The organism is Mesorhizobium temperatum (genome assembly GCF_002284575.1).
Lineage (GTDB): Bacteria > Pseudomonadota > Alphaproteobacteria > Rhizobiales > Rhizobiaceae > Mesorhizobium > Mesorhizobium temperatum.
Genome location: NZ_NPKJ01000034.1, coordinates 1 through 55,349, shown reverse-complemented (window position 1 = coordinate 55,349; position 55,349 = coordinate 1). Strand labels below are relative to the sequence as shown.

The following is a 55,349-nucleotide window of genomic DNA, read 5'->3' as shown; positions in this document are numbered from 1 at the left end:
ACGAACCACCGCCAAGGGGTCATCTTCCGCCCTTCCGCACCGGTGCTGAGTGTCAGATTTTTCCACTAGAACCACATATCGCGCACGCAGTGACCATCGCGCGGCAGGTCCTCGAACGTATGGAGACCATCGAAATGGTCGATTGGCAGGTCGGCGACGGTGTCAGGCGGCGCAAGCCTCACATTGACGGCGATCCGAGTGCGACCGGCGGCACTGGCGCGCAAACCACGCCAGGCCAGCACACAGGCGCATGTCGGACAGAACAGAATCTCGAGCGACGGGTCATCCTTTCCGGAGCGCGTATAAGCATTTGTCGGTCCCGCAAGACGGATGCGTTCGTCAACATGATCGTAAGCCCACAGCGCGCCATAGCGGCGGCAAAGCGTGCAATTGCAGGCTGTGATCGAGCCGGGATCGCCCTCCAACGTCCAGTGGGCCGCGCCACAATGGCAGGTTCCGGTCAGCATCCGTCCTCCTCACGTTCTGGCAGAAACACGAGCATATCGTTCCCAACATTGTGCCGGACCTGGTGCGACATTCCAACAAGTTGTGGCGCGGCCTGATGCGCTCGCCGCTTTCGCAAGATGTTCGTTGTCTTCCCCAATATCCTTGCCTTCGTGACAGGCTTTCGCCATGAAGGCCGATGAACTCCCCTTTGCCAGCCAGCACACGCCAGCGGCTCGACGAACTTCTCGTCGCGCGCGGCCTGTTTTCCAGCCGCTCTCGCGCCCGCGACGCGATCGAGCGCGGTACCGTGACGGTTGACGGCGTCATCGCCCGCAAGCCCGGCCAGACCGTCCTGGCTGATTGCCTCATAGCCGTCGATGATCCGGCGCAAGGTTACGTGTCGCGTGCTGCGCTGAAGCTGATCGCCGGGCTCGATCATTTCGGTCTCGATCCAGCCGGCAGCGAAGCGCTCGACGTCGGCGCCTCGACCGGAGGCTTCACTCAGGTCTTGCTCGAACGCGGCGCGGCACATGTCACGGCGATCGATGTCGGGCATGGCCAGATACATCCGGATATCGCTGGCGATCCGCGTGTGACGGTGATCGAGGGATTGAACGCCCGTGATCTTTCCGCCGCCGATCTTGCCGATCGCACTCCGGATTTTATCGTCTCCGATGTCAGCTTCATCTCGCTGAAACTGGCGCTGCCGCCGGCGCTCGCCATTGCCAGGAGCGGCGCCAGAGCAATATTTCTGGTCAAGCCGCAATTCGAGGCGGGTCGCGAGGCGATCGGCAAGGGCGGCTTGCTGAAAGACCCATACGATGCCGCGCGGGTTGCCGGCCTGCTGCAGGATTGGCTCGACGGCGTCCCGGGCTGGCGCTCGCTGGGACTGCATCTGTCACCGATCGAAGGCGGCGACGGCAACCGCGAGTTCCTGCTCGCCGGGATCAAAGACGCCGGAGTCGAGAACAGGGGGATCGGAGGTCGATGAACGCGCGCTTCACGATCACAAGGCTGGGCTCCCAGGCCGACGGCGTCGCCGAGACCGAAACCGGCGAGCTTTTCATTCCGTTCACGCTGCCCGGTGAAACCGTCACCGCCGCGCGCGAAAAGGACCGTGCCACGCTGATGTCGGTGCTGGAGGCTTCGCCGCTTCGCATCGACCCTGCCTGTCGGCATTTCACCGAATGCGGCGGCTGTGCCATCCAGCATCTTGAGGCTGAAGCTTATCATCGATGGAAGCGCGACAAGGTTGCGCATGCGCTCAACAGCAAGGGTATCACTTGCGACATTGACGCGCTGGTGCCGTGCGCGCCACAGACGCGTCGGCGCGTCGTGTTCACCGCCCGACGGAGCGAGGCCGGCATGCTGCTCGGATTCGTTCGGGCGCTGTCGTCCGAAATCATTTCCATCGAGGAATGCCCGATCTCGCTGCCCGAAATCGTCGCAAAGCTCGACCGTCTGACAGCACTCGCCGAATTGGTTTGCGCAACGACGAAATCGTTCCGCATGACGGTCACGGCGACCGGTTCCGGCCTTGATGTCGCGGTTCACGAGTCCGGCAAGCTTGGCGAAAACCAGCGCCGCGTCGCCTCCAATTTTGTCATCGCTCAGGGGCTGGCAAGGCTTTCGATCGATGGCGAGATCATAATCGAGCCCAAAAAGCCGGTTGTCATGTTCGGCGACATCGCCGTCGCGGTGCCGCCGGGCGCCTTCCTGCAGGCCACCGAAGCCGCCGAGCAGGCGATGGCCGACATTGTCGGCCGGCACCTCGCGCGCGCCAAGAAGGTCGCCGATCTCTTCGCCGGCTGCGGCAGCTTTGCGCTACGTCTCGCCGCCAAGTCGGAAGTCCATGCGGTGGAGGGTGACGCGGCAGCGCTTTCGGCGCTCGACCGGGCGTTCCGTTTCGCCAGCGGTCTGAAGCGGGTAACCAGCGAACGCCGCGACCTGTTTCGGCGGCCGCTCACATTTAAGGAGTTGAATGCCTTCGATGGCATTGTGTTCGATCCGCCCCGCGCCGGCGCCGAGGACCAGTCGAAGCAGATTGCCCGTTCCGACGTGCCGCTGGTCGCCGCGGTTTCCTGCAATCCGGTGACGCTGGCGCGGGACCTGCGCATCCTGATCGACGGCGGCTACGCCCTGAAAAGCGTAACGCCAATCGACCAGTTCCTGTGGTCGCCGCATGTCGAGGCCGTCGCGCTATTGGAGAAGCCGAGGAGAAGGCGGTAAGAGGTATCCATTTGTTGAGCTTGAATTTCGCGTAAAATGAGCATACTTTGATCGTATTCTGTTCAAAATGTGCTAGGAACCTGTTATGAATACCGCAGCCCTCGACATTCGAGCATCGCGCTTTGGCGAGGAACGGACGCCATTTCTTTCGGCAAGACGGGTGGCTGAACTGCTGGGCGTCAATCTGACCGAACTGGCGGGCCTGATCGGCGTCGCGCGCAACACGCTTGCCGCCAAGACCGGCGCGCGCAAGGTCGACGCCGCATTGAGTCCGATTGTCCGTATCCTGGCGATGGCAGGCGAGATGGCCGGCGATGAACAGCGTGCGGCGATCTGGTTCAAGCATCAGCCAATCCCCGGCTGGGCGGGAAAGACCGCCTACGATCTCGTTCGAGAGGGCAAAACGGACAAGGTGCTTGCCTATCTGGAGGCAGTCCGCTCCGGCATCTATGCCTGAAAGCAGACTGAGCCTATGGCGTGCCTTCGTGCCGCGTTGGGCGCATCTGCCGCTTTCCGGCGAAGGAGCGGCCCGCTTTGGCGGTCGCTGGAATCCGGTGGGCACCCCGGCGATCTATGCCGCGCGGGAATTGTCCACTGCTTGGGCGGAGTACAATCAGGGCTTTGTCCAGCATCCGGCACTGATTGCGCAGCTCGAACTTTCAGGCGCGCGGCTGGCCGATCTGACGGACGCTGATGTGCTGGCCAAGCTCGGCGTGACGGCAGACATTCACCGATGTGAATGGCGCGACATCATGGATCAAGGCCTGGTGCCTGAGACACATACGCTGAGAGATCGCCTGATTGGCGATGGGCAGCACGGTGTGATCTACCCGTCCTTCATGTCGCCGGGCGGCACATGCGTCGCACTCTGGCGATGGAACGAGAGCAACGCACCCCGTCTGAAGGTCATCGATCCCGACCATCGCTTGCCGAAAACGCCGGCTTCATGGCTTTAGGGTTGTTAGAACCGGCCGCGCCGCCGCGAGCACACCAGCGTCCATTTCTTTCAGCGTCTTCGGCTTGCCGCTATGAGGCAGCGACGCAAATACGTCCTCGGACCGCGTTGCGGCAAAGGCCGGCGCAGACCTCAGCAGGACGCCTTCCGGAGTGTCCTCGACCAGAAGGCGTGTGCCGGCCCCCCATTGCCTCCGTTTGCGGATCGCGCTGGGCAGGGTGACCTGCCCCTTGGTCGAGACAGTGGTTACGAGCCTTTCCGGGTTAGCCATAGCGGCGCATCCACTGAATGTAAGACAAAACCAGCAGCAGCTTCTATCAAACCCTTGTGCCACCGACCGTCATCTGGTTCATCCTGAGATGCGGCTGGCCGACGCCGACTGGCACGCCCTGGCCGGCCTTGCCGCACATGCCGATGCCGGTGTCGAGCTTCATGTCGTTGCCGATCATCGAAACCCGATGCATGGCATCCGGCCCATTGCCGATCAGCATGGCGCCCTTGATCGGCTGCGTCACCTTGCCGTCCTCGATCATGTAGGCCTCCGTGCAGCCGAACACGAATTTTCCCGATGTGATGTCGACTTGGCCGCCGCCGAAGGAGACGGCATAGATGCCGTTCTTGACCGAGGCGATGATTTCGTCCGGCTCCATGTCGCCTGAAGTCATGTAGGTGTTGGTCATACGCGGCATCGGCTGGTGCGCATAGCCTTCGCGCCGTCCGTTGCCGGTCGCGTTCATGCCCATCAGCCGGGCGTTCTGGCGGTCTTGCATGTAGCCGACAAGCTTGCCGTCATCGATCAGCACGTTGCGGGCCGACGGCGTGCCTTCGTCATCGACAGTTAGCGAGCCACGCCTCTCGGCCATGGTGCCGTCGTCGACGACGGTGACGCCCTTAGCGGCCACCTGCTGGCCCATCAGCCCGGCGAAGGCCGATGTCTTCTTACGGTTGAAGTCGCCTTCCAGCCCGTGGCCGACGGCCTCGTGCAGCATGACGCCCGGCCAGCCGCTGGACAGCACGATGTCGAAGGTGCCGGCCGGGGCCGGGATGGCCTCGAGGTTGACCAGCGCTTGCCGCAGCGCTTCCTTGGCTGCGTGCTTCCAGCTCTCCTCGACCAGGAATTCGCCAAAGCCTTTGCGCCCGCCCATGCCGTAGGAGCCGCTCTCCTGGCGGTCGCCACTGCCGACCACCACCGACACGTTGATCCTGACCAGCGGGCGGATATCGCGCACCATCTGGCCGTCGGCACGCACGATCTCGACATGCTGCCAGGAGGCGGCGAGTGACGCCGTCACCTGACGCACGCGCGGATCCTCGGCTCGCAGCCAGGCATCGATTTCCTGAAGGAGCTTGGCCTTGGCCTCGAAGGAGGGCGAGGGGATCGGGTTCTCGTCGCCATAGAGATGGCGGTTGGTGCGGGCGGGAGCCGCGGCAAGCGTGCCGGAATAGCCGCTCTTGACCGTCGAGACGGCGCCGGCCGCGCGCAGCAGCGATGCTTCGGAAAGATCGCTGGAATGCGCGTAGCCACTCGCTTCGCCGGCGACGGCGCGCAGGCCAAAGCCTTGGTCTGTGTTGAAATTGGCGGTCTTCAGCCGGCCATTGTCGAACATCAGCGCTTCGCTCTCGCTGTATTCGAGGAACAACTCGCCGTCGTCGGCGCCGTTGATGGTCTCGGCGACAATCTGCTTGATGCGATCGTCGGAAATGTCGAATTGGCCGATGAGGCTGTTCATGGCGCAGGCCCTTCAATAAGCAATTTACTGCATGTAGGCGCCAGGGCGCCGTTCGGCAATCTTCACGATGGAACGCTGCGATCCTAAGTCAAACGGCGTGCCATCACGATTTCGTCGATCTCCCGGCCTTCATGAAGAAAGCCGGCAGGTATGCAGCCTATTTCGTGAAAACCTTCTCGTTGATAAAACCGGATGGCCGATAAATTTTCGGCGCTTACAGCCAACTCGACCTGACTTATGCCCAATGCTCGGGCGTGATCGAGCAGCAGATTGAGCATCCCGACGGCGTATCCGCCGCCTCGCTCGCTGTCGCGCAAATAGACCATGATGACGGTCGCCCGGTGCGCCATCTTGCTGGCCGGCTGCCGCTTCAGGCCCATTATACCGACAGGCTCCTCGCCGCGAAAGCTGACGACGACCGGGTTGTTCGTCAGGCGCCGCCGCCATTCCTCGTCGGGGAGATTCTCCCATTCCGCCGCGCTGCTGGCGAAGGCCTCGGGTGCAGCGCGCAAAGCCTCCAGGCGAATTCGCTTGAAGATCTCGAACTCGTCCGGATCGAGCAGTTTCAAGGTCAAACGTGTAGTCTCAAGGCAGCGCGGCGAAACCGTCGGCGAAACCCTTGAGCTCGACCGGAATGCCGATGCCTTCCTCCGGCGTCTGGAAGACGATGAAGGTGGCCGACGTTCCGGTTTTCAGCGTGTCGAGCAGCGGCTTTTCGAGAATGACCTCGGCATAGCAGCCGTCCTGGAAGCAGCGCACGAAATAGGCCCGGCCGATGTCCTTGCCGTCGACATTGAGACCGAGTCCGTTGGGCAGCAGCACTCCGAGCGGCGCCAGCACGCGCAGGATTTCGGCCTTGTTGTCGGCGGTGCGCAGCACGACGACGGAAAGCCCCATCTCGGGACGGTCCTCGGCGACGACGTTCTGCATCATCACGCATTGTTCTGATGTGGCGCCGGCCGGAGTGTCGCAGATGATCGACCATGCGCCATGCGTCGATCGCACCTTGCCGCTTGGCTGCGCGGCATTGGCCTGGCCGATGCCAGACAGGCCAACGCCAGACACGGCAGCAAGAAGGATGACCTTCGCCAAGCTTCTCGAAAGCCCCAATCGCGAAACCCGAAGTCTCGAAAGCCCAAGTCCCCAAAGCCAAGAGTTCATGACGGCTCCATTGCGAATCACGGCACTTTAAGCCGCGCCAAGGGCAAGTAAAGGATGAGACCACTGCCGGCCTGCCTCGACCAAGGCAATTGTGCGCTTTTCCGTGCCAAATTCGCCCGAATTGCGACCGCCCGGCGCATTTTGCCTGGACACTCCGCCGCTCGGACTTTCGCGAGTCCGCCACCGCCGCGGCCGCCGCCACAAGGCGCAGCCGCGCTTGCGCGCAAAAATGCCGCACGGTTTCCCCCGCTCCTTTCTTGCAGAGGCAAATAGAGTATGGTTTGAACCAGCCTCGGGACTGTCCGGGATTCCCGTCCCGGCGTTGTTCGATATTCTTGCGGTCCGATCGCGAGGAACTGGGAGATAATGACGGCAATGAGAAAATTCCTAGCAGGCGCCAAATTCCTTACAAGCGCTTGGGCTGCCGCCACACTGTTCACCGGCGCGTCCGCCCATGCGGCCCAGCCTGCGCCGTGGGAGGTGAGCTTCCAGCCCGCCGCCACCGACATGATGCGGCAGATCGCCTGGTTCGAGCACTATACGCTGTGGTTCATCGTGCCGATCACCCTCTTCGTGCTCTTTCTCATCGCCTATTGCATCCTGAAGTTTCGCGCGAGCGTCAACCCGATCCCGTCGCGCACCAGCCATAACACGCTGATCGAGGTGATCTGGACGGTTGGGCCGGTCGTCGTCCTGCTCATGCTCGCCATCCCCTCGTTCCAGCTCTTGACCGCGCAATACACACCGCCGGAGGAAGCCAAGTTGACCGTCAAGGCGACGGGAAACCAGTGGAACTGGGACTACGAATACCAGACCGAAAACACGCTTTCCTTCAACTCAGCGATCCTGGCGGATTCTGACCGCGCGGCGGCCGGTAAGGAGGACCGCGGCGCTTATCCGCGCCTGCTCGCCGTCGACAACGAGATGGTGGTGCCGGTCAACACCATGACCCGGGTGCTGGTGACGGCGGCGGACGTGATCCACGCCTTTGCCATGCCGTCCTTCGGCATCAAGACCGACGCGGTTCCGGGCCGCATCAACGAGGTCTGGTTCAAGGCGGAAAAGGAAGGCCTCTATTACGGCCAGTGTTCGGAGCTCTGCGGCAAGGACCACGCCTTCATGCCGATCGCGATCCGCGTCGTCTCCGACGCCCAGTACAAGACCTGGCTGGCGGCAGCCGGCACCGACCTTTCCGGCGCCAACAAGGCGCTGATGGCCGAGGTCGACGGCAAAGACAAGGTAGCGGCCGCCGGCAACTGATGCCGCGACCAGAAAAGATCAGGGAACGGAGCCGAACATGGCAGACGCTGCAGCTCACGACCACGACCACAAGCCGTATCATGGCTGGGTCCGGTGGGTGTATTCGACCAACCACAAGGATATCGGTACGCTCTATCTGATCTTCGCGATCATGGCGGGCTGCGTCGGCGGTGCCCTTTCGGTCGTCATGCGCATGGAACTGCAGGAGCCGGGGATCCAGATTTTCACCGGCCTGGCGCAGATGGTCTACGGCTTGAACGCCGACGCCGCGCTCGACGGCGGCAAGAGCATGTACAACGCCTTCACCACCGCGCATGCGCTGATCATGATCTTTTTCATGGTCATGCCGGCGCTGATCGGCGGCTTCGCCAACTGGATGGTGCCGATCATGATCGGCGCGCCCGACATGGCTTTCCCGCGCATGAACAACGTCTCGTTCTGGTTGCTGCCACCGGCTTTCATCCTGCTGATCATCTCGGCCTTCATGCCGAGCGCGCCTGGCGCCTACGGCGTCGGCGGCGGCTGGACGATCTATCCGCCGCTATCGACATCGGGCCAGCCGGGACCGGCGATGGATCTTGCGATCCTGTCGCTGCACATCGCCGGCGCGTCGTCGATCCTCGGCGCCATCAATTTCATCACCACCATCTTCAACATGCGCGCGCCTGGCATGACGCTGCACAAGATGCCGCTGTTCGCCTGGTCGGTGCTGATCACCGCTTTCCTGCTGCTGTTGTCGCTTCCGGTTCTGGCCGGCGGCATCACCATGCTTTTGACCGATCGCAACTTCGGCACGACCTTCTTCGCGCCGGACGGCGGCGGCGACCCGATCCTGTTCCAGCACCTGTTCTGGTTCTTCGGGCACCCGGAAGTCTACATCCTGATCCTGCCGGGCTTCGGCATCGTCAGCCACATCGTCTCGACCTTCTCGAGGAAGCCCATCTTCGGCTATCTCGGCATGGCCTATGCCATGGTCGCAATCGGTGCGGTCGGCTTCATCGTCTGGGCGCACCACATGTACACGACCGGCCTGTCGCTCGACACGCAGCGCTATTTCGTCTTCGCCACGATGGTTATCGCCGTGCCGACGGGCGTGAAGATATTCTCGTGGATCGCCACCATGTGGGGCGGGTCGATTTCGCTCAAGACCCCGATGCTGTGGGCGATTGGCTTCATCTTCCTATTCACCGTCGGCGGCGTTACCGGCGTCCAGCTTGCCAATGCCGGTCTCGACCGTCCGCTGCACGACACCTATTACGTGGTCGCGCATTTCCACTATGTGCTGTCGCTGGGCGCGGTCTTTGCCATCTTCGCCGGCTGGTACTACTGGTTCCCGAAGATGACCGGCTACATGTATTCGCCTGTTATCGCCAACACCCACTTCTGGGTCACCTTCGTCGGCGTCAACCTCGTATTCTTCCCGCAGCATTTCCTCGGCCTCTCCGGCATGCCGCGCCGCTACATCGACTATCCGGATGCGTTTGCCGGCTGGAACATGGTGTCGTCCTACGGCTCGTATATTTCGGCCGTCGGCGTGGTCATCTTCCTCTATGGCGTGTTCGAGGCCTTCCAGAAGAAGCGGGTGGCCGGCGCCAATCCATGGGGCGAGGGTGCGACGACGCTTGAATGGCAGCTGTCTTCGCCGCCGCCCTTCCACCAGTGGGAGCAGCTGCCGAAGATCAAATAGGCTTCTGCCTGGGCGAATACGGAACCGCCGGTTCGCCGGCGGTTTTGGCCAACGGAATGATGGACTTTAAGTACGCATGGCCCTTGTCGACGACACTTTGACTGACGAACCGGGCTTTCGCGTGTCGGAAGCGACGGCGGGCGATTTCTTCGCCCTGCTGAAGCCGCGCGTCATGTCGCTGGTGGTGTTCACCGCCTTTGTCGGCCTGGTCGCAGCACCCGTGACCATCAATCCGCTTCTGGCGGTGATCGCGATCCTGGCCATTGCGATCGGGGCTGGGGCGTCCGGCGCGCTCAACATGTGGTATGACGCCGATATCGATGCGGTGATGACCAGGACCGCCAGCCGTCCGGTGCCGGCCGGCCGCGTCCGGCCCGGTGAGGCGCTGAGTTTCGGCCTGGTGCTGTCGGTGCTGTCGGTGATGACGCTCGGCGTGCTGGTCAACTGGCTGTCGGCGACGCTGCTGGCCTTCACCATCTTCTTCTATGCCGTCGTCTACACGATGTGGCTGAAGCGCTGGACGCCGCAGAACATTGTCATCGGCGGTGCTGCCGGCGCCATTCCGCCGGTGATCGGCTGGGCCGCGGTGACCGGAACGGTCAGCCTGGAAAGCGTCGTCCTGTTCCTGATCATCTTCCTGTGGACGCCGCCGCATTTCTGGGCGCTCGCCCTCTTCAAGTCCGAGGACTATGCCAGGGCCGGCATCCCGATGATGCCGAATGTCGCCGGCCAGGCTTCGACCCGACGCCAGATCTTTGCCTACGCGCTGATCCTTGCACCGGTTGGCGTGCTGCCATGGGCGCTCGGTTTCACCACGCCCGCCTATGGCGTCCTTGCGGTGCTGCTTGGTGCCGGCTTCGTCTGGTACGCGTGGAAGGTGCTGCAGATGGCGGACGACGACCATGTGATGAAGCCGGCCAAGACATTGTTCGGCTACTCGCTGCTTTACCTCTTTGCCATTTTCGCCGTCTATCTTGCCGATTGCGTTGTCGGGCGCGTGCTGGCCATGGGTGGAGCATGACCATGGCCGACAAGAAGCTTGAACTCATCACGCTGACGGAGCGCCAGCAGAAGGCCCGGCGCAACCGCTCGGTAGCCATTGGCCTGGCGCTGGCGGTGCTTGTCGTCATCTTCTATATCGCGACCGTCGTGAAGTTCGGTCACAACCTCACCGGAACGATGTGAGGCTCAAGATGAACCGCCAAACAGTGACCCATCCTCAAAAGAAGAACACCAACCGCGTTGTCGCCGGCGTCTGCATCGCCTTTTTCGGCGGCATGATCGGGATGGCCTATGCCGCGGTGCCGCTCTACGCGATGTTCTGCCAGGCGACCGGTTACGGCGGCACTGTGAAACGCGCAACGCAGCAATATGCTGACCGCGTGCTCGACCGCGATATCACCATCCGTTTCGACGCCAACACGGCCGGCGTGCCCTGGCAGTTCGAGCCGGTCGCCCGCTCCGTCACCATCAAGATAGGCGAGACCGCGCAGGCGCATTATAGCGCGACCAACAAGTTCGTCCGCGCCACCACCGGCCGCGCCACCTTCAACGTGCAGCCGGAACTGGCGGGATCTTACTTCAACAAGGTCGAGTGTTTCTGCTTTACCGACACGACGTTGAAGCCTGGAGAGACGCTGGACATGCCGGTCGTGTTCTATGTAGATCCCGACATCGTCAATGCGCCGGAACTGAAGGACCTGAAGACGATTACCCTGTCCTACACGATGTTCCCTGTCGAGAAGAACGAGAACAACAAGCCGGTGGCGTCGTCAGTGCCGGCCGAAGGCACAAGCAACAAAGTTTCACATACCGAACGAAGCCTCGGGGGTTGATATGGCAGACGCGCACGCAAAACCACAACATGACTACCATCTCGTCGACCCAAGCCCGTGGCCTTTCCTCGGCTCGGTCGGCGCGCTGGTCACCGCGATCGGCGGCGTCTGTTACATGCAGTATCTCAAGGGCGGCGATTTCCCCATTTTCGGCTTCAACATCGCCAATCCGTGGCTGTTCTTCATCGGCCTCTTGATCGTCATCTACACTATGTACGCCTGGTGGTCGGACACCATCAAGGAAGCGCATGAAGGCCACCACACGCGTGTCGTGTCGCTGCATCTGCGCTACGGCATGATCATGTTCATCGCTTCCGAGGTGATGTTCTTCGTCGCTTGGTTTTGGGCTTTCTTCGACGCCAGCCTGTTTCCCGGCGAGGCACAGCAATACGCCCGCGCCGCCTTCACCGGCGGTGTCTGGCCGCCGAAGGGCCTCGAGGTCCTCGATCCCTTCCACCTGCCGCTCTACAACACCGTCATCCTGCTTCTGTCGGGCACTACGGTGACCTGGGCGCACCACGCGCTCCTTCATGGCGACCGCAAGGGGCTGATCAACGGCCTGGTGCTGACCGTCGGTCTCGGCATGCTGTTCACCATGGTGCAGGCTCACGAGTACATGCACGCGCCGTTCGGCTTCAGGGATTCGATCTACGGCGCCACCTTCTTCATGGCGACCGGCTTCCATGGCTTCCACGTCATCATCGGCACCATCTTCCTGTTGGTCTGTCTGGTCCGCGCGATGAAGGGCGATTTCACGCCTAAGCATCATTTCGGCTTCGAGGCGGCCGCCTGGTACTGGCACTTCGTCGACGTGGTCTGGCTGTTCCTGTTCGCGTCGATCTATGTCTGGGCCTCGAGCGGCGCGGTGATCGAAGGTCACTGAAAATCTTCTTGGGGAATCGAATGGGCGGCTGCGGCGACGTGGCCGCCTTATCTTTTGGGGCGAACGGCACTAAGATATCGCAATGAGCGACGACAAGGCGATCTGGCCACCAATCGATCCGATTTCGGCCGGCCTGCACGGCCGCTGCCCGCGCTGCGGCGAGGGACAGCTGTTTTCCGGCTTCCTCACCGTCGGCAAACGCTGCGCCAATTGCGGCCTCGACTATTCCTACGCCGATGCCGGCGACGGGCCGGCGGTGTTCGTCATTCTGATCATCGGATTCATCGTCGTCGGGCTGGCGCTGTGGATGGAGGTGACGCTGAATCCGCCGCTCTGGCTGCATTTCCTGCTGTGGATACCGCTGACGCTGGTGCTTTGCCTGGGCGCGCTCAGGCTGATCAAGGGTGTGCTCCTGACGCTGCAATACCGCAACAAGGCGGCAGAGGGCAGGCTGGACCTCGGCGAATGAGCACGACATCCGGTTCGATCACAGGCCGTTCGCGGCCGAAGACGGCATTGCTGCTTGGCCTCTGCCTCGTGCTGTTCCTCATCCTTCTGGCGCTCGGCACCTGGCAGGTCCAGCGCCTGTACTGGAAAGAGGGTCTTCTCCAGACGATCGGCCAGCGCACGCATTCCGCACCTGTGCCGTTGGCCGAGGTCGAAAAGCGGTTCGCCGCAACCGGCGATATCGATTACACGCCGGTGACGGCATCAGGCACTTTGCTGCATCAAGGCGAGCGACATTTCTTCGCGACCTGGGAGGGCCAGTCCGGTTTCGATGTCTTCACGCCCTTGCATCTGGAGGATGGCCGCTTCGTCCTGATCAATCGCGGCTTCGTGCCCTACGATCTCAAGGACGCGGCCAAGCGCCCGCAAAGCCAGGGTGCGGGCCAGGTGACGGTGACGGGGCTCGCCCGCAACCCGCTGCCGGCGAAACCCTCGATGATGCTTCCCGACAATGATCCGCAGAAGAATATCTTCTACTGGAAGGATCACGATGCGATGGCGGCGAGCGCCGGTCTGCCGGCCGGCACGGGGCTGGTGCCATTCTTCATCGACGCCGACGCCACGCCGAACCCGGGTGGGCTGCCGGTCGGCGGAGTGACCGTCATCGACCTGCCGAACAGCCATCTGCAATACGCCGTAACCTGGTACGGCCTTGCCGCTGCCCTTGCCGGCGTCCTCATCTTCAGGCTGCGCCGTCCGGCGAAAGAAGAATGATCGGCACCGGCGCCCTTGACAGGGCAGGGGTGCGCACCTCATTTCGCGCTTTGAGTTCAAGACTTGAGCTCACGTTACGACAACCGGCCGGGAAATCATGCTTCACACGACCACAAAGCCACCGCTGACGATAAGGCTCTGCCAGCCGCGGGGCTTCTGCGCTGGCGTCGATCGCGCCATCCAGATCGTTGTGCTGGCGCTGAAGAAATACGGCGCGCCGGTCTATGTCCGCCACGAGATCGTACACAATCGCTACGTCGTCGAGGGGTTGCAAAGCCTCGGTGCGGTGTTCATCGAGGAGCTCTCCGAGATACCGGCGAAACACCGCCAGAGCCCGGTCGTCTTTTCGGCGCATGGCGTGCCGAAGTCGGTGCCGGCTGACGCCCAGGCGCGCAACCTCTTCTATCTCGACGCCACCTGCCCGCTGGTGTCGAAGGTCCACAAGCAGGCGATGCGCCATCAGCGGCTCGGCCGTCATGTGCTTCTGATCGGCCATGCCGGCCACCCGGAAGTGATCGGCACGATGGGGCAGTTGCCGGATGGCGCCGTCACCTTGATCGAGACCGAAGCCGACGCGGCGAATTTGGTGCCCGCCGACCAGCAGGCGCTCGGTTTCGTCACCCAGACGACGCTGTCGGTCGAGGACACCGCCGGCATCATCCGGGTGCTTAAGGATCGTTTTCCCGATTTGCATGCGGCGGCAGCGGAATCAATCTGCTACGCCACCACCAACCGTCAGGAAGCGGTCAAGGAGACCGCCGCGGGCTCCGATCTCTTCCTGATCGTCGGCGCCCCCAACTCGTCCAATTCGCGGCGTCTTGTCGAAGTGGCCGAACGCGCCGGCGCCTCTATGTCGCTTCTCGTACAGCGCGCCTCCGAAATTCCGTGGACTGACATTGCCGACATCTCGACGCTCGGTCTGTCGGCAGGCGCGTCGGCGCCGGAAATCATCGTCGACGAGATCGTCGATGCGTTCCGGCAGCGCTTCGACGTGACGATCGAGCTGGCGGTGACGGCGACGGAAACGGAAGATTTTCCGGTGATGCGGGTCCTGCGCGACGTCGAACTGACGGCGGCCGACATGGCCTTCGTCAACGGGGCCGCGTAGAGTCCATGGCGGTCTACACCGACGTCAACGAAGGTGAGCTCGGTGCGTTCCTGGAGGCCTATCCGGTCGGCGATCTCCTGTCCTACAAGGGCATCGCCGAAGGCACCGAGAACTCGAATTTCCTGCTGCACACGACCAGCGGCTCCTACATCCTGACGCTCTACGAAAAGCGCGTCGACAAGGCCGACCTGCCGTTCTTCCTCGGCCTCATGGGTCACCTTGCCAGGAAGGGCATTTCCTGCCCGCTTCCGGTGACGGCGCATGATGGCGACGTCATCGGAACGCTTGCCGGCCGGCCGGCGGTCATCATCACTTTCCTCGAAGGCCTTTCGCTGCGGCGGCCGACATCAGCGCATTGCGGCGAGGTAGGCAAGGCGCTGGCGGCACTGCATCTTGCCGGCGCCGACTTTCCGATGACCCGTCCGAATGCTCTTGCCATTGATGGCTGGCGCAAGCTGTGGAGCGCCGCTCGCTCTCGCGCCGACGAGGTCGAGCCGGGACTGGCGGCCGAGGTCGATGCCGACTTCGCCGATTTCGAGCGGAACTGGCCCAAAGACCTGCCGGAAGGCATCATCCACGCCGATCTTTTCCCCGACAATGTCTTCTTCCTCGGCGAAAAACTGTCCGGGCTGATCGACTTCTATTTCGCCTGCAACGATCTCTACGCCTATGATGTCGCGACCTGCCTCAACGCCTGGTGCTTCGAGAAGGATTTTTCCTTCAACCTGACCAAGGGCACGGCGCTGCTTGCCGGCTACCAAAGCGTGCGGCCCTTGAGCGGCGAGGAGAAAGCTGCGCTGCCGATACTGGCGCGCGGCTCGGCGCTGCGCTTCATGCTGACCCGGCTTTACGACTGGCTGACCGTTGCCAACGGCGGGCTGGTCATAAAACGCGACCCGACCGAATATATCAGGCGGATGCGTTTCCACCGGGCGATCAAATCTCCTTCCGAGTATGGACTGACATGACCAAGCGCGTTGAAATCTTCACCGATGGTGCCTGTTCGGGCAATCCGGGGCCTGGCGGCTGGGGGGCGGTCCTGCGTTTCAACGGCGCCACGAAAGAACTGTCGGGCGGCGAGGCTGCTACCACCAACAACCGCATGGAACTTTTGGCCGCCATCTCGGCGCTCAATGCGCTGAAAGAACCCTGCGCCGTCGATCTTTATACCGACAGCAACTACGTCAAGGACGGTATTTTCAGCTGGATCGACGGCTGGAAGCGCAACGGCTGGAAGACCGCCGCCAGACAACCGGTGAAGAATGCCGAACTGTGGCAGGCCCTCGACGAGGCGCGCAACCGTCATCAGGTGATCTGGCATTGGGTCAAGGGCCACGCCGGCCATCCGGAGAACGAGCGTGCCGACGAGCTGGCGCGGCTCGGCATGGCGCCGTTCAAGAAAGGCCCCGTCAAGACCGCGACGCCGAAGCCAGGCCCGCAGTCGAAGCAGCCGGCGGTCGCAAAGCCACGGCGCTCGACCCAGAGTTATTGAATTCCGGCTGCGGGTCCGCTCTCTGGCAGGAAGACCTCTATCATGCCGATCGCATACTACATCACGCATCCCCAGGTTCGGATCGATGCCAATGTTCCAGTGCCAGAGTGGGGGCTATCCGACATCGGGCGAGCGAGAACGTCTGCAATGCTCGATCAGCCGTGGGTTCGGTCGATCCGGCGTATCGTGTCATCGGGTGAACGCAAGGCGATAGAAACCGCCGAGATACTCGGAAGGCATCTCCGCCTTGAGGTCGAGGTGAGGGAACGGATGCATGAGAATGACCGATCGGCAACCGGTTTCCTACCGCCTGCGGAGTTCGAAGCGGTCGCGGACCAATTCTTCGCCAATCCATACAGCAGCATTCGCGGATGGGAGCGGGCTATCGATGCTCAGCATCGTATTCTGAGCGAGGTAGACGCTGTGCTCGGCACAGATGACGCCGCCGACGTTGCTTTCGTGGGCCACGGAGGTGTCGGAACGCTTCTGCTGCTTTCTCTCGGCCGGCGGGAGATCAGCCGTGAGGCGGATCAGCCAGCGGGCGGCGGGAACTATTTCGCGTACGATATCCGCGCGCGTCGCGTTGTCCACGGATGGCGGCCGATCGACAGGCTGGCGCAGCACCGCGACGATTAATTTGGCTAACGGATCAGCAGCGCCGTGCCGAAAAGCCCGAGCGCGAACACCGTATGTGAGACGAGATTGAGGGCGCGGATCTGCATGGGGTTGGGGCGCTTTGATGCGGCCCAGCCAGCGCCCATGCCGGGCGCCAGCAGGAACCAGCCGGCGCCCACGGTGACGATGCCGAGGATGAAGGCCGGCGGGAAGGTCGGCGCGGCCAGCCACGCCGCTCCCGCCAAAACGACCAGAATGATGCCGTAGACGATGCCGACAAAATAGTGGAAGGCCCAGCCCAGCGCCGATTCATGCGCGTAGGGTGCTGCCTCGCCGATGTCGTCGTGGAAGACCTTGCCGCGCCTTAGATGCCAGACCCAGCGACCGATCAGTCCCCAGTTCGGCCGCGGCTGAGCAAACACGGTGTTCAGGAAAATCGCCCAGAGGTCCATGAGCGCCGTGGCGCCGATGCCGATCGCCACAGCGCGCCAGAAGATGTCAAACATCATTGAGGTCCCCCAAAGCAAGCAGTCCCTAATGCATGTCGCCCAAAAGCATGCCCTCGGGCCCGACCGGGCTTGACCCGAGGGTGCGCAGCGGTTTGGGATAACGACATGCATAAAAACAAAGACTTAAAAGCGCGACGCGCTTTTAGAGCCCAAGCCGAAATCTAAAGCTGTCCGAGAATATGAGCCGCCCCGGATTCGTCGACGCCGGGCTTTGTCTCGACATTGAGCGCGGTGACCTTGCCGTCGTCGACGATCATCGAAAACCGCTTCGAGCGCAGCCCCATGCCGCCGCTGGAAAGATCGGCGTCAAGGCCGATCGACTTGACGAAATCGCCATTGCCGTCGGCAAGATAAAGGAGCTTGCCTTCACCGCCGCTGAAGCGGGCCCAGGCGCCCATCACATGAACATCGTTGACGGCGACGACGGCGATGGTGTCGACGCCGCGCGCCAGGATGGCGTCGTAATTATCCAGATAGCCGGGCAGATGATTGTTGGAGCAGGTCGGCGTGAAAGCGCCGGGAACGGCGAACAGCACCACCTTCTTTCCCGAGAAAATCTCGGCCGTCGTGATCGCTTTTGCGCCGTCGGCAGTCATCGTCTTGAAGGTCGCATCGGGCAGTTTATCGCCAACGGCAATCGTCATCATGGTCCTCACTTGAGAGATGGAATGGAAGTGTTCTTGCGATAGCGAACTCAGGTGTTTCCCGCAACATCGGGGAGCCGGGAACAAAAGGATGTTCGACCTGAACATCCTTTGCTCGGGATCAAGGGAACGGCAGCAGGCCTTCGACCGCGCCGGCCGCAGTTGTCAGCGTGTAGTAAAGTCCGCCATCCGTCGGCGTCGTCGTCGGCCTGTCGAGGATAGGCACGGTAAACACCAGCTTGCCTTCCTTTTCGCTGCGGGCCGGCACGCCGAACATGTAATCCCGCTCACCGGCGACGAAGAAATCCGCTGCTTCGGGATTGCCCGGAAAGCTCGCCTCGACAATCAGTGTCTCGCGGTCGCCCGGCAGGATATTGATGCCGAAATCGGGTCTTGCGGGAGCAGGCAGCGTTGCAAGGGCCGCCTTCACCAACGCGGCATCTTCGACATTGTCCGGATCGGAGCCCGGATCGATGGTCAGCTTGGTCTGCACCGGGATGCAGATCGTCTCGCAAATGCCGAGAAAGATATCGGCATCGATGACGGCCGGCTCGTTCGGCGCCGACAGCGTGAAGGTCACCGGCAGCGAAACCGGATGGTCATAGCCGGCCCATTTGCCGTAGCCGTCGTCGTGGCGCTGGGGCGGCGGAAACGAAAACGTCGCGTTGGCAATGTTGGTGCTGGCCGAGATATCGATTTGCGGCGGCACGCCCGCGTCGCCCGGATCGCGCCAGTAGGTTTTCCAGCCAGGCTTGAGCGCAATATCGAGGACGCCATGGATGCGCCCGGCTTCGTCGGGCTTGCCGCTGGTCACAAGCCGCACTTTGCCGCCTTCGCTATTGTACCAGATCGACGAGGAGGCTGCGGCAGGGAGGCCGGCTCCACATCCAATAGCGGCGCTGAGCAGCAGGACTTTCAAGCTTTGCATGGCAGTGATTTGAGCGTCCGTTCATGGCTGCGCAATGACTTCATGGCGTCGCTGTTATCATATTTGCGTGACCTCGGGCACAGCTTTGCGTGACCTCGGGCACAGCTTTGCGTGACCTCGGGCACAGCTTTGCGTGACCTGGGGCACAGCTTTTGCGTGACCTCGGGCACAGCTTTGCGTGACCTCGGGCACAGCTTTTGCGTGACCTTAGATGCACATCTGCGACCAAATCGCGCGCGGCGCATCTTTTCGGCGCTTCAGAAACGCGTTACGCTCCTCTTCATGGACTTGTTGCGCCACAAGAAGATGGCTGCGGGACGCGGCTTTCTCGATGACCAGTTCCTGATTGCCATGCCCGGCATGAAGGACGACCGCTTTACGCGCTCCGTCATCTACATTTGTGCGCACAGCGACGAAGGCGCGATGGGCCTGGTCATCAACCAGACGCAGCAGATGCTGTTTCCGGATCTGCTCGTGCAGCTCGGCATCATGAACGAACAGGAGGCGATCCGCTTGCCCGCCCAGGCCCGCGACTTCGTCGTGCGCAACGGCGGACCGGTGGACCGCAGCCGCGGCTTCGTCCTGCATTCGGGCGACTACCGGGTGGAATCGTCGCTGGCCGTCTCCGACGACATTTGCCTGACCGCGACCGTCGACATATTGCGCGCCATATCGTCGGGCCGTGGGCCCCGGCACGCGCTGATGGCGCTCGGCTATTCGGGCTGGGGCGCCGGTCAGCTGGAAAGCGAAATCGCCGAGAACGGTTGGCTGACCTGCCCGGCAAATGCGGAGCTTCTGTTCGATACCGACATCGAGCGCAAATACGACCGGATTCTCGCTTCGATCGGCATCGATCTCGCGCATCTCAGCCTGGCGGCCGGGCACGCCTAGTGGTGAAAACCCGATACCTGGCTGGTTACCGTCGCATTGACATCGCCAGCCGTTTGCCCAAATCGTAGACGAGATTCTCGATACCGGCTGTCCAGGACAGGTCAGCCTGTTTCACGCGGGTTTCGACATCGCTGTATTTGCCGATGCGGGCTTCTAGGAAGGAGCGCATGCGCTGGTGAAACTGGCCGACGGTGAGCTGTTTTCCCTGGGCCCTGAACATCGCGGTATTGAACCGCGCCGCCTTGGGGAAGATTTTGCTGGCCGTGGCATTGGGCGTCTCGTCGGCGTTCGACAGAAGGTTTGCTGCGCCGTTGGTGCCAAGGAAATGGGGGAGGTAAAGATCCCTTTCGTCCATTGCCTTCTCGAGACGGGCTTCGATGCGTTCCTTGGCCGCGAGAAGGTTCTTGGCCGCAAGTGCTGCCGACAGATAGGGATCGCGCCTGAATTCAAGGATGCGCTCTTCTTCGGCCTTGTCGTCGACGAAATGGTGTTCGCGCTTGCCGTCGAGGCGGGTCCGGATCAGTTCCGCTTCGTCGCCCAGGCCGAACTCTGCACCGTAGTTCTTCACGGCCTCGAGCCATGTCTGGTCGAGGAACTGCATAAGACCAAGTGCCGACCCTTTAGGCGGGCGGTTGTTGATGTCGAAGGAGGACTCCTTCTCGGCGATCGCGAAAAGGGTGTCGGCAGGAAATTGGGTGTCCTTGGCGGCGCGCAGAATCTCGCTGGCAATGTACTGCGACACCTTGTATTCGCCGAACTCGTGCACCGACATGCCGACGACGATCTGTTCCGCGCCTTTGGAAAGGATGGAGACGGTGCCCTTCAATGCATCGGCCAGTGTGCCTTCTCCCTCGCGTCGGGAGGTCGATATGGTGCCCGGATCGATGATGTCGAACGCGGGCGCGGCCGAGGGGAAACTCAGAGCGGAGGACGGAACAGCAGTGGCAACCGCGGCTCCGGTCACTCCGTTGGCCAAGACTCCCGAATAGACCGGCCATGGCATGGCTGCCACTGTCGCCGCCAGGCCAAGCCCCGCGATCCTTTTCGACAAAGGCCGTCCGCCCGAAAGGATAACGCCTCCGCAAGCAAAGAATTCAAATGTTCTTTGGAGTGACGCCAGGTCCCCCTCCGTTCCTTGTCTAGCCGCCCAGATACTTTGGGGCAGATCTATTTCCAACGTTGAGCCGTCAACGTCGAAAAAGACAAGAAGAACGGTCAGTGCTTCATCTAGCTAGTCATGGATAATGGCGGCACAATGGCCGCAATGCGGCGAGACAATTCGTAATGTACAATAAGATGATTTTTATCGAGCGTTGCGTAGGCGATGCGTTGCTTGTGAAGAGAGATCATTTAGCCCTTGGCCGTCGCCAGATTGGTGCTGAGCTCGAAGGCCAGTCCCGACCCAATGGTGTATGGCTGCAGCACGGGCGCACTCTCGCTCACGATCGCCTCCACGACGCGCTTGCGTTCCTGATCACCCATTTCCTTGGCTAAGGAACTCATCCCGACCAGCGCCACCGTATTCAAATGCAGGAAAGGTGCGCCTTCCCCGAAGTGGATGGTGCGCGAAATAATCCTTGATCGGACCTCGTGGAAGCCGGCGTCTCGCAGCAGCGCCTCAAGTGGAGCCGCTTCCCCGAAGCTGTACCGTCGATCGGCGATGGCGCCCAGATGGCGCTCTGCGACGCGGCGCAGTTTGCGAAAGAACGGGATTTCGTCGTCCGGACGCCACGTGGCGATTGCCAGCCTACCACCCTTCGCCAGCGCGCGACGCATCTGCACCGCCGCCGCGGGTCTGTCAGGAAAGAACTGCAGTCCTTGCTGGCAGACGACCACGTCGAACGTCTCACCGTTACGCAGAGGCAGCTCGCCGGCATTGCCCTGGCGCCAGTCAATGGCTGGTTCTACAGCCCGCGCCACGGCAAGCATGTCCGGGCTGATGTCGACGCCGACGATATATCCGGCTTCACCGAGCCGCTCTCTTGCAACGCGCGCCACTATTCCTGTTCCGCAAGCGATATCGAGTAGGCGATCGCCCGAAGACAATTCCAGCTCGTCAAGAGCCATCTTGGCCCATGGACGGAAGAGAGGGCCGACGAGCCACCGCTCGTACATCTCCGGGAAACTTGCCTGGTTCATTGCGTAGCTGGGCAGGGTCATGATTGTCCTCCCTCAAATTTCTCTCCGGCCATTGTGAGCCTTCTCCCGCGCTAGATCCAACGGGACAATCTACCCTTCGCACCTGAACAACCTATGCGGCTTTCGGGCAGTCAGGCTCGCATAGGCGAAGGGGCCGAAGAATGAGGGTCCGCGCCTCGCGTTTCGGCGGCATCAAGCTCGGCAACGTGGCCTGAATTCAGGCAAATTGCTTTCAGCCGTTTTTCAAACCGTCTGCAGCGCGTAGGGCGCATGACTACGGCAGATCTACTCCACCGGCACCAGCAGGTGCTCGTAAGGCGTGTCGGGCCACATCTGGCGCCGTAAAAAGTGACGTTTTGCACGACGAGAAGCGAGAACCCTTCAGCGGGCTTTGGACCAGCAGCCAGAGCGCTCCGCCGGGATGACAACGCTTCTCCACATCACGCGGCTTCGCCGCGTGCAAGCGCCGCCGCCTGCTCCAGACTCACGCCCTTGACCAGGGGGTCAGCGTGCCGATGCACCAAGCGCCATTCCGCCTCTTCGCGGTGATAGACTAAGGTAACCCGCAACGGCCAATCCTGGGCTGGCAGACCGCCGACCTCGACGTGCGGGCGTTCAATGATCGCGAGGACCACCATGTCGGCGGAACCATAGGCTTGAAGAAGTTCGTGCTCGAAGGTGCCGTTCTTGAAAAAGCGGCCCATCGCCTCGATCCGCTCTGCAGTGAGTTCAGAAGCCCGCGTGGGCTTTCCGCCGAATGGAGACATCAGCATGAAGTCCTCGGTATGTGGGATCACCTCGTAGTACTTCGTTATCTCCCCGCGCATCAGCGCCGAATTTGCTTCCGCAGACCGCTCGACGAGATCGGCAACCGTCTGGTCCATAGTGGGCTCATCAAGAGCCTGTGCCGAGGCGTTCGTTAATCTTGCAGTTTGTGACAATGCCACGCCAGCGCTTGCTGCGGCGAGAAGGGGACGTCGTGATACCGGCATGCGGGTGCTCCCTGCATCTGTTTCCGATGCGAAAGCGCGCCTTGCGCTGCTCCGCTTGTTCAGGAGATCGCACTTCAATGATGCTGAATCCAGTGATATGATTTCATCGATATGCTGAACAGAATTGACCTTTCCCGCGCAGACCTCAACCTCCTCGTTCTGTTTGAGATCGTGCACGACGAACGCCACGTGGGCCGGGCGGCCGAAAAGTTGAATCTGACACCTTCGGCAGTCAGTCATGGGCTGGGCCGGTTGCGCCGCCTTCTCAATGATCCGCTTTTCCTCAGAACGCCGAAAGGTGTTGTGCCGACGGCGCGCGCGATGGAACTGGCCTCACCAATCGCGGACGTCTTGGCGCGGGTGAGGAGTGTCATCTCGACCGCCGAGCCATTCGACCCGGCGAACTCCACACGCCGGTTTACGATCGGTGCTCCCGACGGCGTCGCGGCGGTCTTCCTGCCGCCGCTTCTTGCCGAGTTGGGTCGGACCGCGCCTGGCATTGACATCGGCGTGCGTCAGCTGCTTCCCGCGCCGGGAGAAACCTCGCCCGAGCGCGCTTGGCGCAGCGCCTTTGCCGATTTGGAGGCAGGCGCGATGGACATTGCGGTCATCCCGTCTGGCCATATTCCCACGCGCTTCCATGCGCGCAGCCTCTACAACGAGGATTTCGTCCTTGCGATGCAGGCTGGGCATCCGTTCGCGGACGATCCTACGCTGGAGCACTATTGCGAGATGAAGCATCTGGTCGTCTCGTTCACTGGCGATCCTCATGGCTTCGTCGATGAGGTTCTGGCGACGCAAGGCTATTCGCGGCGGATCGCACTAACCGTACCCAGCTTTATGTTCGCTCTCGCCGTCCTTGCCGACACCGACCTGATTTCCGCACTGCCGAAGAGATTTGTCGCCAGGCATGCGGCGCGGTTCGGGGTGGTAAGTCTGGAAGCCCCCTTGCCACTGACGACCTTCCAACTCAACGCCATCGCACCGAGGGCTGCGATGATGGATGCGGGGCTGGCGTGGATCTTCGACCTGCTTGCGGCCAAGCACGAATGCTGGGGTTAGCCGTCCGCCGCAGCTGGAGAACCTCTGGTTCGCGGCTGGCGCGGGGCGGCGCCAAAATGCGCAGCGATTGACTGTCGGCAGGTCCTGAATAGGGTCGGTACCGGCCGGAGGAACACCAGGGCGGTGCAGACGCATCTCAAACCAGCAATAGCTCGAGCCTCAGCAATAAACGCCTAGCCTGGCCAATCGAACGTCTGGGCAGCTCGGACCATTGCCGCCGTCGCCGGGCTATAGGGCCGGCCCGGAACGCTAGCCAGGGACACCGTGCGTGCCACTGCGGGTTCGATCAGCGGACGCTGCAAAAGTTCAGGCGATGTCACCGAATATTCAGGCATGAAGGCGAAGCCGATCCGCGCCAGCACCATTGATTGGATCCAATCCTCGCGCTCGGAACGAAAGCGGGCATAAAGGCTGACGTTTCTTTCCCGGCACACACCCATTACCAGGTCCCGCATTTCGCAGGACAGACGATCGACATAGGGTTCTTGAGAGAGATCGACCAACTTGATTGCATTGAGGCTCGCAAGCCGGTGATCCGGCGCGAATACGACGACGTAGCGCTCACTGTAGAGATCATGGACTCGGAAAGCCGCTCCCAATCCCTCCAGCGGATTGAGAACGGCAAGATCGAGATCGCCTTGCTCAAGCCTGTTTTTCAGTTCCTGAACGCTCGCCTCGCTAACTTCAAGCTCGACGCCATGATAGTCGCGCTGGAACTTTGCGAGGAACCGGGCGAGCTTCACATGGCCGATGGTCGACATGACGCCGAGGCGGATCGGCACCTGGTTGAGCAGCCTGAAATTGTCGGCAAGCGTTCTGGTTGCGTGGGCCTCCTGCATGATCTGCTGAAGATGCGGCAGAATGGAGCGTCCGAACTCACTCAGGAGGACGCGCTTTCCCTCGCGGTGGAACAAGGGCGCGCCAAGCTCATCCTCGAGCGTCTTGACCGCTTTGGTGAGCGCCGGCTGAGACACGTTGCAATCGGTGGCGGCCTTGGTGAAGTTCAGCATCTTCGCGGCGGCAAGCACGTAGCGGACCTGAAACATCTCCATGGCGAGCCCTCCCGAGGCGGTTCCACGAAACGACATTGTAACCCTTTCATCGATAACTGTCGGCTATCGATCGATAGAAAAAATGTCGTTCTCTTTTGCCCGCCGCTGCATTCAACTCCTGTGGTCACTGTTCACAGGAGGAGATCTGGAAATGACTGTCTACATGGTGGAACGCGACCTCAAGGGCATCAGCATGGAAGCTCTGGGAGGTGCGCAGAAGGCGGCGATCAGCAAAGCCGCCGAGATGACCTCCAACGGCACCGACATCAGCTATCTGCGCTCGACCTTCGCACCGGAGGACGGCCGCTGCATGTGCCTGTTTGACGCTGCCTCCGATATCGACGTGAAGCGTCTAAACGACGATGCGGGGCTGCCCTATCACAGGATCGTACCAGCGCTCGATCTTACCCCATAAGGCCAGCACGACCGGGCTCGTGATGAACATCCGGGCCCGGTGTTCTTGCGGGTCATGCGCAGCGCGCCAGGCTGATCATTTGGAACGACGGAAAGACCAGGACGTTCGTACTGTATCCGCTAGCCTAAAGGTCTAACGCTTGTTGTTCGCAGGAGTCGGAGGCGTACCATGTTTGGCAACTCGGGCATCATTCCTCTGCCTCGCCCGCTTGAGCGCCGCGTGGATACTCTTGCGCAGTCGTTCGTGCGCCAGCGGCTCGGATCGCAGATGGACTTCTCGACGCCGCGAGGCGAGCCGGCGCTGTTACCGCCTAACTCGGTGTCCTGGCGTATTTTCAAGAACCCTGTTGCGCTGTTCATCGGCGGGGTTACTGCGGTGCTGCTCGAATTGGCAGAGCCGCGGGTTCGCGACGCCATTTGGCAGCACAGCACATTCCGCTCGCAGGCGCTCCGACGATTGCAGCGTACCGGCCTCGCTGCCTTGGTTACGGTCTATGGCCCTCGAACCAAGGCTAAGGCCATGATTGAAGGTGTGGTCAGGATGCATGGGCGCGTTTCGGGTCGAACCAGCGAAGGTGAGCCATACCACGCCACCGACCCGGAGTTGCTGAATTGGGTGCAAGCGACGGCCGGGTTTGGTTTCATGGAGGCGTATCACGTCTATGTGCATCGTCTGCATTTTTTCGAACGGGACGCGATGTCTGCTGAGGCTCGCCCCGTCGCGCTTCTCTATGGTGCGGCCGGCGCGCCCACGTCGCAGGCCGAGCTTTACGCGCTGTTCGATGTGATGCGGCAAAGACTCGTCCCGTCGCCGATCGTCTCGGAGTTCCTGGAGATCATGGAAGACGTTCCCGCCTTGCCGGGAGTGGCTCGACCGCTTCAGCGGCCATTTCTGAAGGCGGCAGTCGAGACCCTGCCCCGCTGGGTTCGCACACGCTTGGCACTCGGCGACCGCTGGACGTTGAAGCCGTGGGAGCGTGCTTTTGTGAAGACGACGGCTGCAATCTGCGAGAGCATCGTCCTCCCGTCATCCCCGGCCGTTCAATCGTGCCGTCGCCTCGGCCTTCCCGAGAACTATCTCTATCGCCGCCGTTAACTCAGGCTTTCCAACATTGATGGAGCCGCGCCGCGGGTAGGAAATTAAAGTTTTCGATACTGCGCGACCGGAAGGATTCTGGCCCAGCAATGCCATTCCAAGGCAGGTATCACGCGTCAGGCTCCCACCACCAGTGGCCCAAAAATGCGCAGCGATTTTGCGACGACGACATGCACAAATCAAGCCTGAGCCAGCGGATACTGTTCCTTCAGCGTCTTCAGCACCTGATCGCCGGGCATCGGCGCGCCGAACATGAAGCTTTGCACATATTCGCAGCCCATCTGGCGCAGTTCGAGCGCATCGCTTTCGTCCGAAATGCCTTCGGCCACGACCGAAAGGCCGAGTTCATGCGCCATGTTGACCATGGATTTGAGCAGCACCGCGCGCTTTGGTGTCGAGTCGTCGACAAAGCTCTTGTCGATTTTGATCGTGTCGAAGGGGAAGCGCGTCAGATAGGCCAGCGATGAGTAGCCGGTGCCAAAATCGTCCAGCGACAGGCCGATACCAAGCTTCTTCAGCTTGTTCAGCACATGGGCTGTCTGCTCGGGATTGTCCATCACCAGCGATTCGGTGAGTTCGAGCCGGAAGCAGCGCGGCATCAGATTAGCCCGCGCGATCACCGAGCGGACGTCGCTGACCAGATCGCGGCGGATGAGCTGACGGCTGGACAGGTTGACCGAAACCGACAGCGGCGCGTCGCCGATCTGCTTTTGCCATCCGGCCAGATCTTCGGCTGCTTGTTGCATGGCGAACAGGCCAAGCTGCACGATCAGGCCGCAGCTCTCGGCGACCGGGATGAAATCGCCCGGCGGGATCATGCCGCGGCGCGGATGGTCCCAGCGCAAAAGCGCCTCGAAGCCGGCAACGCTGCCGTCTTCGAGCCGCACGATGGGCTGGTAAGCGAGTGTGAATTCGCGCCGTTCGATGGCGCGGCGCAGGTCGGACTCGAACTGCAGCCGGTCGGTGCCGACGGTCCGGAAGGCGGGGCGGAACGGCTCGATCCTGTCGCCCCCGAAACGCTTGGCCTGGTGCATGGCAAGCTCGGCATCCTTGACCATATCCTCGGCCGAACTCTGCGCCGAGGTCCAGGTGACCAGCCCGATCGAGGCGGTCAGCACGATCTCGCGCTTGGCAAAGGTGATCGGATTGTTGATCGCATGCTTGATGGCGTCGGCAACGGCTGCGATGCGGGCCGGGTCCTGTTCGGAAAGCAGCATCAGTGCGAACTGGTCGCCGGCAAAGCGTGACAGCGAATCCTTCGGCTTGAGCAGCCGGTGCAGCCGGCGCGCAATGGTGAGCAAGATGGTATCGCCGGCCGAGATGCCGAGCCCGTCATTGACCTGCTTGAACCGGTCGATGTCGATGACGAAGACGGTCGGGCGCACCTTCTCTTCCGTGCGCGCGATCGAGATGATCGCCTCCAGCCGATTCATCAGCAATTCCCGGTTCGGCAGGCCGGTTAGATTGTCGTGCACGGCATCGTGCAGCAGCCTCTCCTCGGACTTCTTCTGCTCCGTCACGTCGACCATGGTGCCGACGCAGCGGATGACCTCGCCGTCCGATCCGATCACCGGCCGGGCGCGCAGCGAAAACCAGTGATAGTGCCCATCGGCACCGCGCAGGCGGAAATTCTGCGACACCCGGCCGCGCCGGTGTTCGAGCACCACGTCGAGCGTTGTGCGGAACGTGTCGCGATCATCGGCATGCAGCACCGGCAGCCAGTTGCGGGCGGCGCCGCCCAGGCTGTCGGGCGCAAGGCCAAGCTGGATGCTGACATCCGGCTTGGTGACGACGCGGTCGCGCATCACGTCCCAGTCCCAAACCGTGTCGCCCGACCCGGCGACGGCCAGCGCCTGCCGTTCGAGATCGGAGAACAGGCCCTGATGCAGCGCGCCGCCGGCAAAGGCGTGCTGCATGACGGTGAAGCCGATCAGCAGGATGATGAGGATCAGCCCGCCGCCCAATGCCGGCTGGGCGATGTCGTTGTCGAGCATGCCGGTGATCGCCATCCACGACCCGCATAGCCACAACAGGACCATGACCCAACTGGGCACTAGCATGATGGCACGGTCGTAGCCGCGTATGCCGAGGAAGATGATCAGGCCGAGGCCGGTCAGCGCGGTGGCGGCGAAGGACAGCCTGGCGATGCCGGCGGCGACCGCCGGATCGACGATTGCAACGCCTGCGATCAGTACCAGCCCCAGAATCCAGACCAGCGCGCCGTAGCTGAAATGGCCGTGCCATCGGTTGAGATTGAGATAGGCGAACAGGAACACCACGAAGGTCGCCGCAAGCGCCACCTCCGTTCCGGCTCGCCACATCTGCTCGTTGCCGGGCGATATTTCCAAAACCTTGTTGAGAAAGCCGAAATCAATGCAGATATAGGCGAGCACTGCCCAGGCGAGTGCTGCGGTTGCCGGGAACATCGAGGTCCCCTTGACGACGAAAAGGATGGTCAGGAACAGCGCCAGAAGGCCGGCGATGCCGATGACGATGCCGCGAAACAGCGTGTAGGAGTTGACCGAGTCCTTGTAGGATTCCGGATCCCATAGATAGACCTGCGGCAGTTTGGGCGAGGCAAGTTCGGCAATGAAGGTGATCACCGTTCCGGGGTTCAGCGTCACCCGGAACACATCGGCGTCGGGGCTGGTCTGGCGGTCGAGCGCGAAGCCCTCGCTGGGCGTGATCGCGGCAATGCGGGTCGAGCCGAGATCCGGCCAGAAGATGCCGGAATTCACCAGCCGGAAATGCGGTGCGACGATCAGCCTGTCGAGCTGCTGGTCGGTGGTGTTGGCAAGCGCGAACACCGCCCAGTCGCCGGTCGAGCGCGCATCATTGGCCTCGACCTCGATGCGCCGCACGATGCCGTCCGGGCCCGGAGCGGTCGACACCTGGAAGTTCTCGCCCTGGTTGCGGTAGATTTCGACGGCGCCCGAAAGATCGAGTGCCACGTCGTCGCGGGCGATCTTGATTGGCTCGACGGCGAAGGCCGAGGACGCCGCGCAGAGCACGACGATTGCCGTCAGCACAAAGGCGAACAACGACCCGATTCGCAGGAAATTCGTCAAAAATCAGTCCTTCGTTCCCGCGCCCGGCGGATCGTCTTCGATCCGGGCGTAGAGGTAGTGGTCCTGCCAGATGCCATTGATCCTGAGATAGGATCGCAGAAGTCCTTCGCGCCGGAATCCGGCTTTTTCAAGCACGCGGATCGACCGGGCGTTGTCGGGAATACAGGCAGCTTCGATCCGGTGCAACCTCAGCATATCGAAGGCGAAGCGCGTCACCACCTTGACCGCGTCGGTCATCAGGCCACGGCCGCTGTAGCGCTCGCCGATCCAGTAGCCGATATGGCCGCTTTGTGCGACGCCGTGGCGGATGTTGCCGAGGGTGATTCCACCGACAAGCTTGCCGTTGCCTTTCTCGAAGATGAAGAAGGCTATGGCCGTTCCCTGGGCATAGTCTTCGCGATAGCGGCTGAGGCGATGCCGCCAGGCCGTGCGGTCGAGCTCGTCGGGGTTCCACCGCGGCTCCCACGGCTCCAGGAAGGCGCGGCTTTCCCCGCGCAGCACCGACCATTCGCGATAGTCGTTGGTCAGCGGCACCCGCAGCGTGACCCGGTCACCCTTCAGTGCCGGCAGGTCACGGCGAAAGAAAGGGAGCGCGAACATGACGCTTTGATGGACTTAGCCGGCGAGCTTTCGGGCCGTGGTCTGCGTGCCCGATAGCGATTCGAGGACCGCCTCATAGGGAGCGAGCGTACCCACCGGTCCGACGGCAGTCAGCGTCGGCTTGGTCGAAAACAGCCGTGACGACAGGTCCGTCAGCCGCTCGACCGTCAGCGCCGACAGCCGTTCCATCAGCTCTTCCTTGGCGATCGGCCGGCCAAACAGAAGCATTTGCCGGGCGATCTGCGAGGCACGGCTGGCCGGGCTTTCGGCGGACATGATCAGGCCTGCGCGGTACTGGGCGCGTGCCCGGTCGAGTTCCTCCTGCAGGATGCTCTCGCCGGCCTTCTGCAACTCGTCGATAACCACCGGCACCAGTTCGGCGATGTCGCTCTGCCCGGTCGCGGCATGGACGCCGAATATGCCGGTGTCGGAAAAGCCCCAGTGGAAGGCATAGACCGAATAGCACAGCCCGCGCTTTTCACGGACCTCCTGGAAAAGACGTGACGACATGCCGCCGCCAAGGATCATCGACAGGACCTGCGAGGCGTAGAAGTCGCGTACATGATAGGCGCGGCCCTCGAACCCCAGCACGATCTGCGCGTCCATCAGGTCGCGGTCCTCGCGGAAATCGCCGCCGACATATTGCGCAAACTGCGGCATCGTGTTGTCGGATTTGCTGCGGAAACCGCCGAGATGCTTCTCAACCTCGCGCACGAAATTGTCGTGCTTGATGTCGCCGGCGGCGACGACCACCATGCGCTCGGCGCCATATTGCCGTTCGATGAATTTGTGCAATTGCTTCGAGGTGAAGGATTTGACGGTTTCCGGCGTGCCGAGGATGGAGCGGCCGATCGTCTGGTGGCGGAAAGCCGTCTCGGTGAAGCGGTCGAAGACGATATCGTCGGGCGTATCGTGAGCGGCGCCGATCTCCTGCAGGATCACATGCTGCTCGCGCTCCAGCTCCTGCGGGTCGAACTCGGATTCCTGCAGGATGTCGGAGAGGATATCGACGGCCAGGGGCACATCGTCGCTCAGCACCCTGGCATAATAGGAGGTGGTCTCGACACTGGTGGCGGCATTGATCTCGCCGCCGACATCCTCGATTTCCGAGGCGATCTCGAAGGCGCTTCGCCTTCTGGTTCCCTTGAACGCCATATGTTCAAGCAAGTGGGCCATTCCGTGCTCTTCGCTACGCTCGTTGCGGGCCCCTGATTTGACCCAGGCACCAAGAGCGACGGATTCGAGGCTTGGAAGGGTTTCGGTTGCGACTGTCAGGCCGTTCGACAGACGGCTTACCTCAACACCCATATATCAAATACTCCCTAACTTGCCGCCCGCGTGTGGCGGCTAACATAATCTTCCACCATTTTCAGGTCGGATGGAAGTACCGTGTATTTTTCCTCTGATGTCATCAACCCGCCTAGCCATGCGGGCAGGGCAGGCGACACGCCGCTGGCCGCTTCGACGGCGGCCGGGAACTTTGCCGGATGGGCGGTGCCCAGCACCACCATCGGCACGGCACTGGTGGCCTTCGCAGCCGCAACATGCATGGCCGCGGCCGTGTGCGGGTCGAGCAGATAGTGGCTGGCTGCGAGCGTCGAGCGGATCGTAGCGGCGACTTCGTCCATGGTCGAACGGCCGGCATCGAATTCGGAGCGGATCCTGGCGATCTCGCCGGCTTCGATGGTGAAGGCTCCGGACTGCCTGAGGCCGTTCATGTAGCGCCGCACGGTCGAGGCGTCGCGGCCGGCCGCCTCGAACAGCAAGCGCTCGAAATTCGAAGAGACCTGGATGTCCATCGACGGCGACGTGGTCGAAAAGACGCCTTTCGTGCGGTATTCGCCGCTCGACAGCGTGCGCGCCAGAATGTCGTTGTCGTTGGTCGCGATGACCAGCCGCTCGATCGGCAGCCCCATCTTCTTGGCGGCGTAGCCGGCGAAGATGTCGCCGAAATTGCCGGTCGGCACCGTGAAGGAGACCGGCCGGTCGGGCGCGCCGAGCGACAGCGCCGATGAGAAGTAATAGACGATCTGGGCCATGATGCGGGCCCAGTTGATCGAATTGACCCCGGACAGCGACACCCGGTCGCGAAAACCGTGATCGTTGAACATGTCCTTCACCAGCCCCTGGCAATCGTCGAAATTGCCTTCGACCGCCAGTGCATGGACATTTGCGGCGATGGACGTCGTCATTTGCCGCTGCTGCACCGGCGAGACCCGGCCGTGCGGGAAAAGGACGAAGATGTCGGTGCGATTGCGCCCGGCGAAGGCATCGATGGCGGCCCCGCCGGTATCGCCGGACGTGGCGCCGACAATGGTGGCGCGCTGGCCGCGTTCGGCAAGCACATGGTCCATCAGCCGGGCGAGAAGCTGCATGGCCACGTCCTTGAAGGCAAGCGTCGGGCCATGGAAGAGTTCCAGAACGAACATGTTCGAGCCGGTCTGCACCAGCGGGCAGACCGCCTCGTGACGGAACGTCGCATAAGCTTCGCGCACCAGGCGTTCGAACACCGGCATCGCGATCTCGCCGCCGAGAAACGGCGACAGCACGCGGATGGCGAGGTCGGGATACGCAAGGCCGCGCATTCCGCGGATCTCTGCCGCTGAAAACTGCGGCCAGATATCAGGCACATAAAGACCGCCATCGCGCGCCAAGCCCGCCAGCACCGCGTCGGAAAATCCAAGCACGGGCGCTTCCCCGCGGGTACTCACATATTGCATCGTCATGTTCCATTGCTGCCGGGCGGTCCGTCCGCGGCAAAGTGGTTAATTTCCGTACTTGCTCAGTCGCATTTTTGCCGCGCGGTTGATATACGTCACCCGCTTTGCGAGAGGGAAGTGCAGTTCATGGCGTTTCATACATTTAACGGTCGTTTTGTCGCGGGTCTGGCGCTCACCGGCTTTATGCTTACCGCCGCCGGCTGCCAATCAGGCGGCAGTAGCATGCTGGGCTTCGGAAAGAAGGACACGACACCGCCACCACCGCCGGACCCCAAGGTTCTCGCCAGCCAATTGCTGGCCTATTGTCCGAAAGTGACGCTGCGCGACGGCACCGCCTTCTTCAACACCTATGCCAAAGGCAACCAAAAGCCTAAGAAAAAAGCCGCCGCTCAGGACGCCGAAGCAGCTGCGCTTGAAGTGAGCAGCGACCAGCAGGACGATTCCGCGAAGATCATCTACCAGGCTTCGATCACCGATGTGACCCGCGACTGCAACCGTGCCAACGGCTCGCTGACGATGAAGATCGCCGTCGCCGGCAAGGTCGTTCCGGGACCGATGTTCAGCCCTGGCACCATCACCATGCCGATCCGTATCGCTGTGATGCACGGCACCGAGGTCCTTTACTCGCAGCTTCACCGACATCAGGTCCAGGTTACCAATCCCTCCAGTGCCACCCAGTTCGTCTTCACCGATTCGAACGTTGTCGTTCCCGAGCCGACCGCGAAGGATTATCAGGCGTTCGCCGGCTATGACGAAGGCCCGCCGAAGAAGACCGACAAGAAGATTGCCGCGGCCGAATAGCCGCGGCTTTGGAGCTGCGCGTCAATTTGGACGCCTGCTTCACGCATCCGCCGACCACTCCGAAAGGGCGGCGATCACGCTTTTCAGTTCCGCCCAGCGGCGGATGACCGTTTCGGCGCCGGCCTCGGTCAGCGCGTCGGCATGCCCGGGATAGCTGTGCGCCGCTCCAGTGAAGCCGATCACACGCATGCCGGCTGTCCTGGCGCCGGTCACGCCATGCACGGAATCTTCGATGACGAAGGTATTCGCCGGGTCGGCCTTGAGCTTTGCCGCGGCAAAGAGAAACACGTCGGGCGCCGGCTTGGATTTTCCGCTCGGTGTTTCCAGCGAGGAAAAAATCCGGCCGGCGAAAAACGGCAGCAGCTGCACCTTCTCCAGCATGAACTCGATCCGCTCGGAGCGCGAATTCGAGCAGACGCAGCGCGGCGTGGTCACCGCCACGACCGCCTCGTGCGCCCCGTCGACGGCGCGCACGTCGCTACGCAGCCGGCGGTCGACCAGGTCTTCGGCACGATCGATCAGCGAGGCCTGGAACGGGATGCGGGACTTTTCCTCGACCCGCATCATGATGTCCTTGAAGGTCAGCCCGGCATAGGTTTCGGAAATTTCCTCGGCCGATATCTCGTAACCGGCCGACGTCAAAAGCTCGGCTTCGATGCGCGCGGCAATGATTTCGGAATCGACGAGCACGCCGTCGCAATCGAAGATGACAAGGTCTGGCTGGGGCATAGCGATCCGGAAAGCGGGAGGGAGGAGGCTGGGACGGTTCAGGCGGCGCGGCATACACCAACAGGCCGATCTTCGCAAATTACCTGGGGTCCGAACCCCCAGGCCTTCACCGAATATTTACGCTGATCGGTAACCATAACAGGGAGTAAACAGTAACGCGTGCTTTGGGTGTAACAATGTCTGCCGTGCGTCTTCTCGACGAGCTTTCCCACGCTCCCCAGCAATCTGAATGGCTGGATACGATCCTGAAGGGCGATTGTGTCGCCGCGCTCGACCGGCTGCCGGAAAAATCCATCGACGTGATCTTTGCCGATCCGCCCTACAATCTGCAGCTCGACGGCGATCTGCACCGGCCCGACCAGTCCAAGGTCGATGCCGTCGACGACGACTGGGACCAGTTCGCGAGTTTTGAGGTCTACGACGCCTTCACCCGGGCCTGGCTGCTGGCGGCGCGCCGCGTGCTGAAGCCCAACGGCACCATCTGGGTCATCGGCTCCTACCACAACATTTTCAGGGTCGGCGCCAAGATGCAGGATCTGGGGTTCTGGATCCTCAACGATGTCGTGTGGCGCAAGACCAATCCGATGCCGAATTTCCGCGGCCGCCGCTTTCAGAACGCCCATGAGACGATGATCTGGGCCTCGCGCGACCAAAAGGGCAAGGGCTACACCTTCAACTACGAAGCGCTGAAGGCGTCGAATGACGACATCCAGATGCGTTCCGACTGGCTGTTTCCGATCTGCACCGGCGGCGAGCGCCTGAAGAACGAAAATGGCGACAAGCTGCATCCGACGCAGAAGCCCGAAGCGCTGCTCGCCCGCATCATGATGGCCTCGACGAAGCCCGGAGATATTGTGCTCGATCCCTTCTTCGGCTCCGGCACCACCGGCGCCGTGGCCAAGCGCCTCGGCCGCCATTTCGTCGGCATCGAGCGCGAGCAGGCCTATATCGACGCCGCCAACGAGCGCATCGATGCAGTCCGGCCGCTGGACGGCGCTGCTCTTACCGTGCTTACCGGCAAGCGCGCCGAGCCACGCGTTGCTTTCGTCAGCCTCATCGACACCGGGCTGATGCTGCCGGGCGCCACGCTCTACGACGCCAAGAAGCGCTGGGCGGCCAGGGTGCGCGCCGACGGCACTGTGGCGGTCGGCGACAGCGCCGGGTCGATCCACAAGATCGGCGCGGAAGTGCAGGGGCTGGATGCCTGCAACGGCTGGACCTTCTGGCACTATGAGCGCAGCGGCGGCCTGACCCCGATCGACGAGCTTCGCCGCATCGCCCGCCTCGGCATGGAGCGGGCAGGGGCCTGACAATAACCGCTATGGCGGTCTCGTTGCACATCGTTCCCGAAGGAAGCAGGATCGCGCTTTCTCGACCGAGAAGGGCCGTGACGCGCTCGCCAATGCCGTCGTCGGGTCTTCCTCCTTCGCTCGTCGCATCGCCTCGGTTGGGTTGGTTTTCGTATCGCTGTAAGATCGATGAACGGCCGTCAGGTGGTATGTTGGCTTGCCTTTTTCGCGGGGTTACACCTTGATGCCGCACAATATTTGGTTCTGCCGTAGCCGCTCCCTACGCGTGTTATGACAGAAACTCTTCACGACCAGAATTGAGCCCTCGACGAATCCGCGTGACACTAAGAACCGGCCACCTAGCGCGGGTAGCCGGTTCGGGTTTTCGGTGCCGTCGGAGATCACGGTGAGCGATTCCCCAGGAAGAGTTATTGACCTTTGCCCATCGTTTCTCGAATGCTCGATTCCCTGCTATCCAACGGAGACCAATTCCATGAAAGCTCTGGCCTCGCCGTTTGTCGCCACTGTCGCCGCCGCCCTCGTCATGGGTTTCTTGACCCCTCCGGCGATTGCGCAGAACACCGACGCAAAAAACCAGCTTGATGCGGTTGTCAAGAACGGCAAGCTGCGCGTTTGTACGACCGGCGACTACAAGCCCTTCACCTTTCATGACAAGCCCGCGAACAACTACCAGGGCATCGATATCGATCTCGCAAAATCTCTGGCAAGTTCACTGGGGGTTGAGGCGGAATTCGTGGCGACTACCTGGAAAACGTTGCTGGCCGATTTTACAACCGGCAAGTGTGACATCGCGATGGGCGGTATTTCGGTGACTCTGGAACGCCAGAAGCAGGTATTCTTCAGCGAACCCTATCTCGTCAACGGCAAGGCGCCGATTGCGCGCTGCGAGGACGAGGCGAAATTCCAATCGATTGCCGACATCGACAAGCCTGATGTGACTGTGATTGTTAATCCCGGCGGGACCAACGAGAAGTTCGTGCGTGAAAAACTCAGTGACGCCAAAATCGAGATCTACCCGGACAATGTCACGATCTTCCAGCAAATTCTTGACGGCAAAGCCGATATTATGATCGCCGAATCGGTCGAAACCGAGTTGCAGCAGAAACTCCACCCTGGCCTTTGCGCGATCAACCCCGAGAAGCCGCTCCAATATGGCGAAATGGGCTATATGCTTCCTGAGGGTGCCGTCGTCTTCAAGGCCTATGTCGACCAGTGGCTGCATCTTGCCAAGGCGACGGGTGAGTTCGACCGCATCTACGATTCTCACGTCAAGTAGCGCCCGACGACGCGATCCGATAGCAGCGCCGTGGAGCGCTCGTCTCAGCGACGGCACTGCCATCACATGCCGTCTTGTCCATCAGCTTGAGAGGACAAACACAGATTCAGCCGTTGCGCGCTTTGCCACCTGTTAACTCACCCGATGGTTCTGGGCCTGACCACGGATCTTTTGCAATCCGCCGTGTTGAAGCGGGTTATCAGCCCGTCGCAGTGATCACACTCTGATCCCCAGGCGATCGAGGTCCACCTCGAGCGTCTTTGCGTCGGTGAACAGCACCGACTGCCAGCCGGCTGCCTTGGCGCCGTCGACATTCTTCTGGCTGTCGTCGATGAACAGCGTGGCCGCGGGCTCGAGGCCGAACGCGGCGACGTGATGGTCGTAAATGCCGCGCTCCGGCTTGATCATGCCGATCTCGCCCGAAATGGTCACACCGCGCGGTCGGTTGAGAAAGTCGAAACGCTGCCGGGCTTCGGCAAGCGTGTCGGCGGCGAAATTGGTCAGCATGGTGACGTCGTGGCCGCTCTCGATCAGCTTGTCCATGATCTGGACGCTGTCGTCATAGGCGTGCGGCACCATCTCGTGCCAGAGGCGGCGGAAGTTGCGGATGTTTTCGGCGTGGTCCGGGTGTTCGGCGATCAGCAGCGCCTCGGCCTCTTCCCAGGTCCGGCCGCGGTCCTGCTCGATGTTCCAGTCATGCGTGCAGACATTGTCGAAGAACCATTTCCGCTCTTCGGCGTCGGGGATCAATCGGCTGAAGGGCAAGTTCGGATCGTAGTGAATCAGCACTCTGCCGATGTCGAAAACGATGTGGCGGATTTCGGTCATTCTTGTCCTCGTCAACGCAATTCAATGTGAGGCGATGTGGGCGATTCAATGTGCGCGCTGCTTCTTCGTCGCGCCCGGTATCGCCGCTTCGATTACCTTTTTCATGACAGTGGGCAGCGCTTCGCCGGAAATTTCATGGGCCAGCGACCAGAAATGCCCCGCAGGGGCGGCGCCATCGGTCATCGTTTTGAAGACGTCGAGTTCGAGCGCGAAATGGGTGAAGACATGGCCAATCCGGCCAGCTGGCCTCCAGTTGCCGGGGAAGGGCGCTGCCGCGTCCGTGGTGGCGCCGTCGATCCGCGCGGTCCAGCCGGTCGTCGGTACTTCGGTCATGCCGCCGAGCAGGCCTTTATCCGCACGTTTGCGCAAAAGAACGGCGCCGTCATCACGTACGGCAACGAAGGCAGCCCCGCGCCGCAATGGTTTCTCACCCTTCGGCCGGCGGACAGGGAAGCGCTCGGGATCGCTTGAAACAGTGGCGCTGCAATCCTCCCGCAGCGGGCACAGCATGCAACGCGGTCGCCGTGGCGTGCAGATCGTCGCGCCGAGATCCATCATTGCCTGAGCGAAATCGCCCGGTCTGGTCGCTGGAACCATGCGCTCGACATAGGTGCGTATGTCTCCCTTGGCTTCGCTCAGCGGCGTGACGATCGAAACCAGCCGGGAAACGACCCGCTCGACGTTGCCGTCGACGACCGCGGCGGGCTGGTCGAAGGCGATCGCCGCGATCGCAGCCGCCGTGTAGGCGCCGATGCCGGGCAGCTCTCTCAAGCCAGCTTGCGTATCCGGAAACCTGCCACCTTGCCGTGCGACGAGATCGGCGCAGGCCTTGAGATTGCGCGCGCGGGAATAATAGCCGAGCCCGGCCCAGGCCTTCATCACATCTTCGGTCGGTGAGGCGGCCAACGCCTCGACATCAGGCCATTTCTCGACAAAGGCCCGGAAATAGGATTTTACCGCTTCGACCGTGGTCTGCTGCAGCATGACTTCGGAAAGCCAGACGCGGTAGGGATCGGGCCGTATGCCGCGTGCCAATTCGCGCGGCGCAATGCGCCACGGCAAGTCGCGGTGATGCGCGTCGTACCAGCCAAGCAGGCGGGACGCGATGTGGTCGCCAACTCCGGATGCGGTCTTGCGGGTCTGGTCGTGCAGTGCCATTGATCGAGAACTGGCCTAACCGATGCGTGGTGAAGGTCGTGACTGGAGAACGCACATGGCAGGGAAAAGGCCCTTCGGCAATCCCGTTCCGGTGAGTGATCTCGCAACCCAGATTCTCGATCCGGTGTTGCGCAAGCGGGCCGGCATGTCGATCGGCCTCGTCCAGTCATGGGAGGAGATTGCTGGGCCGCGCCTCGCCAGCCGTTCGCGCCCTGAAAAGATCCAGTGGCCGCGCCGCATGCATGAAGACGATCCGTTCGAGCCGGCGGTGCTGGTCATCGCATGCGAAGGGATGGCCGCGCTCCATCTGCAGCACGAAACCGGCGAGATCATCAACAGGGTCAACGCCTTCCTCGGCTTCAACGCTATCGGCCGGATCAGAATCGTGCAAAAGCCGGTGACGGCGGACAAAGGGCGGCCTAAACCAAGCTTCCGGCCGCTGACCGCAGCCGAGAAGGTGAAGTTGTCAGGCACCGTCGGAATGATCGAGGATGACGGACTGCGTGCTTCGCTGGAGCGGCTCGGCGCCACCATTCTCGGTCAAAAGAAGGTATAATCTCGCGCTTTCGTGATCGCATACACAAAGTTTGGCGATTGGAATGGGGACGGCGATGCCTTAATTCGCGCCAACTCTCGCCTTTTCTAGCCTTTGCATTGCAAAATCCAACCATTGTCAGGTGATTCGTATGACCCGTCCTTTGTCCCGCAGAAACCTCCTGTCGTCGCTGGCCGCCATTCCGGCGGTGGCTCTGTTCGCCGCCTGCAGTGACTCGGGCGAGAAAGCCGTGGCGCAGGATGCGAAGCCTGCTGCCCCCGCCGATGCGATGAAGCCGGCCGATCCGGCGAAGCCGGCAACCCCGGCCGCGGTCAAGGCGCCTGAAGCCCAGGGCACGGTGGACATGGCAGCCTTGCTGAAGCCAGGCGCGCTGCCCGACGCGCAACTGGGCAAGGACGACGCGAAAGTCACCATCGTCGAATATGCCTCGATGACCTGCCCGCACTGCGCGCATTTCCACGAAACCACCCTCCCGGACCTGAAGACGAAATATATCGACACCGGCAAGGCCCGCCTTATCCTGCGCGAATTTCCTTTCGATCCCAGCGCCGAGGCCGGTTTCATGCTGGCGCGCTGCTCCAAGGACAATTATTTCCCGATGGTAGACGTTCTGTTCAAGCAGCAGGCGAACTGGGCAGGTGTCGCCAATACCAAGGATGCCCTGCTGCAAATCTCCAAGATGGCCGGTTTTACACAGGAGTCCTTCGAGGCCTGCTTGACGGACCAGAAACTTCTGGACGATGTGAGGTCGGTCCAGAAGCGCGGCGCCGATGAATTCAAGGTCGACTCGACGCCGACCTTCTTTATCAACGGAAAGACCTACAAGGGGGCGCTGTCGATTGAGGAAATATCGGCCATCATCGACCCTCTGCTCTGACGTTACGGCAGCGCCGAAGCGGCTGCGCTTCGGCGTGCGCGACTTTTTGTTGTGCCGCGGGTTCTGTTCGCAACACCGCGGAACACTTTTGTGGAACCCGCTTATGGGGCGGCGCGAATGAAGTTCTCGCGCCTTCGCCTGCTCGGTTTCAAGTCCTTCGTCGAACCCGGTGAGTTCGTCATCGAACGCGGCCTGACAGGCATCGTCGGGCCGAACGGCTGCGGCAAGTCGAACCTTGTCGAGGCGCTGCGCTGGGTGATGGGCGAAAGCTCGTACAAGAGCATGCGCGCGTCCGGCATGGACGACGTCATTTTTTCGGGTTCTGGAACGCGTCCGGCCCGCAACACCGCTGAAGTCACGCTTTTCCTCGATAACAGCGACCGTAGCGCGCCCTCGGCCTTCAACGACGCGGACGAGTTGCAGGTTTCGCGCCGCATCGAGCGCGAGGCGGGTTCGCTCTACCGCATCAACGGCAAGGAAGCCCGCGCCAAGGACGTACAGCTGCTTTTCGCAGACCAATCCACCGGCGCGCGCTCGCCCTCGATGGTCGGGCAGGGCCGCATCGGCGAGCTGATCCAGGCCAAGCCGCAGGCGCGCCGCGCCCTGCTGGAAGAGGCGGCCGGAATTTCGGGTCTGCACACACGCCGCCACGAGGCCGAACTGCGTCTGAAGGCGGCAGAACAAAATCTGGAACGGCTGGACGATGTCGTCGGCGAGCTGGAAAGCCAGATCGAAAGCCTGAAGCGCCAGGCCCGCCAGGCCTCGCGCTTCAAGAACCTGTCGGCCGATATCCGCAAGGCTGAAGCGACACTGCTGCATCTGCGCTGGACGCTGGCCAAGACACAGGAAGGCGAGGCGCGCTCGGCGCTGGCGATTGCCACGGCACTTGTCGGCGATCGCGCCGCCGCCCAGATGGCTGCCGCCAGGGAGCAAGGGATCGGCGCCCACCGGTTGCCGGAGCTGCGCGACGCGGAAGCCGCCGCCGCTGCCGCCTTCCAGCGCCTGTCGATCGCCAAGACGCAGATCGAGGAAGAAGCGGGCCGCATCCGCGCCCGCCAACTGGAACTCGACCGCCGGCTCCAGCAGCTCGACGGCGACATCGTCCGCGAGGAGCGGATGGTCCGCGACAATGCGGATATTCTTGAACGCCTCGCCGCCGAAGAAGCCGCGCTCAACACCGAGAACGCCGGCGCCGCCGAGCGCGAGGCCAGCACCCGCGCGGCGGTCGAACAGGCGGCGTCGACGCTTGCCGCCAGTGAAGCCAAACTCGCCGGGCTGACCGCCGAACGGGCGGAGGCCGCCGCCTCCCGCAACCAGATCGAACGAACGCTGCGCGACACCGCTGAGCGCCGCGACCGTTTCGCCCGCCAGCTCGCCGATGTCGACCGGGAATTGTCCGATATTGCCTCCAGGGTCGCCGGCCTGCCCGATCCGGCCGAGAAGCAGCTTCTGGTCGAACAGGCCGTGGCGCTGCTCGAGGAGACCGAAGCCGCGGCGATCGCCGCCGAACAGGCCGTCGCCGAGGCGCGCACGGCGGAAAGTGCCGCCCGCCCGCCGGTTCAGGATGCAAAGGCCGAGCTGGCGCGGATCGAAACCGAGGCTCGCACGCTGGCCAAGATCCTGAATGCCGCGAGTGGCGACCTCTTCCCCTCCGTCCTGGAGCAGATCAGCGTCGAGCGCGGCTATGAGACGGCGCTGGGCGCGGCTCTTGGCGAGGATCTCGACGTGCCGCTCGACCGCAGCGCGCCGGTGCATTGGGGCCAAAGCGAGGTCCGGCCCGGCGACGCCGCCTTGCCCGAAGGCATCAAGAGCCTTGCCAGTGTGGTCCGCGCGCCGGCGCAACTGGCCCGCCGATTGGCGCAAATCGGCATCGTCGACGCTGCTGACGGAAGACGGCTGCAGTCGCAGCTTTCACCCGGGCAGCGGCTGGTCAGCCGCGAAGGCGCACTCTGGCGCTGGGACGGGCTCACCGCCAGCGCCGACGCGCCGACCGCGGCAGCGCAGCGGCTGGCGCAGAAAAACAGACTGGCCGAGCTCGATGCCGAGGCGGTCCACGCGACCCGCATCCTGCGCCAGGCCGAAGAAGCCCTTGCCCATGCCGAGCAGGCGCTTGCCCAGGCGAGCGAGGCCGAGCGCAACGCTCGTCAAGCCGGGCGTGATGCCCAGCATGGGTTGGACGCCGCCCGCAACGTGCTGGCCGAGGCCGAGAAGGCCGGTGGCGAGCTGTCGAGCCGACGCGCCGCACTTGACGAAGCCCGCGCGCGCATCGTCGACAGCCATGAAGAGACGGCGGCGGCTTTCATTGAGGCGGAGATGCTGCTGCAAAGCGCTCCCGATCTCGGTGATCTGCAGCTGCAGCTCGAACAGTCTGCCGCCAACGTTGCTCGCGACCGCGCCACCCTTGCCGATGCCCGCGCCGTCCATGAAGGCTTAAGGCGGGAAGCCGAGGCGCGTGTGCGCCGCCTCGACGCCATCGGCGCGGAACGCCGCAACTGGCTGGCGCGCGCCGAAAACGCCTCGACGCAGATCGCCGCACTCGGCGAACGCAAGGCCGAGGCCGAGGCCGAACGCGAAAGGCTGGCCGACGCACCCGACGAGATCGACGCCAAGCGGCGCGCTTTGCTGTCGCAGCTTGCCGAGGCCGAAAGCCTGCGCCAGGCGGCGGGCGACCGGTTGCAGGAAGCGGAGAACAAGCAGTCCGAACTGGATAAGGCCGCGACATCAGCGATCCAGTCGCTGGCCGAGGCGCGCGAAACCCGCGTCCGCGCCGAAGAGCGGCTGACCGCTGCCGATGAAAGGCGGCTCGAGGTCGAGGCGCGCATCCAGGAGACGCTGAACACGCCGCCGCATCTGGTCATCCGCCACACCGGCCTGGAGGCAGACAGCCCGATGCCGGAGATGACTGAGATCGAGCGTCAGCTCGACCGGCTGAAGATCGAGCGCGAGCGGCTTGGCGCCGTCAATCTGCGCGCCGAGGAAGAGCAGAAGGAACTGTCCGACCGGCTGGAGACGATCGTTTCCGAACGCGAGGATATCATCGAGGCCATCCGCAAGCTGCGGCAGGCGATCCAGAGCCTGAACCGCGAAGGCCGCGAACGGCTGCTGGCCGCCTTCGACGTGGTCAATGGCCATTTCCAGCGGCTGTTTTCGCATCTGTTCGGCGGCGGCACGGCGGAACTGCAACTGATCGAGTCCGACGACCCGCTCGAGGCCGGTCTCGAAATCCTTGCGCGGCCGCCCGGCAAGAAGCCGCAGACCATGACGCTGCTTTCCGGCGGCGAGCAGGCGTTGACGGCGATGTCGCTGATCTTCGCCGTGTTCCTGACCAATCCCGCGCCGATCTGCGTGCTTGACGAGGTCGACGCACCGCTCGACGATCACAATGTCGAGCGTTTCTGCAATCTGATGGATGAAATGGCCGCCACCACCGAGACGCGCTTCGTCATCATCACGCACAACCCGATCACCATGGCCCGCATGAACCGGCTGTTCGGGGTCACCATGGCCGAGCAGGGCGTCAGCCAACTCGTGTCGGTCGACCTGCAGGCGGCCGAGGCGCTGCGCGAGGCGAGCTGACGCGTCGACAGTAAGGCTTGTCGGTAGCGCCTGTTGGGGCTTTCGGCTATAGCACGAATTGGACTAGGTCGGTGCCGTTCATTAGCGTGTAGCGTTTAGATATTGCGCATGATCCTTTCCGAAATCGATCTCGATTTCGCGGTGATGTGCCAGCATATGCATGGAGAACCTTGTTGCCTGTACTTGTCACCGGAGCCGCAGGATTCATCGGCAGCCATGTTTGCCATCATCTCCTGAGCAGGGGTGAAGCGGTCGTCGGCGTCGACAATATGAACGACTATTACGACCTGGCGCTTAAAAAGGGGCGTCTCGCCCGCCTTCAGCCCCACAAGGACTTTTCATTTCATCAGATCGAGATCGCCGAAGAGGGGGCGCTCGCTAACGCTTTGGCCGGGCAAGGCATAACCAGGATTGTCCATCTCGCCGCTCAGGCGGGTGTGCGCCATTCCCTCGACAATCCGAGGCTCTATGTCCGTTCCAATGTTGTCGGCCATCTCGAGATGCTCGAATTCTGTCGCGCGCAGCCCGCATTCGAGCATCTGGTCTTTGCCTCGTCGAGTTCGGTCTATGGCGGCAACCGCAAGGTTCCGTTCAGCGAGACCGATCAGGTCGACAGGCCCGTCTCTCTCTATGCCGCCACCAAGAAGTCAGATGAATTGATGAGCCATACCTACGCCCATCTCTTCGGGGTGCCGCAGACCGGTCTGCGGTTTTTCACCGTCTACGGCCCCTGGGGCCGGCCTGATATGGCCTATTGGATATTCACCAAGGCGATGCTCGAAGGCAAGCCGATCCGGGTGTTCAACAATGGCGAGATGTGGCGGGATTTCACTTATGTTGACGATGTGGTGAGGGCAGTCGTTGCCGTGCTCGACAAGCCGCCATCGGCTGAAGTTCCGCCGAGCAGGCTCTACAATGTCGGCAACAACCGGCCGGTGCGGCTGGGCGATTTCATCGACACTCTGGAAAGACTGCTCGGTGTAAAGGCGATCCGCCACAGCGAGCCGATGCAGAGCAGCGACGTCGAGCGGACCTGTGCCGACATGACGGCACTGGAGCGCGATTTCGGCTTCAAGCCGAGCGTTTCGATCGAAGATGGGCTGAAGAAATTCGTCGACTGGTACCGGACCGAATGGGTTGCGGGATCAACGACAACGTGACTGCGGCCTGCGGGTCTCCGCGTTTGCTGCGCGAGGCCGCGACTTCGCTCCAGTCGCAACCAGCATGGCATCGATTGCCGCTCAATCATCGCCTCAGCCCGGTTATGAACGTTCTTACTCGGGCGGGGTCGACCTTGTTCCACCAGACGCCGTCATGCTTCAGCGCGCTGGCGATGATGATCCCATCGACGATGCCGAGAATATCGTTTGCATTATCAGGCGTCACGCCGCTGCCGACCAGCGTCGGTAGGCCGGCAGCATCTTTGATCATGCTGATATAGCTCAGATCCGCAGCGTGCCCGGTGCGCTGACCGGTCGCAATGATGGCGTCGGCGTCGAAGAACACCAGATCCTTTACCAGTTCCTCCACCGGGCGGTCGGCAACGATCGCGTGCGCGCCATGCTTGACATGAGCATCGGCGAAAACGCGGATGCCGTTGGCGCGCAGCTTGGCGCGGTAGCGCGCTGCGCGACCCGACTCTCCCTCGACAAAACCCTCGTTGGCGACATAGGCATTCGCCCATTGATTTACGCGGATGAAGCCCGCGCCAGCGGCACTGGCGATCGCAAGGGCAGGGATCGCGGCGTTAGCGAGCACATTGATGCCGACCGGCTTGCCGAGTTCGCGGCGAATACGGTCGGAGACAACCGCCATGTAGGCCGCTGTCTCCGGTCCGATATCGTCAGGTTTGGCGAAGGGAATGTCGCCATGATTCTCGACGATCACGCCGTCGCACCCGCCGTCGAGATAGGATCTCGCATCATCGAGCCCGCGCTGATAGATCGCCTCGACCGCCTCGCCGTCATAGCGCGGCGCGCCAGGAAGCGGCGCAAGATGAACGACGCCGATCACCACCTTGGTGCGGCCGAAAAGTTCTACGAGCGCGTCGCCGCCTGATTGACCGAGTTGGGTCATGAGAGCTCCGTTTGATCGATGAGCGCCGCCATTTCAGACGCGGAAGGACAGGATATCAGTGTGCCCGGGCGAGTCACCGAAATTGCCGCGGCGGCGAGCGCGAACTTCAGCGCTGAGGTAACCGACATACCCTTGGCAAGCCCGCCGGCCAGACAGCCGCAAAACACATCGCCGGCGCCGCTGGTGTCGAGCGCCTCGACACGTGGTGCCGGCAAACGAAGCGATCCTCCCTGGTCCGGGCCGAGCACGAGACAGCCTTCCGAGCCAAGCGTGATCACGACTGTCCCGGCGCCTTTGGCCGTTAGAGCGTCGGCCGCTTCTGCCATATCACCCTGGCCGGTCAGCGCTTTCGCCTCGGATTGATTCACCACCAAAACCTCTGCCAGACCGAAGTCAGGCAGAGCCGCCGCATCGATGGGGCTGGCGTTCAGGACGGTGCGCGCGCCATTTTCCTGTGCTGCCCGCAGGCAGGCATTTGTCGCGGCACCTCGCAGGTTTCCTTGGCAGACAACGATGTCGCCAAACCCGATCCGGCTCGCAAGTGCGGTTTGCCCAATCGGATCGAACGCCTCGCTGCAGGCGACACCGCTGACGATGAAATTCTCCCCGCCGGCATCGACGACGATGGTCGAGCGGTCGCTCGGCAGGTCGAATTCGCTCACCTCGAGGTCGGACAATTCCCTGTCGAGGCGGCTCCTGATCCATGCGCCTGCGGGGTCCTTGCCGAGCGCCGTCCAAAACGTCACCGCAGCACCTGTGCGCGCGGCCGCAACGGCCTGGTTTGCTCCCTTGCCGCCGAGGCCGTCGGTGTAGCTGCTGGCGTTCAACGTCTCGCCGGCGGCAGGGAAGCGGCCGACGCGAAACATCGTGTCGACGCAGGCATTGCCGACGACATGGACATGCATCGCTCAGCTCTCACCGGTCGCCCAGCTCAGCATCTGTTCGAACAGGGTTTTGTAGCCTTTCCAGGCGATGAACTCCGGTGGCAGCCAATGCGGCCCGACATCGGATGTCCAGGCCACAGTGCGGCCCTTACCGTAATGGCCGGTGACAAGCAGCGGCAGCGAGCCATAATCCGATGACACGGTTGCCAGAACTTCCGCCCCGTCTTTCGGCGTTACCTCGTTGAAGCCGAGCAGGATTGGCCAATCCGAACCGAGGCCCTTCAGGATCGGATGGTCCGAGGAGCCTTTCAGGACAGGCGAAAACCCTTCCGGCACCTCGACGCGGTCGTCGAACGCCAGGCAGTTCACCGGCAGCACCTCCTCGACCGGCGTCTTGCGGTAGCGAGCGCCGCCATTGATGCCCTGGAAGCTATAGTAGCCGCCGAACATCAAAAGCCCGCCGCCGTCGCGCACATAATCGCGCAGCAGACGCAAGCGGTTCGGCGTCGGCTTGGAGTGAATCCAGGTGTCGGGATGCAGAAGCAGCGTGTTGGCGCCGATGTCGGAGAGCACCACCGCGTCATAAGCCGAAAGCGCCTGCATTGCTTGTGGAAAGTTGCGCTGTGCCTCATGCGCCGGCATGAAGGTCACGTCGAAGTCGGTCGCCTTCAGCGCCGTCAGCAATTCGTCCGCGCCGGTGTGGTAGGTGACCGTCGGAAACTGGTCGAAGCCTTTGATATGGGTCGCGGTCGACACCCAGGATTCACCGGCAAGCAGAATCTTTTTCTTGGACATTTGAACTCCATCGTAAGTCTAAGCCGTAAGTCTGGCCGCTTAGTTCTGCCGCGCGAATACGGCCTTCGGATTGGCGATCAGCATGCGGTCAATGGCTGGCTGCTCGACGCCATGCCGTTTCAGGCGCGGTATGAAATGCTTGAGGATGTAGCCGTAGCCGAAACCGCCGAAACGGGTCAGCATGATCTTGAGGAACACATCCTGCGACAGCAGCAGGCGGTCGCCGAAGCCGGCGTCGATAAGTGCCGCAATTGCCCGCGCGTTCTCTTCGTCGGAGGGCGATTGCGCGTCCTGATCGGCATAATAATAGTCCATGCCGATCATATCGTATTCGAGGAACGCGCCGCGTCGGGCGAGGCTTGTCTGGTAGTCGAGATCGCTGTGGCTCGGATTCATGTGGCAGAGCACGGTGTGGCGAAGATCGGCGCCCTCGGCCTCGACGATATCGAGCACCTCGTGCGCCAGCCGCTCCCAGCCGGGCAGATGGATCGACAGCGGCACGCCGGTGATGCGCGAGGCCCGTGCCGAAGCTCTCAGCGACTTTCGCTCCTCGGCGGTGAAGTTCTTGCTGACGCCGACCTCGCCGATCAAGCCGGCCAGGATCGGCGGCTGCGTCTCGCCGCCGCCGACATCGTTGACGATGAACTCGGTCACTGCGTCTACATCCATGGTCTTCAGCCATTCGGGATGGGTGTGCTCCAGATAGAAGCCGGTGCCCATGACGATCTTCAGGCCGGACATGCGGCTGATGCGGGCGAGCTTTTCCGGCTCGCGGCCGATGCCGATATTGGTCGCGTCGACGACGGTGTGGCCGCCAAGCGCGCGATAGCGTTGCAGCTCAGACAGCGCCAGGTCACTGTCGTCGAGCGAAACATTGTCGCGGTTGACGTAAGGGTTCATGCGCAATTCGCCGATGATCTCGATGTTCACCGGCTGCTCGGCGAGCGCCATGTCGTCGGGATGACAGGGACATTTCCAGCTGCGCGCGCCGTCGAGCAAGATGTGCTCGTGCATCAGCGTAATGCCCATTTCTTCGACCGGAACGGGGCCGAGCACGGTCATCACCTGGCCGGTTTGGACCCCGATCGCCAGCCGCTGCCTGGGAGCCGCGTCATCGAAGAGATCGCTCATAGGCTCAACGGCTCCGTACGGCGCCGCGGAACAGGCGGAAGTTCAGCCAGATGGCGATCAGGATGATCGTTCCGGTCACGATCGGCGTCAGGAAAGGCGACAGATGCGCCAGGATCAGGCCGTTGCCGATGACGGCCACGGTAAGCGCGCCGAGCACCGTGCCGACGATCGTTCCGCGGCCGCCGAACAGGCTGGTGCCGCCAAGCACGACCGCGGCGATCACTTCGAGCTCAAAACCTTGCCCGGCATTCGAGGATCCGGATCCGAGCCGGGCCGCAATGATGATCCCCGCAAGTGCTGCCGCGGCGGCGGAAATCACGTAAACGAAAAGCGTCGTCAGCCGCGTGTTGACGCCGGCACGCCTAACCGCTTCGGCGTTGGCGCCGATGCCGGTCACGTAGCGGCCGAACGGCGTCTCGTTGAAGGCGATATAGGCGATCGCGAGGATCGCCAGCGCGATCAGCGCCGGCGCCGGCACGCCAAGCAACCAGGCGCGGCCCAGCACCGTGAAAGGGCTTCCCGGCTCGATGGGGATCGAGTAGCCGCCGGTGATCAGCAGCGCCACGCCACGGATCACCGAAAGCCCGGCAAGCGTGACGATGAAGGCCGGGATGCCCTCATAAGCGACGAAATAGCCCTGCACCGCGCCAAGCAAGGCGCCCAGCGCAAGCATGGCGAGGATGACCAGCGGCCATGGCAGGCCCAGCTGCAGCAATGTCGCCGACAACGTTGCCACCAGCGCCAGCACGGAGCCGACCGAAAGATCGATGCCGCCGGTGGTGATGACGAAGGTCATCGCCGCGGCGACGATCAGCAGCGGTGCCGACTGACGCAGGATGTTCAGCAGATTGGGCGACGTCAGAAAGGCGTCCGTCGCCACCGAAAAGATGACGCTAACGACAAGAAAGAACAGCGCGATCGACACGACACTGCCATTGGCAAGCACCGCATCTCGCCACGTGCCTGCGCGGACCCTTTGAGACTGAGCGGAGTGGGTCGAAGTCACGTCGCTCATGCCGGCGCTCCATCGCGATAGGCGCTGGTGGCCGAACGAGCGTTGAACTTGCGGCCCACGATCAGGTTGACGACATCTTCGATATTGGTTTCGCCGATCAGCCGCTCGGCGACGTTGCGTCCTTCGTACATGACCTGGATGCGGTCGCATACGAGGAACAGATCCTGAAGGCGGTGGGTGATCAGAATGACGCTGACGCCGCGCGCGCTCACGGCGCGGATCAGGTCCAGCACAGCCTCGACCTCGGCGACGGCGAGCGCTGCCGTCGGCTCATCCATAATCAGCACGGACGGCTCGAACGAGGCGGCGCGGCCGATCGCGATCGACTGTCGCTGTCCGCCGGACAGGTTTTCGACCTTGAGCCGCGTGTCGGCGATAACGATGCCGAGTCGGTCGAGCATCTGGCGCGTTTGCTCGTGCATGCGCTTCTTGTCGAGAAAGGAAATGCCGGCGATGCGGCGGCGCGGCTCGCGGCCGAGAAAGAGATTGCCGGCGACATCGACCGTGTCGCAGAGCGACAGGTCCTGATAGACCATCTCGACGCGCGCTGCACGCGCCTCCGCCGGCGACGTGAAGGTCACCGGCATGCCATCGATCTCGATCGTGCCGGCATCGGGAACCACCGCCCCCGACAGCACCTTGCTCAACGTCGACTTTCCCGCGCCATTGTCGCCGACAAGCCCTAGGACCTCGCCCGGCCTCAGCACCAGCGACACGTCGTCGAGCGTCTGAATGGCGTTGTAGCGCTTTGAGATGCCGCTCATCCGCACCCGATAGGTCTCGCCACTGCTCATGTTGGATCCACGGATTTGCGAAGCGTCCGCGGCGTAGCCTCAGGCGGCGCCGCGGGCCGGTCATCGACGCAGTTTACTGGAACATCGCGCGATATTTGTCGACATTGTCCTTGGTCACGATCGTCACCGGAATATTGATGATCGGCTCGACCGTTTCGCCCTTCTTGAGCTTGACCAATGCTTCGACAGCGGCTTTGCCTTCGCCGGCAGGATCCTGCTGGACGACTGCCACCACCCAACCATCATCAATGCCCTGAATGACCTGCTTGGTCAGGTCCCAGCCGAACACCTTGACGTCGCCGGTGCGGCCTTGGCTGGTTACGGCCGAAACAGCGCCGAGCAACGCCGGCTCGCCGGTCGCATATAGCGTCGTCATATCCGGATTGGCGGTCATCAAATTCTCCGAAGCGCTCATCGCGGTCTCCTGGACATTCTGACCGTCGACCGTGTCGAGGAAGGTGATCGCCAGGCCGCTGTCAGTGACCGCCTTCTTGAAACCGTCGAGCCGCTGGTTCTGGATGAACGAATTGAGCGCGCCGACGATACCGATCTTGGCAGCGCCGCCCATCTCCGACTTCACATAGTCGGCGTAGAATTTGCCGATATCCTCGCCGGCCTTGGCGTTGTCGACGCCGATGAACGCAACGTTGTCGCCGTCGGGGATCTGCGCGTCGATGGCGATCACGGGGATGCCGGCCGCCTTCGCGGCGGTGATCGCAGGCTTGACGCCGTTCACGTCGATGGCGACCAGAATGATGCCGTCGACTTTCTGTGTGATGTAGTTCTCGATCGCGTCATTTTGCGCGCTCGGCACGTTGTTGGCATTGAAGATGACCAGCTTGGCGCCGGCGGCGTCGGCCGCCTTCTGCGCGCCCTCATTGATCTGGTTGAAGAACAGGGCCTGCTGGTTGATGTTGACGAGAGCGAACGTGTCGGCGAACGCCGATCCCATCGCTGTCGAGCAAATGGCGATGACGGCGGCGCAACGGAAGAGAAGTTTGAACGGACGCATTTACGGTTCCCCTTGCTTGCGGGCCAAACCTGTTCGGCTGGACCCATTGGTGCTACAGGCGCGAGGCAAACATTCAAGAGACTTGAATACTTGTCAACGGATTTGATCCCTGAGCGCCCGTCAGAAGGTCGCCGGCGTGTTGACCCAGAAAATGCTGGCTCTCTCCTTGCCGATGTTGCGGTAATGGTGCGGCAGCTCCGACCTGAACACGAACGCATCGCCGGTGGCGAGATCATGGCTCTTGCCATCGACGATCAGCTTGATCCGGCCGGCGAGCACATAGCCGACTTCCTCGCCGACATGCTGGATGGGACCTTCGCTCTCGCCGTCTGCCTCGATATGATGGATATTGCACTGCAGCAGGTGACCGGGTGAATACGGAATGATGCGTTCGAGCGAGATGCCTTCGCCGCGCCTCAGCGCGTCGAGCGAGATCAATGGCCGCGCGCCTGCGCGGAACACGATCGCCTCGTCGTCGTCGACCTGTTCGAACATCCAGCCGATATTGGTCTCCAGAACTTCGACCAGGCGGTGAAGCATGGGCAGGGATGGCGAAGCCTTGCCATTCTCGATCTTGGACAAAAGGCTTTCAGAGCAGTTCGCAGCTGTCGCCAGCGTCTTCAGCGTCATGCCCCGTGTCTGCCGGGCGAGGCGCAACCGCGTTCCAAGCCGCGCGGCATTGACGGTGCCATCCGCTTCGGACTCCGGCCGTCGCCGATCGATTTTGTTCATCCGTTCGCCAACCATTCAACAGTCATGGGACAACTGTCGCGCGAGCAAAAGACAGCGGCGACCGATTTGCAAGTGATGATTTGTCAATTTCGACGCTGCGGTGCCTCGACCCGTTTTTGACAGCACGGATAAAGCAACTCAGCGTCAAACACTCGCCTTCTATAGAAACATCGGCCGTCTCCCGCTCGACCCAGCACTGACGGAACAAAAAGCGTTCCTGCGATGTTCTCCAACCGTCCTGATGTTCGACGGCTGGTTCATACGCCGGCCAAGGGCAATCCTCGTGGCAGGCGCTTGGCAGGCACGCGAAGAAGGGATGGCGAGGCAGATGGATCCTGACGATCTCAACACGGAACGGATCGTCACTGTGTTCGGCGGAACAGGCTTTCTCGGGCGCCGGATCGTGAAGCGGCTCCTGGAAAGGGGCTTCACGGTCCGTGCCGCATCCCGCCACCCGGCTCGTGTCGGCCCGGTCTTTTCTTCGACTGCAAGGATGCCCGAAGCCGTCGAGGCGGATATATTGGATGCGTTCTCGATCGGCTCGGCCATTGCCGGATCAAAGGCCATCGTGAATGCCGTCAGTCTCTATGTCGAGCAGGGCGCCCAGACGTTTGAGCGCGTGCATGTGGAAGCCGCAGCTGATCTTGCCGCTGCGTCGCGCGCTGGCGAGGTCGACCGATTCGTCCAGATTTCGGGGATCGGCTCCGATCCTCAATCGGATTCGAATTATATTAGGGCACGTGGGCGCGGAGAAGAGGCCGTGGCGAGCGCATTTCCCGGCGCCGTTATTGTGCGTCCCGCCGTGATGACAGGACCTGACGACGTTTTCCTCACGACGATTGTGAGGCTGATACGCCTCCTGCCGGTTTATCCGCTGTTCGGCGATGGTGGCACACGGCTTCAGCCGGTCTACGTGGAAGACGTCGCAGACGCAGTCAGCCGGCTGATCGACGGGCGAAACCACAACGGCTCATCCATATTCGAATTCGGCGGCCCGCGCACCTACACCTACAAGGAACTGCTGCGGGAGATCGCCCGACAGCTCGATACCCACATCAGGCTGATGCCGGTGCCGTTTGCGGCGTGGGACGCCTTGGCCAGCGTCGCGGAACTCCTTCCGGGAGCGCCCATAACGCGCAACCAGGTCGATCTTATGCGGCGCGACAATGTGGCAGCAATCGGCGCGCCGGGCCTGAAGGAACTCGACATCGCGCCGCGGGACATCGAGGAGGTGATCCGCTTGATCGAACGGCGCGCGTGACGCTGCTCGGGCTCGTCACCTGCTTAGCAAGACTCTACGATCCTGACGGGAACCTATCGCCATGCGGCGGGTTGGTCGAGCTTGAGCCAATGAAGAAGAAGGAAAAGGACTATGGCCAGATGCGATCAGTGCGGGAATGACTACGACAAGGCTTTCGAAGTGAAGCTGGACGAGGAAATCTATACGTTCGACAGCTTCGAATGCGCGATCCAGAAACTTGCCCCGATCTGCCCGCATTGCGGGTGCCGGATCATCGGACATGGTGTCGAACAGGATGACATCATCTACTGCTGCGCACATTGCGCCGCAGAGGAAGGTGCAAGCGCACTGACCGATCGCGCACCCTGATGCAACGCTATCAGGATCATGGCCCCATGAGCCAGGAACACCGCTCGACATGGGCTTATCGGCAAGCATGGAACCGTGCTAGCAAAGTCGTGACCAGCGAAAGCAACAAAAGGTCGGTTTGGCCGTTCTGATCAGCCGCATTTGCGGCGGGGCATTCGAAGACATGACTACGCCGCAAATTTTGTCGTTCGCCGTTATCTTCGTGATGATGGCGGCGCTCGTGTGGGGTCGGTATCGATATGATCTGGTCGCAACTGCGGCACTGTTGCTTGCACTCGCGGTTGGCATAGTGCCTTTTGACGAAGCCTTCAGCGGGTTCAGCGACGACATCGTGGTCATTGTCGGCAGTGCCCTGCTGGTGAGCGCGGGCATAGCACGCTCGGGCATCATGGAAGTTACCATCAAGCGCTTTGTTCCGAACCTATCGGGTGTTCGGTCGCAACTGGCGCTGCTGGTGATCGTGGTCACGATCCTGTCTGCCTTTGTAAAGAATATCGGTGCGCTCGCTATCATGATCCCGATAGCCTTCCAGTTCGCGCGCCGGTCGAGCGTTTCGCCCTCGATATTCCTGATGCCTATGGCATTCGGGTCACTGCTCGGTGGACTCATGACGCAGGTGGGAACATCTCCCAATATCGTTGTGTCCCGTGTGCGGGAGGAACTGACCGGCACCGCCTTCACAATGTTCGACTTTACACCTGTTGGAGCCGCGCTGGCCGCCGCCGGAACGATCTTCCTGGTGCTTTTCTATTGGCTGTTACCGGTGCGCGAAAAGCTGGGCGGATCGGTGAATGAAGCCATCAACATCAAGAATTACCTGACCGAGGCCCGAATTGTCCGCGATTCGACGGTGCTTGGGAAAACCGTCGCAGACCTCATGAAGCTTTCCGGCGGCGATGCTATCGTGACGTCGATCCTGCGCAACCGGACCATGCGGATGACGCCACTGCCCGACGTTGTCCTCAAAGTGAACGACATTCTGCTGCTCGAGGGCGACCCAGAGGCCCTGGATCGCCTTGTCTCCCAGGGCAAACTCAGCGTTACGGGCAACAGGGCCCGCGGGGACGACACTACCAGCGAGCTGGTCGCTATCGAAGCCGTCATCGGCGAAAGCTCCGCTTTGATCGGCTGGACAGCCCAGCGCCTTGCGCTCTACCACCGCTTCAATGTCAACCTCCTGGCTGTCAGCCGTCACGGCGAGCGCCTCGACCGCAGGCTGGCCGAAGTCCAGCTAAGGCTCGGCGATGTCGTCGTGCTGCAGGGCAATGCAGCGACGATACCCGAGATATTGCGCGAACTCGGCTGCCTGCCGCTGGCAGAAAGGGCTATCCTGCTTGGTAGCGTCCGTAAGGGTATCGTGCCGGTAACCATCCTTGCTCTGGCTATGGTGGCGACTGCGTTTGGGCTGCTACCGGTCTCCGTTGCTTTCTTTGCGGCCGCGGTCGGGATGGT

Annotated in this window: 57 protein-coding genes; 30 read left to right on the top strand and 27 right to left on the bottom strand. The window is 62.1% G+C overall.

Annotated elements, in window-relative coordinates:
* Positions 1-65: 65 nt before the first annotated feature.
* Positions 66-467 (bottom strand): GFA family protein, encoded by a 402-nt coding sequence (locus tag CIT26_RS09890; RefSeq protein ID WP_095492415.1) that lies wholly within the window; start codon positions 465-467, stop codon positions 66-68.
* 176 nt (positions 468-643) lie between these two features.
* Here CIT26_RS09890 and CIT26_RS09885 point away from each other — a divergent pair, with 176 nt between their 5' ends.
* The 4 genes from CIT26_RS09885 to CIT26_RS09870 all read left to right on the top strand — a co-directional run bounded on the left by CIT26_RS09885 (position 644) and on the right by CIT26_RS09870 (position 3,632).
* Positions 644-1,438, top strand: a complete 795-nt coding sequence (locus CIT26_RS09885; RefSeq protein WP_095492414.1) for a TlyA family RNA methyltransferase — start codon at positions 644-646, stop codon at positions 1,436-1,438.
* Positions 1,435-2,676 carry a class I SAM-dependent RNA methyltransferase gene (locus tag CIT26_RS09880; protein WP_095492413.1) on the top strand — a complete coding sequence of 414 codons (1,242 nt, stop codon included), beginning with the start codon at positions 1,435-1,437 and terminating at the stop codon, positions 2,674-2,676. The genes CIT26_RS09885 and CIT26_RS09880 overlap by 4 nt, the downstream gene beginning before the upstream one ends.
* Positions 2,677-2,761: 85 nt before the next feature.
* Positions 2,762-3,133, top strand: a complete 372-nt coding sequence (locus CIT26_RS09875) for an antitoxin Xre/MbcA/ParS toxin-binding domain-containing protein (RefSeq protein ID WP_095492412.1) — start codon at positions 2,762-2,764, stop codon at positions 3,131-3,133.
* On the top strand, positions 3,126-3,632 hold the full coding sequence (locus tag CIT26_RS09870; RefSeq protein ID WP_095492411.1) for an RES family NAD+ phosphorylase: 507 nt from the start codon (positions 3,126-3,128) through the stop codon (positions 3,630-3,632). Before CIT26_RS09875 ends, CIT26_RS09870 begins: the two co-directional genes overlap by 8 nt.
* On the opposite strand, the gene CIT26_RS09865 is transcribed toward CIT26_RS09870, so the two are convergent.
* From CIT26_RS09865 to CIT26_RS09850, 4 genes are all read right to left on the bottom strand, one after another.
* Entirely contained in the window at positions 3,621-3,902 is a 282-nt protein-coding gene (locus tag CIT26_RS09865; protein ID WP_095492410.1) for an AbrB/MazE/SpoVT family DNA-binding domain-containing protein, read from the bottom strand. The genes CIT26_RS09870 and CIT26_RS09865 overlap by 12 nt on opposite strands.
* 46 nt (positions 3,903-3,948) lie before the next feature.
* Entirely contained in the window at positions 3,949-5,361 is a 1,413-nt protein-coding gene (gene tldD / locus CIT26_RS09860; protein WP_095492409.1) for a metalloprotease TldD, read from the bottom strand.
* Between the two features lie 83 nt (positions 5,362-5,444).
* Positions 5,445-5,936 carry a GNAT family N-acetyltransferase gene (locus tag CIT26_RS09855; protein WP_095492408.1) on the bottom strand — a complete coding sequence of 164 codons (492 nt, stop codon included), beginning with the start codon at positions 5,934-5,936 and terminating at the stop codon, positions 5,445-5,447.
* A gap of 10 nt (positions 5,937-5,946) precedes the next feature.
* Complete coding sequence (locus tag CIT26_RS09850) at positions 5,947-6,522, bottom strand: invasion associated locus B family protein (RefSeq protein WP_095492407.1); 576 nt, start codon at positions 6,520-6,522, stop codon at positions 5,947-5,949.
* A gap of 375 nt (positions 6,523-6,897) precedes the next feature.
* On the opposite strand from CIT26_RS09850, the gene coxB reads away from it, so the two are divergent.
* From coxB to CIT26_RS09790, 12 genes are all read left to right on the top strand, one after another.
* Positions 6,898-7,782, top strand: coding sequence for a cytochrome c oxidase subunit II (gene coxB / locus CIT26_RS09845; RefSeq protein ID WP_095492406.1), 885 nt, complete (start codon positions 6,898-6,900; stop codon positions 7,780-7,782).
* Between the two features lie 37 nt (positions 7,783-7,819).
* Entirely contained in the window at positions 7,820-9,469 is a 1,650-nt protein-coding gene (gene ctaD, locus CIT26_RS09840) for a cytochrome c oxidase subunit I (protein WP_095492405.1), read from the top strand.
* A gap of 76 nt (positions 9,470-9,545) precedes the next feature.
* Positions 9,546-10,490 carry a heme o synthase gene (locus tag CIT26_RS09835; RefSeq protein ID WP_095492404.1) on the top strand — a complete coding sequence of 315 codons (945 nt, stop codon included), beginning with the start codon at positions 9,546-9,548 and terminating at the stop codon, positions 10,488-10,490.
* Positions 10,491-10,492: 2 nt separating this feature from the next.
* Complete coding sequence (locus tag CIT26_RS09830) at positions 10,493-10,654, top strand: hypothetical protein (protein WP_095492403.1); 162 nt, start codon at positions 10,493-10,495, stop codon at positions 10,652-10,654.
* An 8-nt stretch (positions 10,655-10,662) separates the two neighbouring features.
* Positions 10,663-11,304, top strand: coding sequence for a cytochrome c oxidase assembly protein (locus CIT26_RS09825; protein WP_095492402.1), 642 nt, complete (start codon positions 10,663-10,665; stop codon positions 11,302-11,304).
* 1 nt (position 11,305) lies between these two features.
* Positions 11,306-12,187, top strand: a complete 882-nt coding sequence (locus CIT26_RS09820; RefSeq protein WP_095492401.1) for a cytochrome c oxidase subunit 3 — start codon at positions 11,306-11,308, stop codon at positions 12,185-12,187.
* Between the two features lie 82 nt (positions 12,188-12,269).
* On the top strand, positions 12,270-12,656 hold the full coding sequence (locus CIT26_RS09815) for a DUF983 domain-containing protein (protein WP_095492400.1): 387 nt from the start codon (positions 12,270-12,272) through the stop codon (positions 12,654-12,656).
* Positions 12,653-13,408, top strand: a complete 756-nt coding sequence (locus tag CIT26_RS09810) for an SURF1 family protein (RefSeq protein WP_167391350.1) — start codon at positions 12,653-12,655, stop codon at positions 13,406-13,408. Before CIT26_RS09815 ends, CIT26_RS09810 begins: the two co-directional genes overlap by 4 nt.
* A 97-nt stretch (positions 13,409-13,505) precedes the next feature.
* Entirely contained in the window at positions 13,506-14,516 is a 1,011-nt protein-coding gene (gene ispH / locus CIT26_RS09805) for a 4-hydroxy-3-methylbut-2-enyl diphosphate reductase (protein ID WP_095492399.1), read from the top strand.
* A 5-nt stretch (positions 14,517-14,521) separates the two neighbouring features.
* Complete coding sequence (locus CIT26_RS09800) at positions 14,522-15,484, top strand: homoserine kinase (RefSeq protein ID WP_095492398.1); 963 nt, start codon at positions 14,522-14,524, stop codon at positions 15,482-15,484.
* Positions 15,481-16,008, top strand: coding sequence for a ribonuclease HI (rnhA, locus tag CIT26_RS09795; RefSeq protein ID WP_095492397.1), 528 nt, complete (start codon positions 15,481-15,483; stop codon positions 16,006-16,008). Before CIT26_RS09800 ends, rnhA begins: the two co-directional genes overlap by 4 nt.
* A 42-nt stretch (positions 16,009-16,050) precedes the next feature.
* A complete protein-coding gene (locus CIT26_RS09790) occupies positions 16,051-16,644 on the top strand; it encodes a histidine phosphatase family protein (RefSeq protein ID WP_095492396.1) in 594 nt (197 codons plus the stop codon).
* A 5-nt stretch (positions 16,645-16,649) separates the two neighbouring features.
* Here CIT26_RS09790 and CIT26_RS09785 read toward each other — a convergent pair whose 3' ends face one another.
* The 3 genes from CIT26_RS09785 to CIT26_RS09775 form a co-directional block, all read right to left on the bottom strand.
* Positions 16,650-17,129: a DUF2938 domain-containing protein gene (locus CIT26_RS09785; protein ID WP_095492417.1), complete on the bottom strand. Its 480-nt coding sequence runs from the start codon at positions 17,127-17,129 to the stop codon at positions 16,650-16,652.
* 164 nt (positions 17,130-17,293) lie between these two features.
* Positions 17,294-17,776, bottom strand: a complete 483-nt coding sequence (locus tag CIT26_RS09780) for a peroxiredoxin (protein WP_095492395.1) — start codon at positions 17,774-17,776, stop codon at positions 17,294-17,296.
* 121 nt (positions 17,777-17,897) lie between these two features.
* On the bottom strand, positions 17,898-18,704 hold the full coding sequence (locus CIT26_RS09775; RefSeq protein WP_095492394.1) for a protein-disulfide reductase DsbD domain-containing protein: 807 nt from the start codon (positions 18,702-18,704) through the stop codon (positions 17,898-17,900).
* A gap of 282 nt (positions 18,705-18,986) precedes the next feature.
* Between CIT26_RS09775 and CIT26_RS09770 the strand changes: the two genes are divergently transcribed.
* Positions 18,987-19,595, top strand: a complete 609-nt coding sequence (locus tag CIT26_RS09770) for a YqgE/AlgH family protein (RefSeq protein WP_023799312.1) — start codon at positions 18,987-18,989, stop codon at positions 19,593-19,595.
* 25 nt (positions 19,596-19,620) lie between these two features.
* On the opposite strand, the gene CIT26_RS09765 is transcribed toward CIT26_RS09770, so the two are convergent.
* The 3 genes from CIT26_RS09765 to CIT26_RS09755 all read right to left on the bottom strand — a co-directional run bounded on the left by CIT26_RS09765 (position 19,621) and on the right by CIT26_RS09755 (position 22,618).
* Positions 19,621-20,646 (bottom strand): transglycosylase SLT domain-containing protein, encoded by a 1,026-nt coding sequence (locus CIT26_RS09765; RefSeq protein ID WP_095492393.1) that lies wholly within the window; start codon positions 20,644-20,646, stop codon positions 19,621-19,623.
* 299 nt (positions 20,647-20,945) lie between these two features.
* Positions 20,946-21,755 (bottom strand): class I SAM-dependent methyltransferase, encoded by an 810-nt coding sequence (locus CIT26_RS09760; RefSeq protein ID WP_095492392.1) that lies wholly within the window; start codon positions 21,753-21,755, stop codon positions 20,946-20,948.
* Between the two features lie 419 nt (positions 21,756-22,174).
* A complete protein-coding gene (locus tag CIT26_RS09755) occupies positions 22,175-22,618 on the bottom strand; it encodes a nuclear transport factor 2 family protein (RefSeq protein ID WP_095492391.1) in 444 nt (147 codons plus the stop codon).
* Between the two features lie 219 nt (positions 22,619-22,837).
* Here CIT26_RS09755 and CIT26_RS09750 point away from each other — a divergent pair, with 219 nt between their 5' ends.
* Positions 22,838-23,788 carry a LysR family transcriptional regulator gene (locus CIT26_RS09750; RefSeq protein WP_095492390.1) on the top strand — a complete coding sequence of 317 codons (951 nt, stop codon included), beginning with the start codon at positions 22,838-22,840 and terminating at the stop codon, positions 23,786-23,788.
* Positions 23,789-23,961: 173 nt separating this feature from the next.
* Here the strand turns inward: CIT26_RS09750 and CIT26_RS09745 are convergent, their stop codons facing one another.
* Positions 23,962-24,840 carry a LysR family transcriptional regulator gene (locus CIT26_RS09745; protein ID WP_167391349.1) on the bottom strand — a complete coding sequence of 293 codons (879 nt, stop codon included), beginning with the start codon at positions 24,838-24,840 and terminating at the stop codon, positions 23,962-23,964.
* A gap of 151 nt (positions 24,841-24,991) precedes the next feature.
* Here CIT26_RS09745 and CIT26_RS09740 point away from each other — a divergent pair, with 151 nt between their 5' ends.
* Positions 24,992-25,255 carry a DUF4242 domain-containing protein gene (locus tag CIT26_RS09740; protein ID WP_095492388.1) on the top strand — a complete coding sequence of 88 codons (264 nt, stop codon included), beginning with the start codon at positions 24,992-24,994 and terminating at the stop codon, positions 25,253-25,255.
* A 168-nt stretch (positions 25,256-25,423) separates the two neighbouring features.
* Positions 25,424-26,350 carry an oxygenase MpaB family protein gene (locus CIT26_RS09735; protein WP_095492387.1) on the top strand — a complete coding sequence of 309 codons (927 nt, stop codon included), beginning with the start codon at positions 25,424-25,426 and terminating at the stop codon, positions 26,348-26,350.
* A gap of 179 nt (positions 26,351-26,529) precedes the next feature.
* On the opposite strand, the gene CIT26_RS09730 is transcribed toward CIT26_RS09735, so the two are convergent.
* From CIT26_RS09730 to thrC, 4 genes are read right to left on the bottom strand one after another with little or no spacing between them, the layout of a single operon-like run.
* Positions 26,530-29,418 carry an EAL domain-containing protein gene (locus CIT26_RS09730; protein WP_095492386.1) on the bottom strand — a complete coding sequence of 963 codons (2,889 nt, stop codon included), beginning with the start codon at positions 29,416-29,418 and terminating at the stop codon, positions 26,530-26,532.
* 3 nt (positions 29,419-29,421) lie between these two features.
* Positions 29,422-30,018, bottom strand: a complete 597-nt coding sequence (locus CIT26_RS09725) for a GNAT family N-acetyltransferase (protein ID WP_095492385.1) — start codon at positions 30,016-30,018, stop codon at positions 29,422-29,424.
* A gap of 15 nt (positions 30,019-30,033) precedes the next feature.
* Positions 30,034-31,326 carry a M16 family metallopeptidase gene (locus tag CIT26_RS09720; protein ID WP_095492384.1) on the bottom strand — a complete coding sequence of 431 codons (1,293 nt, stop codon included), beginning with the start codon at positions 31,324-31,326 and terminating at the stop codon, positions 30,034-30,036.
* Positions 31,327-31,340: 14 nt separating this feature from the next.
* On the bottom strand, positions 31,341-32,738 hold the full coding sequence (thrC, locus tag CIT26_RS09715; protein WP_095492383.1) for a threonine synthase: 1,398 nt from the start codon (positions 32,736-32,738) through the stop codon (positions 31,341-31,343).
* Positions 32,739-32,864: 126 nt separating this feature from the next.
* On the opposite strand from thrC, the gene CIT26_RS09710 reads away from it, so the two are divergent.
* A complete protein-coding gene (locus tag CIT26_RS09710) occupies positions 32,865-33,539 on the top strand; it encodes a hypothetical protein (RefSeq protein ID WP_095492382.1) in 675 nt (224 codons plus the stop codon).
* Between the two features lie 39 nt (positions 33,540-33,578).
* Here the strand turns inward: CIT26_RS09710 and CIT26_RS09705 are convergent, their stop codons facing one another.
* Complete coding sequence (locus CIT26_RS09705) at positions 33,579-34,268, bottom strand: HAD family hydrolase (RefSeq protein WP_095492381.1); 690 nt, start codon at positions 34,266-34,268, stop codon at positions 33,579-33,581.
* 176 nt (positions 34,269-34,444) lie between these two features.
* Between CIT26_RS09705 and CIT26_RS09700 the strand changes: the two genes are divergently transcribed.
* Together CIT26_RS09700 and CIT26_RS09690 are read left to right on the top strand one after the other, a co-directional pair.
* Positions 34,445-35,578 (top strand): site-specific DNA-methyltransferase, encoded by a 1,134-nt coding sequence (locus CIT26_RS09700; RefSeq protein WP_095492380.1) that lies wholly within the window; start codon positions 34,445-34,447, stop codon positions 35,576-35,578.
* 472 nt (positions 35,579-36,050) lie between these two features.
* Complete coding sequence (locus tag CIT26_RS09690; RefSeq protein WP_095492379.1) at positions 36,051-36,854, top strand: transporter substrate-binding domain-containing protein; 804 nt, start codon at positions 36,051-36,053, stop codon at positions 36,852-36,854.
* 216 nt (positions 36,855-37,070) lie between these two features.
* On the opposite strand, the gene CIT26_RS09685 is transcribed toward CIT26_RS09690, so the two are convergent.
* Both CIT26_RS09685 and mutY read right to left on the bottom strand, forming a co-directional pair.
* Positions 37,071-37,682: an HAD family hydrolase gene (locus tag CIT26_RS09685; protein WP_095492378.1), complete on the bottom strand. Its 612-nt coding sequence runs from the start codon at positions 37,680-37,682 to the stop codon at positions 37,071-37,073.
* 45 nt (positions 37,683-37,727) lie between these two features.
* Complete coding sequence (gene mutY, locus CIT26_RS09680; RefSeq protein ID WP_095492377.1) at positions 37,728-38,840, bottom strand: A/G-specific adenine glycosylase; 1,113 nt, start codon at positions 38,838-38,840, stop codon at positions 37,728-37,730.
* A 55-nt stretch (positions 38,841-38,895) separates the two neighbouring features.
* Between mutY and CIT26_RS09675 the strand changes: the two genes are divergently transcribed.
* From CIT26_RS09675 to CIT26_RS09660, 4 genes are all read left to right on the top strand, one after another.
* Positions 38,896-39,396, top strand: a complete 501-nt coding sequence (locus CIT26_RS09675; protein WP_095486155.1) for a DUF721 domain-containing protein — start codon at positions 38,896-38,898, stop codon at positions 39,394-39,396.
* 130 nt (positions 39,397-39,526) lie between these two features.
* A complete protein-coding gene (locus tag CIT26_RS09670; protein ID WP_095492376.1) occupies positions 39,527-40,273 on the top strand; it encodes a DsbA family protein in 747 nt (248 codons plus the stop codon).
* Between the two features lie 117 nt (positions 40,274-40,390).
* Positions 40,391-43,849, top strand: a complete 3,459-nt coding sequence (smc, locus tag CIT26_RS09665) for a chromosome segregation protein SMC (protein WP_095492375.1) — start codon at positions 40,391-40,393, stop codon at positions 43,847-43,849.
* A gap of 173 nt (positions 43,850-44,022) precedes the next feature.
* Positions 44,023-45,009 (top strand): NAD-dependent epimerase/dehydratase family protein, encoded by a 987-nt coding sequence (locus CIT26_RS09660; protein ID WP_095492374.1) that lies wholly within the window; start codon positions 44,023-44,025, stop codon positions 45,007-45,009.
* An 85-nt stretch (positions 45,010-45,094) separates the two neighbouring features.
* Here CIT26_RS09660 and CIT26_RS09655 read toward each other — a convergent pair whose 3' ends face one another.
* From CIT26_RS09655 to CIT26_RS09620, 8 genes are all read right to left on the bottom strand, one after another.
* The gene (locus tag CIT26_RS09655) at positions 45,095-45,925 is read right to left on the bottom strand and encodes a BtpA/SgcQ family protein (RefSeq protein ID WP_095492373.1); all 831 of its coding nucleotides are present in this window, start codon (positions 45,923-45,925) and stop codon (positions 45,095-45,097) included.
* Entirely contained in the window at positions 45,922-46,830 is a 909-nt protein-coding gene (locus CIT26_RS09650; protein ID WP_095492372.1) for a ribokinase, read from the bottom strand. The genes CIT26_RS09655 and CIT26_RS09650 overlap by 4 nt, the downstream gene beginning before the upstream one ends.
* Before the next feature lie 3 nt (positions 46,831-46,833).
* Complete coding sequence (locus tag CIT26_RS09645; RefSeq protein ID WP_095492371.1) at positions 46,834-47,604, bottom strand: glutamine amidotransferase; 771 nt, start codon at positions 47,602-47,604, stop codon at positions 46,834-46,836.
* Between the two features lie 39 nt (positions 47,605-47,643).
* Positions 47,644-48,735 (bottom strand): phosphotriesterase family protein, encoded by a 1,092-nt coding sequence (locus CIT26_RS09640; RefSeq protein WP_095492370.1) that lies wholly within the window; start codon positions 48,733-48,735, stop codon positions 47,644-47,646.
* Positions 48,736-48,739: 4 nt separating this feature from the next.
* The gene (locus CIT26_RS09635; protein WP_095492369.1) at positions 48,740-49,750 is read right to left on the bottom strand and encodes an ABC transporter permease; all 1,011 of its coding nucleotides are present in this window, start codon (positions 49,748-49,750) and stop codon (positions 48,740-48,742) included.
* A complete protein-coding gene (locus tag CIT26_RS09630) occupies positions 49,747-50,544 on the bottom strand; it encodes an ATP-binding cassette domain-containing protein (protein ID WP_095492368.1) in 798 nt (265 codons plus the stop codon). Before CIT26_RS09630 ends, CIT26_RS09635 begins: the two co-directional genes overlap by 4 nt.
* Positions 50,545-50,617: 73 nt before the next feature.
* Entirely contained in the window at positions 50,618-51,556 is a 939-nt protein-coding gene (locus tag CIT26_RS09625; RefSeq protein ID WP_095492367.1) for an ABC transporter substrate-binding protein, read from the bottom strand.
* Positions 51,557-51,676: 120 nt separating this feature from the next.
* A complete protein-coding gene (locus tag CIT26_RS09620; protein ID WP_095492366.1) occupies positions 51,677-52,288 on the bottom strand; it encodes a cupin domain-containing protein in 612 nt (203 codons plus the stop codon).
* 328 nt (positions 52,289-52,616) lie between these two features.
* On the opposite strand from CIT26_RS09620, the gene CIT26_RS09615 reads away from it, so the two are divergent.
* From CIT26_RS09615 to CIT26_RS09605, 3 genes are all read left to right on the top strand, one after another.
* Positions 52,617-53,549, top strand: a complete 933-nt coding sequence (locus CIT26_RS09615) for a complex I NDUFA9 subunit family protein (RefSeq protein WP_245319314.1) — start codon at positions 52,617-52,619, stop codon at positions 53,547-53,549.
* Between the two features lie 111 nt (positions 53,550-53,660).
* Complete coding sequence (locus CIT26_RS09610; RefSeq protein WP_095492365.1) at positions 53,661-53,897, top strand: hypothetical protein; 237 nt, start codon at positions 53,661-53,663, stop codon at positions 53,895-53,897.
* Between the two features lie 163 nt (positions 53,898-54,060).
* A partial coding sequence (locus tag CIT26_RS09605) for an SLC13 family permease (protein WP_143747815.1) occupies positions 54,061-55,349 on the top strand: 1,289 nt, incomplete at its 3' end.

Excerpts from the sequence above, each read along its gene's own strand:
- CIT26_RS09740 (WP_095492388.1), top strand. The coding sequence starts at position 24,992 with ATGACTGTCTACATGGTGGAACGCGACCTCAAGGGCATCAGCATGGAA.
- ctaD (WP_095492405.1), top strand. The coding sequence starts at position 7,820 with ATGGCAGACGCTGCAGCTCACGACCACGACCACAAGCCGTATCATGGC.
- CIT26_RS09720 (WP_095492384.1), bottom strand. The coding sequence starts at position 31,326 with ATGGGTGTTGAGGTAAGCCGTCTGTCGAACGGCCTGACAGTCGCAACC.
- CIT26_RS09610 (WP_095492365.1), top strand. The coding sequence starts at position 53,661 with ATGGCCAGATGCGATCAGTGCGGGAATGACTACGACAAGGCTTTCGAA.
- CIT26_RS09790 (WP_095492396.1), top strand. The coding sequence starts at position 16,051 with ATGCCGATCGCATACTACATCACGCATCCCCAGGTTCGGATCGATGCC.
- CIT26_RS09850 (WP_095492407.1), bottom strand. The coding sequence starts at position 6,522 with ATGAACTCTTGGCTTTGGGGACTTGGGCTTTCGAGACTTCGGGTTTCG.
- CIT26_RS09775 (WP_095492394.1), bottom strand. The coding sequence starts at position 18,704 with ATGCAAAGCTTGAAAGTCCTGCTGCTCAGCGCCGCTATTGGATGTGGA.
- smc (WP_095492375.1), top strand. The coding sequence starts at position 40,391 with ATGAAGTTCTCGCGCCTTCGCCTGCTCGGTTTCAAGTCCTTCGTCGAA.
- CIT26_RS09785 (WP_095492417.1), bottom strand. The coding sequence starts at position 17,129 with ATGTTTGACATCTTCTGGCGCGCTGTGGCGATCGGCATCGGCGCCACG.
- CIT26_RS09655 (WP_095492373.1), bottom strand. The coding sequence starts at position 45,925 with ATGACCCAACTCGGTCAATCAGGCGGCGACGCGCTCGTAGAACTTTTC.
- CIT26_RS09890 (WP_095492415.1), bottom strand. The coding sequence starts at position 467 with ATGCTGACCGGAACCTGCCATTGTGGCGCGGCCCACTGGACGTTGGAG.
- CIT26_RS09770 (WP_023799312.1), top strand. The coding sequence starts at position 18,987 with ATGGACTTGTTGCGCCACAAGAAGATGGCTGCGGGACGCGGCTTTCTC.
- CIT26_RS09615 (WP_245319314.1), top strand. The coding sequence starts at position 52,617 with ATGGATCCTGACGATCTCAACACGGAACGGATCGTCACTGTGTTCGGC.
- CIT26_RS09670 (WP_095492376.1), top strand. The coding sequence starts at position 39,527 with ATGACCCGTCCTTTGTCCCGCAGAAACCTCCTGTCGTCGCTGGCCGCC.
- CIT26_RS09755 (WP_095492391.1), bottom strand. The coding sequence starts at position 22,618 with ATGGACCAGACGGTTGCCGATCTCGTCGAGCGGTCTGCGGAAGCAAAT.
- CIT26_RS09830 (WP_095492403.1), top strand. The coding sequence starts at position 10,493 with ATGGCCGACAAGAAGCTTGAACTCATCACGCTGACGGAGCGCCAGCAG.
- CIT26_RS09640 (WP_095492370.1), bottom strand. The coding sequence starts at position 48,735 with ATGAGCGATCTCTTCGATGACGCGGCTCCCAGGCAGCGGCTGGCGATC.
- CIT26_RS09870 (WP_095492411.1), top strand. The coding sequence starts at position 3,126 with ATGCCTGAAAGCAGACTGAGCCTATGGCGTGCCTTCGTGCCGCGTTGG.
- CIT26_RS09650 (WP_095492372.1), bottom strand. The coding sequence starts at position 46,830 with ATGCATGTCCATGTCGTCGGCAATGCCTGCGTCGACACGATGTTTCGC.
- CIT26_RS09865 (WP_095492410.1), bottom strand. The coding sequence starts at position 3,902 with ATGGCTAACCCGGAAAGGCTCGTAACCACTGTCTCGACCAAGGGGCAG.
- CIT26_RS09745 (WP_167391349.1), bottom strand. The coding sequence starts at position 24,840 with ATGGAGATGTTTCAGGTCCGCTACGTGCTTGCCGCCGCGAAGATGCTG.
- CIT26_RS09630 (WP_095492368.1), bottom strand. The coding sequence starts at position 50,544 with ATGAGCAGTGGCGAGACCTATCGGGTGCGGATGAGCGGCATCTCAAAG.
- CIT26_RS09710 (WP_095492382.1), top strand. The coding sequence starts at position 32,865 with ATGGCGTTTCATACATTTAACGGTCGTTTTGTCGCGGGTCTGGCGCTC.
- CIT26_RS09620 (WP_095492366.1), bottom strand. The coding sequence starts at position 52,288 with ATGAACAAAATCGATCGGCGACGGCCGGAGTCCGAAGCGGATGGCACC.
- CIT26_RS09625 (WP_095492367.1), bottom strand. The coding sequence starts at position 51,556 with ATGCGTCCGTTCAAACTTCTCTTCCGTTGCGCCGCCGTCATCGCCATT.
- CIT26_RS09780 (WP_095492395.1), bottom strand. The coding sequence starts at position 17,776 with ATGACGATTGCCGTTGGCGATAAACTGCCCGATGCGACCTTCAAGACG.
- CIT26_RS09880 (WP_095492413.1), top strand. The coding sequence starts at position 1,435 with ATGAACGCGCGCTTCACGATCACAAGGCTGGGCTCCCAGGCCGACGGC.
- CIT26_RS09760 (WP_095492392.1), bottom strand. The coding sequence starts at position 21,755 with ATGACCCTGCCCAGCTACGCAATGAACCAGGCAAGTTTCCCGGAGATG.
- CIT26_RS09685 (WP_095492378.1), bottom strand. The coding sequence starts at position 37,682 with ATGACCGAAATCCGCCACATCGTTTTCGACATCGGCAGAGTGCTGATT.
- CIT26_RS09750 (WP_095492390.1), top strand. The coding sequence starts at position 22,838 with ATGCTGAACAGAATTGACCTTTCCCGCGCAGACCTCAACCTCCTCGTT.
- CIT26_RS09825 (WP_095492402.1), top strand. The coding sequence starts at position 10,663 with ATGAACCGCCAAACAGTGACCCATCCTCAAAAGAAGAACACCAACCGC.
- CIT26_RS09645 (WP_095492371.1), bottom strand. The coding sequence starts at position 47,604 with ATGTCCAAGAAAAAGATTCTGCTTGCCGGTGAATCCTGGGTGTCGACC.
- coxB (WP_095492406.1), top strand. The coding sequence starts at position 6,898 with ATGAGAAAATTCCTAGCAGGCGCCAAATTCCTTACAAGCGCTTGGGCT.
- CIT26_RS09820 (WP_095492401.1), top strand. The coding sequence starts at position 11,306 with ATGGCAGACGCGCACGCAAAACCACAACATGACTACCATCTCGTCGAC.
- CIT26_RS09705 (WP_095492381.1), bottom strand. The coding sequence starts at position 34,268 with ATGCCCCAGCCAGACCTTGTCATCTTCGATTGCGACGGCGTGCTCGTC.
- CIT26_RS09815 (WP_095492400.1), top strand. The coding sequence starts at position 12,270 with ATGAGCGACGACAAGGCGATCTGGCCACCAATCGATCCGATTTCGGCC.
- CIT26_RS09885 (WP_095492414.1), top strand. The coding sequence starts at position 644 with ATGAACTCCCCTTTGCCAGCCAGCACACGCCAGCGGCTCGACGAACTT.
- CIT26_RS09690 (WP_095492379.1), top strand. The coding sequence starts at position 36,051 with ATGAAAGCTCTGGCCTCGCCGTTTGTCGCCACTGTCGCCGCCGCCCTC.
- CIT26_RS09700 (WP_095492380.1), top strand. The coding sequence starts at position 34,445 with ATGTCTGCCGTGCGTCTTCTCGACGAGCTTTCCCACGCTCCCCAGCAA.
- tldD (WP_095492409.1), bottom strand. The coding sequence starts at position 5,361 with ATGAACAGCCTCATCGGCCAATTCGACATTTCCGACGATCGCATCAAG.
- thrC (WP_095492383.1), bottom strand. The coding sequence starts at position 32,738 with ATGCAATATGTGAGTACCCGCGGGGAAGCGCCCGTGCTTGGATTTTCC.
- CIT26_RS09675 (WP_095486155.1), top strand. The coding sequence starts at position 38,896 with ATGGCAGGGAAAAGGCCCTTCGGCAATCCCGTTCCGGTGAGTGATCTC.
- CIT26_RS09725 (WP_095492385.1), bottom strand. The coding sequence starts at position 30,018 with ATGTTCGCGCTCCCTTTCTTTCGCCGTGACCTGCCGGCACTGAAGGGT.
- CIT26_RS09835 (WP_095492404.1), top strand. The coding sequence starts at position 9,546 with ATGGCCCTTGTCGACGACACTTTGACTGACGAACCGGGCTTTCGCGTG.
- CIT26_RS09635 (WP_095492369.1), bottom strand. The coding sequence starts at position 49,750 with ATGAGCGACGTGACTTCGACCCACTCCGCTCAGTCTCAAAGGGTCCGC.
- CIT26_RS09800 (WP_095492398.1), top strand. The coding sequence starts at position 14,522 with ATGGCGGTCTACACCGACGTCAACGAAGGTGAGCTCGGTGCGTTCCTG.
- rnhA (WP_095492397.1), top strand. The coding sequence starts at position 15,481 with ATGACCAAGCGCGTTGAAATCTTCACCGATGGTGCCTGTTCGGGCAAT.
- CIT26_RS09810 (WP_167391350.1), top strand. The coding sequence starts at position 12,653 with ATGAGCACGACATCCGGTTCGATCACAGGCCGTTCGCGGCCGAAGACG.
- mutY (WP_095492377.1), bottom strand. The coding sequence starts at position 38,840 with ATGGCACTGCACGACCAGACCCGCAAGACCGCATCCGGAGTTGGCGAC.
- CIT26_RS09875 (WP_095492412.1), top strand. The coding sequence starts at position 2,762 with ATGAATACCGCAGCCCTCGACATTCGAGCATCGCGCTTTGGCGAGGAA.
- ispH (WP_095492399.1), top strand. The coding sequence starts at position 13,506 with ATGCTTCACACGACCACAAAGCCACCGCTGACGATAAGGCTCTGCCAG.
- CIT26_RS09735 (WP_095492387.1), top strand. The coding sequence starts at position 25,424 with ATGTTTGGCAACTCGGGCATCATTCCTCTGCCTCGCCCGCTTGAGCGC.